Genomic DNA, 56,993 nt, shown 5'->3' with positions numbered 1-56,993 from the left:
AGCGGAATAAGAGTCCCGACCCGACGGAGCGGAAGCTGCCCCGCGTACCCCCGGACCGGCAGCAGCCCCCCGACCCCCCGGACCGGCAGCAGCCCCCCGACCCCCCGGACCGGCAGCAGATCCTGGAACCCCCGGACCGGCAGCAGCAGGTCCTGGAAGCCCCGCACCGACCTCCGGGCCTCCCGGAACCGCCGCCCCGGACGGACCCTCCGGAGCCACCCCATGACCTCGCCCGCCGCAGCCTCAGTCGCCGATCTCGTCCGTCTCCGGGCGCACCGCCCCGAGGCCGTCGCCGAGGCCGCCGCGGTCCGCCGCAGACGTCCCCTCGTCGGTCCCACCGGCCGCCTGATGATCATCGCCGCGGACCATCCGGCCCGCGGTTCCCTGGCCGTCGGCGACGACGAATTCGCCATGGCCGACCGCTTCGGCCTCCTGGAACGGCTCCGCGTCGCCCTCTCGCGCCCCGGCGTCGACGGAGTCCTCGCCGGTGCCGACGTCCTGGAGGACCTCCTGCTCCTCGGGGCCCTGGAGGACAAGGTCGTCATCGGCTCCATGAACCGCGGCGGACTCGCGGGAGCCGCCTACGAACTCGACGACCGCTTCACCGGCCACCGCCCGATCGACCTGTCCCAGCAGGGCTTCGACGCGGGGAAGCTGTTGCTGAGGATCGACTACGACGACCCCGGCTCCCTGGACACCCTCCACACAGCCGCCCGCACCGTCAACGCCATGGCCGCCCACCGGCTGCCCGTCTTCATCGAACCCTTCCTCTGCCACCGCACCGACGGCAAGCTCCGCACCGACCTGCGGGCCGCGGCCGTCACCACCTCCATCGCCGTCGCCTCGGGCCTGGGCGGCACCTCCGCCTACACCTGGCTCAAGGTCCCCGTCACCGAGGACCCCGACGACATGGCCCAGGTCATGCGGACCTCGACCCTCCCCGCCGTCCTGCTCGGGGGCGAGGTCAAAGGGGACCTGGACGGCGCGTACGAGAAGTGGCGCGGGGCCCTGAGCCTGCCGACCGTCCGGGGACTGGTCGTCGGGCGGTCGCTGCTCTACCCGCCCGACGGGGACGTGGCGGGCGCGGTCGACACGGCCGTCGGACTGTTGTGAGTACCTGCGGGCGGGAGAGAGAAGGGTAGGGATGCGGACATGACGAAGCGCGACGAGCAGCAGCGGTACCACCTCCGGTCCGACCGTGCCGCGAGCGGCCCCTACAGCCTCGACATCGACCCGGAGCGAGCCGGATGGGACCGGTCGAGCCTGCGTGTACTGGAGCTCGAGCCCGGTGGTGTTCATACCTTGGTAACCGGAGAGAGCGAATGGATCGTCCTCCCGTTGGCCGGTGCCTGTACGGTGCAGTCAGCGGGTGAGATCTTTGAACTACTGGGCCGGGAAAGCGTGTTCGGCGCAGTGACGGATTTCGCCTATCTGCCACGTGACGCCCGCGCACAGATCGCCTCCGGCGCAGGAGGCCGCTTCGCCCTGGCAGGAGCGAAGTGCGAGCGACGACTCCCCGCTCGCTACGGCCCCGCGCCGGAGGTACCGGTCGAACTCCGCGGTGCGGGGAGCTGCTCCCGGCAGGTGAACAACTTCGCGGCCGCCGACACGTTCCCGTGCGACCGCCTCATCGCCGTCGAGGTCCTCACACCGGGCGGCAACTGGTCCTCGTACCCGCCGCACAAGCACGACGAGCACCTGCCAGGCGTCGAGTCCGAGCTGGAGGAGATCTACTACTTCGAGGTCGAGGGCGACGGTCTCGGTTACCACCGCGTCTCACCTTCCCGCGAGGGCGGTACGGACGTACTCGCCGAAGTCGCCACCGGAGACGCCGTCCTCATCCCCGACGGCTGGCACGGCCCGTCCATCGCCCCTCCCGGCCGCACCCTGTACTACCTCAACGTGATGGCGGGCCCGGGGGAGAAGCGCGAGTGGCTGATCCGCGACCACCCCGGCCACCGCTGGATCCGTGACACCTGGCCGGCCCAGCCCGTCGACCCCCGGCTCCCGCTCCACGGCCCGCGGACCGGACCGTGAGCACGAAACGGCCAGTGACCACACCCCGCACCCCCGGCCCGGAGGGAAGCCCTTGACCACCACCCCGCCCACCGCACCGCCCGCCACCCCCGGACGTCCGACCCCCGGGAACCCGACCTCCGAACACCCGCCCCCCGGACCCTCAACCCCCAGGCACTCCACCCGCAGGCTCACCACCGCCCAGGCGCTGATCGCCTTCCTGGCCCGCCAGTACACCGAACGCGACGGCCGCCGCCAACGCCTGATCGGCGCCACCTGGGGCATCTTCGGCCACGGCAACGTCGCGGGCATCGGCCAGGCGCTCGTCGAGTCAGGCCCCGCGATGCCCTATCTCCAGGGCCGCAGCGAACAGGCCATGGTGCACGCCGCCGTCGGATACGCCCGCCAGTCCGGCCGGCTCTCCGCGCAGGCGGTCACCACCTCCATCGGCCCCGGCGCCACCAACCTCGTCACAGGCGCCGCCCTCGCCACCGTCAACCACCTCCCGGTGCTGCTCCTGCCCGGTGACACCTTCGCGACCCGGCCCGCCGACCCCGTGCTCCAGCAGCTCGAAGTGCCGTACGCCGGGGACGTGTCGGTCAACGACTGCCTGCGCCCCGTCTCCCGGTACTTCGACCGGATCACCCGCCCCGAGGCGCTGATCCCGGCCGCGCTGCAGGCCATGCGGACCCTCGCCGACCCGGAGACGACCGGTGCCGTCACGCTCGCGCTGCCGCAGGACGTGCAGGCCGAGGCGTACGACTGGCCTGCGGAGTTCTTCGCCGCGCGCGTCTGGCACGTACGCAGGCCCGCCCCCGACCCGGACGAACTCGAACGGGCGGTCCGGGCGGTCCGCACCGCACGCCGCCCCCTGATCGTCGCGGGTGGCGGCGTCCACCACAGTGCCGCCGAGGAGACCCTCGCCGCCTTCGCCGCCGCCACCCGCATCCCCGTAGCCTCCACCCAGGCCGGCAAGGGCTCGCTGCGCCACGACCACCCCGCCGACGTGGGCGGCATCGGCCACACCGGCACCGCGACCGCCGACGACCTGGCCCGCGAGGCGGACCTGGTCATCGGGATCGGCACCCGCTACACGGACTTCACGACCGCGTCCGGCACGCTCTTCGCCGACTCTGCGGTCCGCTTCCTCAACCTCAACATCGCCGGCTTCGACGCCCACAAGCTCGCCGCACTCCCACTCGTCGCGGACGCCCGCACCTCCCTCGAAGCGCTCGGCGCCGCCCTCGGCGCACGCGGCTACCACGTCGACCCCGCCTACGAGACCGCGTACACCGATGCCAAGGAGCGCTGGGAGCAGCGCGTCGACGCGGCCTTCGCCGCCCCCGACCCGGACGTCCGCCCCACCCAGGCCCAGGTCCTCGGGCTGCTCGACGCCCTCGTCACCGAGGACGACATCCTGATCAACGCGGCGGGTTCGCTCCCCGGGGACCTGCACAAGCTGTGGCGGACCCGTTCCCCGCGGCAGTACCACGTCGAATACGGCTACTCCTGCATGGGATACGAGATTCCGGCCGCCCTCGGAGTCCAGCTCGCCGCACCCGGCCGGCCCGTCTGGGCCCTCGTCGGCGACGGCACCTACCTGATGAACCCCACCGAGATCGTCACCGCGGTGCAGGAGGGCCTGCCCGTCAAGCTCGTCATCCTGCAGAACCACGGGTACGCGTCCATCGGCGGCCTCTCCGAATCGGTCGGCGCCGAGCGCTTCGGCACGGCCTACCGGCACCGCGCCGCGGACGGGAGCTTCACCGGCCCGCCGCTCCCCGTCGACCTCGCGGCCAACGCGGCCTCGCTCGGCATGCGGGTGCTGCGCGCGGAGTCCGTACGGGAGCTGCGCGGGGCGCTCGCCGAGGCGCGCGGTGCGGACCGTCCCACTTGTGTCTACGTCGAGACCCGAACGCCAGACACTGTGTCGGGGCCCCCTCCGGCACAGGCGTGGTGGGATGTTCCTGTGGCCGAGACCGCGACCCGCCCGTCGGCGGTCGCGGCCCGCGAGGAGTACGACCGGCAGACCGCCGCCCGACGCCACCGTCTCTGAAGGAGTCCCGGAATGAAGACCGTCAACCACTGGATCGGTGGCAAGACCGTCGAGGGCACGTCGGGCAACTACGGCCCGGTCACCGACCCGGCGACCGGTGCCGTGACCACCCGGGTCGCGCTCGCCTCGGCCGAGGAGGTCGACGCCGCGGTCACCGCCGCGAAGGACGCGTACGGGACGTGGGGCACCTCCTCGCTCTCCGCCCGCACCGCCGTCCTCTTCCGCTACCGCGCCCTGCTGGACGCCCACCGCGACGAGATCGCCGCGCTGATCACCGCCGAACACGGCAAGGTGCACTCCGACGCGCTCGGCGAGGTCGCCCGGGGCCTGGAGATCGTCGAGCTGGCCTGCGGCATCACGACCCAGCTCAAGGGCGAGCTGTCCACCCAGGTGTCCAGCCGGGTCGACGTGGCCTCGATCCGCCAGTCGATCGGCGTCGTCGCGGGCATCACCCCGTTCAACTTCCCGGCCATGGTGCCGATGTGGATGTTCCCGCTGGCCATCGCCTGCGGCAACACGTTCGTCCTGAAGCCCAGCGAGAAGGACCCGTCGGCCGCCAACCTGCTGGCCGAGCTGGCCGCCGAGGCGGGTCTGCCCGACGGTGTACTCAACGTCCTGCACGGTGACAAGGTCGCCGTCGACGGTCTGCTGGCCCATCCCGACGTCGCCGCCGTCTCCTTCGTGGGCTCGACCCCGATCGCCCGTCACATCCACGCCACGGCCTCCGCGAACGGCAAGCGCGTCCAGGCCCTGGGCGGTGCGAAGAACCACATGCTGGTCCTCCCGGACGCCGACCTGGACGCCGCGGCCGACGCCGCCGTCTCCGCCGCGTACGGGTCCGCCGGTGAGCGGTGCATGGCGATCTCCGCCGTCGTCGCCGTCAGTTCCGTCGCCGACGACCTGGTCGCCCGCATCAAGGACCGCGCCGAGAGGATCAGGATCGGACCGGGCACCGACCCCACGTCCGAGATGGGCCCGCTGATCACGGCCGCCCACCGCGACAAGGTCGCCTCCTACGTCACCGGCGCCGCCGCCCAGGGCGCCGACGTCGTCCTCGACGGCACCGGCCACACGGTCGAGGGCTTCGAGGAGGGCCACTGGATCGGCCTGTCCCTCCTCGACCACGTCTCCACGGACTCCGACGCCTACCGGGACGAGATCTTCGGCCCGGTCCTGTGCGTGCTGCGCGTGGACACGTACGAAGAGGGCGTCGCGCTCATGAACGCCTCGCCGTTCGGCAACGGCACCGCGATCTTCACCCGCGACGGTGGCGCCGCCCGCCGCTTCCAGCTGGAGATCGAGGCCGGCATGGTCGGCGTCAACGTCCCGATCCCGGTGCCGGTGGGCTACCACTCCTTCGGTGGCTGGAAGGACTCCCTCTTCGGCGACCACCACATCTACGGCAACGACGGCGTGCACTTCTACACCCGCGGCAAGGTCGTCACCACCCGCTGGCCCGACCCGGCCGACGCCCCCACCGGCGTGGATCTCGGCTTCCCCCGCAACCACTGATCCGCGCCCACCGCGTCCACCGATCCGCCGCCCCCGGGCCCCAGGACGGGGCCCTGGGGCGGCGTGCGAAAAGCCGGTGGCAGAGGGCACGGGCCGTGGACCATCCTGGGCGGATGACCGCACCGCACCACGAGATCCGTGCCCTGCACACCGCCACCACGGTCACCGTCTACCAGGCCTATCAGCCGGCCATCGGTCTGCCGGCGGCCCGGGACGGGCGCTTCCCCGCCCTGTGGAAGCGCGACCGCATGACCTGGATCAAGCCCAGCTTCCTGTGGATGATGTATCGCTGCGGCTGGGCGAAGAAGGAGGGCCAGGAGACCGTCCTGGCCGTCGAGATCACCCGCGAAGGCTTCGACCACGCCCTCGCGAACGCCGAACTCTCCCACTACGTCAGGGGCGTTCACCCCGACCGCGCCACCTGGCAGCGCGACCTGCGCCGCGCCCCCGCCCGCATCCAGTGGGACCCCGAACGCGACCTCCACCTCAACCCGCTCCCGTACCGCTCCCTGCAGCTGGGCCTGTCCGGCGGGACGTCGCGCCGGTACGCCGACGAGTGGACGGTCTCCATCCGTGACGTCACACCGCTGGCCGGTGAGATCCACGCGCTGGTGCGGGCCGGGCAGGACGAGGCGGCTGCCGCACTGCTGCCGGAGGAACAGCCGTACTCCGAGCGCCCGGACAGCAGGGCTCCCCGGCCTGCCGTGCCCGCCGTGCCCGCCGTGCCCGCCCGGGCTCAGGACGGGCCGCCGAACCCCCAGGTCCGCATCGCGAACACTCCGTCGTCCCCCGCCCCCGCCGAGCGGTAGGTGGCCAGCGCCGCCTCGTTGTCGCGCTCCACGCCCACCCACATCCCGTAACAGCCACGCCTCCGCGCCTCGGCGGCCAGGGCGTCGGTCAGCGCCCGGCCGATGCCGCGCCGACGGTACGGCTCGTCGACCGCGAGTTCGTACAGGCACATCTCCGTGCCCTTGTCCGGGTGCAGCATCTCGATGCCGGAGACGAATCCCGCCAAGACCTCGTCCACATGGGCGATCAGCATCAGATGACCGCCCGCGGCCAGGAAGCGGGAAGCCCACTCCGGGGTCGGCGGGTTGTCGTAGAGGTGCCCGGCCGCGAGGAGTTCGGCGGTGGTGGTGGCGGTGCGGATGTCCATGTAAGGGCCCTTCGTGACGGTGGTGTACCGCGTACGGAGTACGGGGCGTGCCGGCTGTACCTCTCAGGGAGGCGACCGAGGTCACCCTCGCGGCTTCCCGGGGTAGGTCGCACTCCGTTTAGGGTCGAGTCATGGAGAAACCGACTTCCCGGTGGCGGCACCGGCTGCTGCCCCGTACCCGCGGCCGCTGGGCCGCGGTCGTCGCCGCGCTGGCCGTGCTGGCGGCCGCCGGCACCTGGACCGCCGTCGCGGACGACAGTGCGCCGTCCGTGCGCCGCGAGGACCGGATCATGCGGATGAACGGGGTGTCCGTCGACACCTCGTACTTCACGGCCGGAGGTTCGCAGCGCAGGCCGGCCGTGCTCATCGGGCACGGCTTCGGCGGCAGCAAGAACGATGTGCGTGCCCAGGCCGAGAAGCTCGCCGCCGACGGGTACGCCGTCATGACCTGGTCCGCCCGCGGGTTCGGGAAGTCGAGCGGAGAGATCACCCTCAACGCCCCCGACGGGGAGGTCGAGGACGTCTCCGGGCTCGTCGACTGGCTGGCCGGCCGGCCCGAGGTGGAGCTCGACGCGAAGGGCGATCCACGGGTCGGCGTCACCGGCGCCTCCTACGGTGGCGCGGTGTCGCTGCTCGCCGCCGGATACGACGAACGCGTCGACGCGATCGCCCCGGTCATCAGCTACTGGAACCTGGCCGACGCGCTGTTCCCCGACGGGGTGTTCAAGAAACTCTGGGCCGGCATCTTCGTCTCCTCCGGCGGCGGATGCGCGAAGTTCGAGAAGCAGCTGTGCGAGATGTACGAGCGGGTCGCGGTCAGCGGGAAGCCGGACACGGCCGCGCGTGAGCTGCTGACGGAACGTTCCCCCGTCGCCGTGGCCGACCGCATCGACGTACCCGCGCTCATCGTGCAGGGCCAGAGCGACTCCCTCTTCCCGCTCGGCCAGGCCGACGCCATGGCCAAGGCCATCAGTGGCAACGGCGCGCCCGTGTCCGTCGACTGGATCGCCGGCGGACACGACGGCGGGGACGCCGAGGCCGACCGGGTCGAGGGCCGGATCGGCACCTGGTTCGACCGCTACCTCAAGGACGACAAGGGCGCCGACACGGGACCCGCCTTCCGCGTGACCAGGACCGGAGGAATCGACTCCACCGACGGCGCCGCCCTCAAGCGCGGCGCGACCGGCGACACGTACCCGGGACTGACCGGCGGGAGCGAGAAGGTCCGGCTGATCAACCGCACCCAGACCTTCGACAACCCCGCCGGAGCCAACCCCCCCTCCATCTCGGCCGTCCCCGGCATCGGCGGCGGGCTCTCCCAGCTGTCCTCCCTAGGTGTCGGCCTCTCCCTCGACTTCCCCGGGCAGTACGCGCGCTACGACTCCGAACCGCTGGACACGTCCCTGCGCGTCACCGGATCACCCACCGTCCGCGTCAACGTCCGGGCGAGCCAGGGCGACGCGGTGCTGTTCGGCAAGGTCTACGACGTCTCCCCGGACGGGAAACAGCAGGTCCTGCCCTCCCAGCTCGTCACCCCGTACCGGATCGCACCCGCCCGGCAGGGCAAGCCCGTCGAGCTGACCCTGCCCGCGATCGACCACGAGGTCGACTCAGGCCACCGCCTCCGCCTCGTGCTGTCCACGACCGACCTCGGCTACGCGTCCCCCGCCGAACCCGCGACGTACACCGTCTCCCTCGAGGGGCCGCTGAACGTACCCACCGCACCCGCCGTGAGGACCGCGGCCGCCACCCTCCCGTGGTGGGTCTGGGGACTGCCGGCCGCCGCGGTCGCCATCGCCGCGCTGCTCCTGCTCACCGCACGCCGGCGCACCACGACCCCCGCACCCGACCCGGCACTCGCCGGCGTACCGCTGCAGATCACGGACCTGTCCAAGAAGTACGCCAAGTCCGCCGACCGGTACGCCGTCCGGGACCTCGGCTTCCGGGTCGAGAAGGGGCAGGTCCTCGGACTCCTCGGACCGAACGGTGCCGGCAAGACCACCACCCTGCGCATGCTGATGGGGCTCATCACCCCCGACGCCGGAGAGATCCGTGTCTTCGGGCACGCCATCCGGCCCGGGGCGCCCGCGCTGTCGCGCGTCGGATCCTTCGTCGAGGGCGCCGGCTTCCTGCCGCACCTGTCCGGCCGAGCCAACCTGGAGCTGTACTGGCAGGCCACCGGACGGCCCGCCGGGGACTCCCACATCGACGAGGCCCTGGAGATCGCCGGACTCGGAGACGCCCTGGCCCGTGCCGTACGGACCTACTCGCAGGGCATGCGGCAGCGGCTCGCCATCGCCCAGGCCATGCTCGGCATGCCGGACCTGCTCATCCTCGACGAACCGACCAACGGCCTCGACCCGCCCCAGATCCGCGAGATGCGGGACGTGATGATCCGGTACGCGGCCGGGGGCCGCACCGTGATCGTCTCCAGCCACCTCCTGTCCGAGGTGGAACAGTCCTGCACCCACCTCGTCGTCATGGACCGCGGCCGGCTCGTCCAGGCGGGCCCGGTCGCCGAGATCACCGGCTCGGGCGACATGCTGCTCGTCACCACCGCGGCCGAGGTCTCCGAACCCCTCGCGGACAAGGTGGCGGCCCTGCCCGGCATCGGCTCCGCCGTCCGGGTGGACGACGGCCACGGGCTGCTGGTCCGGCTCGACGGCGCCACCCCGGCCCAACTGGTCGCCGACCTGGTCCGTCTCGACGTACCGGTGACGGGTGTCGGTCCGCACCGCCGCCTGGAGGACGCGTTCCTCACCCTCATCTCCGGAGGATCCGCATGAGCTCCGCCACCGAAGTCCGGGGCCACGCCGAAGCCCCCGGCTACCACGCCCGCCGCACCCTGCCCCTGCGCGTCGAGGCGATGCGGCAGCTGCGCAGACGCCGCACCCTGCTCATGGGCGGGGTGCTGGCCGCCCTGCCCTTCATCCTCATCATCGCCTTCGCCATCGGCGGCACCCCCGGCGGTGAAGGGGGCGGCGGTGGTGGGGGCGGCTCGCGGATCAACCTGATGGACGTCGCCACGGAGTCCGCCGCGAACTTCGCGGCGACCTGCCTGTTCGTCTCCGCCGGCTTCCTGCTGGTGGTCCCGGTCGCCCTGTTCTGCGGGGACACCGTCGCCTCCGAGGCGAGCTGGTCCTCACTGCGCTACCTGCTCGCGGCGCCCGTGCCCCGCGCCCGGCTGCTGTGGAGCAAGCTCGTCGTCGCGCTCGGCTTCAGCCTCGCCGCGATGGTGCTCCTGCCGCTCGTCGCCCTGGCCGCGGGAGCCGCCGCGTACGGCTGGGGGCCGCTGAAACTGCCCACCGGAGGCGCGCTCAGCACCTCGGACACCGTGCCGCGCCTCGCGCTCGTCGTCGGGTTCATCTTCGTCTCCCAACTCGTCACCGCGGGACTGGCGTTCTGGCTGTCGACCAAGACCGACGCACCGCTCGGCGCGGTCGGCGGCGCGGTCGGGCTGACCATCGTCGGCAACGTCCTGGACGCCGTCACGGCCCTCGGCACCTGGCGCGAGTTCCTGCCCGCGCACTGGCAGTTCGCCTGGGCGGACGCCCTCCAGCCCGAGCTCGAATGGGGCGGGATGGTGAAGGGCGCGGCCGTCTCGGTGACGTACGCCCTGATCCTGTTCGCGTTCGCCTTCCGGGGGTTCAGTCGTAAGGACATCGTGTCCTGACCCTGATGTTCCGGCCCGTTCCCGCGCGCTGTTGCCGCATCGAGACAGATCCGCAACACGTTCGTCCGATCCTGGCAGGCGCCCCGTACGTCACATCCACAGATGTCGACAACGTGGGGGGTACGGATGCAACGCCGGACAAGGACTCATCGGGGAGCGCTGATCGCTCTGTTGGCGGGCGGGATGCTGCTGACCGGCTGCGGCGGCGGCACCAGCAGCGAGACCTCCGCGGACAAGGCCACCGGCAGCGGCGGACCGCGTGGCGGGCAGCCCGCGCCTGCCGCGCCGTCCTCCGCACCGGAGCAGCGGGAGGACGGAGCACAGCGCAAGGAGGACGGCGACGCCCGTGAGGTCGCGCCGCCTGACTACCTGTCGACCTTCGCCCTGGACGTGGACACCGCCGGCTACGGCTACGCGCGCCGCCTCCTCGGCGACGGGAAGCTGCCCCCGGCGGACGTCGTGCGGCCGGAGGAATTCGTCAACAGCTTCCGGCAGGGCTACCAGCGGCCGAAGGGCAACGGGTTCTCGGTGACCGTCGACGGCACGAAGGCCGCGTCGGGGGCGGGCGACTGGTCGCTCGTACGGGTCGGTCTGGCCACCGGGACCGCCGACGACACCGGTGAACGCCCGCCCGCCGCCCTGACGTTCGTCGTCGACATCTCCGGGTCGATGGCCGAGCCCGGCCGGCTCGACCTCGCGAAGAAGTCGCTGGGCATCCTCACCGACGAACTGCGCGACGACGACTCCGTCTCCCTCGTCACCTTCAGCGGGGAGGCGGAGACCCGGTTGGAGATGACCCGCCTCGGCGGCAACCGCACCGAGATCCGGGACGCCGTCGACGAGCTGGAACCCGCGGACTCCACCAATGTGGCGGCCGGTGTGGAGCGCGGCTACGACGAGGCGGTCAAGGGCCACCGCAAGGGCGCCACCAACCGGGTCGTCCTGCTCTCCGACGCGCTCGCCAACACCGGTGAGACCGACGCCGACGCGATCCTGGAACGGATCGGCGACGCACGCGAGGAGTACGGCATCACCCTGTTCGGCGTCGGCGTCGGCAGCGACTACGGCGACGCGCTGATGGAGCGCCTCACCAACAAGGGCGACGGCAACACCACGTACATCGGCGACGAGTCCCAGGCCAGGAAGGTTTTCGTCGACCAGCTGCCCGCCCACGTCCAGCTCCGGGCCCGCGACGCGAAGGCCCAGGTGGCCTTCGACCGCAAGACCGTCCAGCAGTTCAGGCTCATCGGCTACGAGAACCGCAAGGTCGCCGACGAGGACTTCCGCGACGACAGCGTCGACGGCGGCGAGGTCGGCCCCGGCCACACCGTCACCGCGCTCTACGCGGTACGCCTCCGCGACGGCGCGTCCGGGCACGTGGCGACGGCCACGGTGCGCTGGCTGGACCCGAAGACCCGCGAGGCCCACGAGGAGACCGGGGCCGTGGAGACCGGGGCGGTCGACGGAACACTCTGGGGCGGCGAGAACACCAGGCTCCAGGTGACCGCGGTGGCCGCCTACTTCGCGGACAGCCTGCGCGGCGGCGACCTGCCGGGCACCCCCGCCCTCGGTGAACTCGCCCGTCAGGCACGGAAGCTGGCCGCCTCCACCGAGGACAGCTCGGTGGAGAAGCTGGCGACGGCGATCGAGCAGGCCGACCGCATCAAGGGCGGCGGCGGGGACGAGCCGCAGGGCGGCGAGGGAGAGGGCGAGGTCGGCTGACCACGGCCGGGGACCGCAAGAGCACGGCCCGGGTCCAGGTCCGGGCCCGGTGGTTCGGCCGGAAGCGCTCCGCGGGCCCGGCCCGCACCCCGCGTACGCCGGCACGGAGGGCACCCCGCGGGGCCGGTGTGACGGAAGCGTTGCACGAGGGTGTGCCTGCGGGGCTGTGCGCGCGGGGTGGCGCCGGGTCATCATGAGCCCATGTCCTATGTGCTCCTCCTGGCCGCCGTGCTCGTCACCGGCCTCTACGCCGGCTTCATGCTGACGTTCATGATCGCGGTCATGCCGGGCCTGGCCGCCCTGTCGGACGACCAGTTCGCCTCCGCGATGCGCCGCTTCAACGAGAAGGTTCCCGGGCCGCCCTTCCTCGTCCTCTTCGCCGGGGTGGTCCTCCTCCCCGCCGCCGTACTCGTCGCGGGGACGTCCGACTGGCCGGTGGTTCTCGGCGCGCTCCTGTGCAGCGTCGTCGGCCACCTGATCACGATCGCGGGGAACATCCCGCTGAACAACGCGCTCGCCGGGTCGGAGGGCGGCGACGACAGCGCGGCCCGCACCGCGTTCGAGTCCCGCTGGAACGGCCTCCACCGGGCCCGGACCGCGTTCTCGCTCCTCGCCTTCACCCTGCTGATCGTCGCCGCCCTGTAACCGGCCGCCCCAGGACGGGAGACCTGCCGGACACGCCGGGGGCCGGCCCCCGGCGTGTCCGTCTACGCGAGGTGGAACACCTCGGTCAGCGGGACCATCGCCTCGTCCGGCGCCTCCGGCTGTTCGAAGAACTCCGCCATCTCCCGCTGCCACCGGTCGTTGACGTCCGTCGCGGCCATCGCCTCGCGGGCCGCGTCGAAGTCCTCCGTCTCCAGATAGCCGACGAGCAGACCGTCCTCACGCAGGAAGAGCGAGTAGTTGTGCCACCCGGCCCCGGACAGGGCCGCCAGCATCTCCGGCCACACCGCCGCGTGCCGCTCGCGGTACTCGTCCTTGCGGTCCTCGCGGACCTTCAGCAGAAAGCAGACACGCTGCATGATGAAGCCGGCCCCCGCACTCAGAAGTTGAACTGGTCGATGTTCTCGGCGTCGAAGACGGTCGGCTCGCCGAGGATGACCTCGCCGTCCTTGCCGATCGTGTACTCACCGAGCTTGCCCGCCTCGAACTTCTCCCCCTCGGCCCCGGTGATCTGCCCCGACGCCAGCGCGGCGGCGGCGTACGAGCCGAGGTAGCCGAGCTCCTCCGGGTTCCACAGCGAGAACTGCTCGACGGTGCCGTCCTTGACGTACTTGCGCATCTGGTTCGGTGTACCGAGCCCGTTGAGGACGACCTTGCCCTTGTACGAGGAGTCGCTCAGGTAGCGGGCCGCGGCGGCGATGCCGACCGTGGTCGGCGAGATGATGCCCTTGAGGTCGGGGTAGGCCTGCATGAGGCCCTGCGTCTGCTGGAAGGACTTCTGGTCCGCGTCGTCGCCGTACGCGACCTTGACCAGCTCCATGTCCTGGTACCTGGGGAGCTCCAGCTCCTTCCTCATGAACTCGATCCAGGTGTTCTGGTTCGTCGCGTTCTGCGTGGCCGACAGGATCGCGACCTTGCCCTTGTAACCGAGCTGCTCGCCGAGGTGCTGGACCAGGCTGCGGCCGATCTCCTCGGAGCTGGCCTGGTTGATGAAGAGCTGACGGCAGTCCTTCGCCGTGTCCGAGTCGTACGCGACGACCTTGATGTCCTTCTTCATGGCCTGCTTGAGCGGGCCGCACACCGCGTTGGGGTCGTTCGCCGCGACCAGGATCGCGTCCTGGCGCTGCTGGATCAGCGTGTTGATGTAGCTGACCTGCGAGGAGGCGTTGGCGTCGGACGGGCCGACCTCCTTGCCCGTGCCGCCGTACTCCTTCGCCGCGGCGATGCCCGCCTCGTCGACGATCTTCTCGTACGGGTTGTTGATCTGCTTGGGCAGGAAGGCGATCTTCAGGCCCTTCTTCAACGGCGCGTCCGGATCGGCCTTCGCGGAACCGGCGACCTTCGCGGAACCGGTGTCCTCACTGTCCTTCGTGGTGCCGGAACAGGCGGTCAGGGCGAGGGCGAGGGAGACGGCGGTGGCGGCGGTCGCGACGGCGCGGCGCCCAGCGGCATTGCGGAGCATCATGGCGGCGTTGTGCCTTTCGGAGAGGTACGGCGGAAGGGGTGTGCGGAGAGGGGTCATGGCGACCGGGGCGCAGGGGTGTTCGCGGCCCGCCGGTGCCGTCGTTCGACGACGGTGGCGATGATCCGTGGGGTGAGGACGGACGCCACGAGCAGCAGGCCGGTCACGATGACCTGGACCTCGTTGGCGATGTCGTTGAGGGTGAGCAGGTTCTTCAGGACACCGATCAGCAGGACACCGGCGACCGCGCCGAAGAGCGTGCCCTTCCCGCCGTCGAAGTCGACGCCGCCGAGCAGGACCGACGCGATGACGAGCATCTCGAAGCCGAGTCCGTTGTCCGCACGGGCACTTCCGTACCGGAGGGTGAAGACGACACCCGCGAAGGCGGAGAACAGGCCGGTCACGACGAAGAGCAGCAGCTTGATCCGCTTGACCCGGATGCCGGCGAAGTACGCGGCCTCCTCCTGGGCGCCGATCGCGAAGAGCGAGCGGCCCAGCCCGGTGGCGTGCAGCACCACCGCGGTGACCGCGGCGAGGACGACGAAGAGCAGGACCGGGTACGTGAGGAACGTGCCCGGCACGGTCGTGGTGTCGACGGCCCAGTCCGCGTACGTCTGCGGGAAGTCCGTCACCGCGTCGCTGCCGAGCGCCACCGAGGCCAGACCACGGTAGAGCGCCAGGGTGCCGATGGTGACGGCCAGGGACGGCAGGCCGACCTCGGTGACCAGCCAGCCGTTGAGGAGACCTCCGGCGACACCCACCAGGAGGACCACCGGCACGATCGTCTCGAAGGCCCAGCCCGCCTCCCACAGCGCACCGGTCAGCGCACTGCCCAGGCCCAGCATGGAGGCGACCGACAGGTCGACCTGCCCGGCGACGACCAGGAGGGTCATCGGGAGGGCGATGATGGCGACTTCGGCGATGTCGTTGAAGGCGAACGCGAGGTTCTCGCTCGAACCGAAGCCCTCCGTGCTGCCGAGGCCGACGACGAGGACCGCCACCAGGAGGAGACCGACCGCGGTGTCCCAGCGCAGCGCCAGGCCGCGTACGAGAGAGGCCCGCGACGCGGGAGCCGTCTTTGTGTCAGGCGCCGTGGTCATGACGGGCGCTCCTCTTCCTCAGTGCGGCGGTCATCCGCAGGTTCACGATCCGGTCGACGCTGATGGCCAGCAGGAGGAGCGCACCGGTGATGGCGCCCTGCCAGAAGGAGTCCACCTTCAGGACGACCAGGACGCTGCCGATGGTGGTGAGCAGCAGGGCGCCGAGTGCGGCACCCCACACGGTGCCGGTGCCGCCGGTGATGGCGACACCGCCGACGACGACGGCGCTGACGACGGTCAGCTCCCAGCCGTGCGCGTTGTCCGCGACGACGGTGCCGAAGCGGGCCAGCCACAGCGCCCCGGCGAAGCCGGCGACAGCCCCGGAGAAGGCGTACGCGGCGAGCACCCGGCGGCGGATGGGGATACCGGCGAGGCGGGCGGCCTCGGGGCTCGAACCGATCGCGTACAGCTCACGCCCCGAGCGGTAGCCGCGCAGGAAGTACGCGGTCCCCGCGAGCAGGACGACGGCGATGAGCGGCAGGTAGGGGACGCCGAACAGGTCGCCGCTGCCGAGACCCAGGACCGCGTCCGGCACGTCGGAGGCGCTGATCTGCTCGCCCTGCGCCCACCAGTAGTCGACGCCCTGGATGATGTAGAGCATCCCCAGGGTCACGACGAGCGCCGGGACCTTGCCGAAGCTGACGAGGGCGCCGGACACCAGTCCGCAGACCACGCCGATGGCGATGCCGAGCAGCATCACGGTCAGCACCCCGTGGTCGGTCCCCGCGACGAACTTGCCGCAGGCGAACGCCGAGAGGCCGACGACCGAACCGACCGACAGGTCGATGTTGCGGGTGATGACCACGGCGGACTGACCGACCGCGAGCAGCACCAGGATCGACGCGTTGAGCAGCAGGTCCTTGACGCCCTGGTCGGACAGGAAGAGCGGGTTGGCCAGGTAGGTGCCGAGGATCAGCAGCACCAGCGCGCCGGCGATGGATATCTCGCGGGCCCGGAAGGCCGTGTCCACGAGCGAGGAGGCACTGCGCGCCGGCGCCTTCGCGGTGTCCGGCGGACTCTCGATGGTGGTGGTCATGCCGCCGCCCTCTCGTTGCGTCCGGTGGCCGCCGCCATGACCGATTCCTCGGTGGCGCTCTCGCGCGGGATCTCGGCGACGAGCCGGCCCTCGTGCATCACGAGCACCCGGTCGGCCATGCCGATGACCTCCGGCAGGTCGGAGGAGATCATCAGGACGGCGAGGCCGTCCGCCGCGAGCGAGGACAGCAGCCGGTGGACCTCGGCCTTGGTGCCGACGTCGATGCCGCGGGTCGGCTCGTCCACGATCAGCACCTCGGGGCCGGTCGCCAGCCACTTGGCGAGCACGACCTTCTGCTGGTTGCCGCCGGACAGCACACCCACGGTGTCGGCCAGCCGGTTGTACTTGAGCTGGAGGCGTACGGCCCAGTCGGCGGCCCGGTCGTGCTCCAGGGCCCGGCTGACGAGCCCGCGCTTGCGGACCTCGGCCAGACCGGTGAGACCGATGTTGCGCTCGATCGACATATCCATGACGAGACCGCGCTGGCGCCGGTCCTCGGGTACGAGGGCGAGCCCGGCGGACATCGCGGCCGTCGGCGAACCGGGCCGCAGCACCGCGCCGGCCACCTTGACCTCGCCCGCGTCGGCACGGTCCACACCGAAGACCGCCTGAGCGACCTCGGTGCGCCCGGCGCCGACGAGCCCGGCGAGCGCCACGATCTCGCCGCGCCGGACATCGAAGGACACGTCGTGGAAGACGCCCTCCCGGGTCAACCGGTGCACGGAGAGGGCGACTTCGCCGACCTCCGCGTCCTGCTTGGGGTAGAGGTCGTCGAGGTCGCGGCCCACCATCCTGCGCACCAGGTCGTCCTCGGTGAGCCCTTCCAGCGGCTCGGAGGAGATCCACCGCCCGTCGCGCAGGGTCGTGACGCGCTGGCACAGCTCGAAGATCTCGTCGAGGCGGTGCGAGATGAACAGCACGGCCGCACCCTCGGCGCGCAGGGTCTGGACGACGGAGAAGAGCCTGGCCGTCTCGCTGCCGGTCAGGGCGGCGGTCGGCTCGTCCATGATCAGGACGCGGGCGTCGAAGGAGAGCGCCTTGGCGATCTCGACGATCTGCTGGTCGGCGATCGACAGCCCGCGGCCGGGCCGGTCGGGGGGCAGGTCGACGCCGAGCCGGCGCATCAGTGCGGCGGTGGTCGCGTGCACGGCCTTGCGGTCGATCCGCCCCAGTGAGCGCCGGGGCTGGCGGCCCATGAAGATGTTCTCGGCGATCGACAGGTCGGGGAAGAGCGTCGGTTCCTGGTAGATGACCGCGATACCGGCGTCACGGGCGTCGGCCGGGCCGTGGAAGACGACAGGGTCGCCGTCGAGCAGGACCTCGCCGCTGTCCGGACGGTGCACCCCGGCGAGGGCCTTGATCAGCGTGGACTTGCCCGCGCCGTTCTCTCCGGCGAGTGCGTGGGCCTCACCGGGAAACAACTGCAAGGACACGTCATGCAGGGCCCGTACGGCACCGAAGGACTTGCTCACGCCCTTCAGGGCCAGGACCGGGGCCGGGTCCGGGGCGGACTGGTTCATGGGAGCTCCTCAGCGGTGGACCGTGTCGCTCCACTCGCCGTGAAAGGTTTCAATCAGGTTGCACGGAAGCTAAACGGGGATTGCGGGCTCAGTCAATGGGTTGATGGCGAGAAGTTCACGCAAGGAGGGCGATGTGCGACCTGAATGGGGGGAGTGGGTGGGCGCCCTTGACAGTGTTCGGGGCGCACCACTATCTTCCCCGCGCTTGAATCGATTCACATGACGGTCGCGCATCGCTCCTCTCGCAAGTGCGCACCCGGAGTGCCCGGTTCGCCCCGCACGGACGGAGGCAACCGGATGGCATCGTTGTCGGGCGCATCGTTCCGGTGCCCGGGAAGCCGTGTCCGCAGCGCGGCCGTACGCGGCCGGTTCCGCGCGGGCCCGTACGCGTCGGACGGTGCTGTGGGTTCCGGCCGGGTGGGTGGGGCCGAGGAGGGCGGTGAGGCGCGCCCGGCCCGGGACGGGCGCGGGGGCCCGGTGCCGGCCGGCCCGCCGTGGAAGCGCGGCGTGGCCTCGGCGTGGACCGAGGTGAGCAGCCGGCACCGTCCGTCCGGGGCCGTCCCGGTGACCGCCGCCGGCGATCGCGCACCACCGGGTCCGGCTCCGCGCGCCGCGGGGCCGACGGCCGGTTCGTCCACCTCCACGGCCCCGCACAGCCAGGCCGCGACCCGGTCGGGCCCGAGGGCGGTGGCCACGTGCCCGTAGCCGCGGTCGGCCGGGGAAGGCGTCGGGGCGTGCTCCAGGCGGTGGCGAAGCCGGTCACGGTGCCCGCGTCGTCGAGGGTCGGTGCGGCGGTGAACCCCGGCCGCGCCATGTCGGCGGCGAGCCGGTCGGTGTACAGGGCGGCCGTCGCGGGGTCCTCGTTCCACGGGGGCGCGGAGAACCACATCCGTGTACACGCGCCGGATCCCGTCGGCGTACGACCGGACGCCGAAGCCGTCCACGGCCCTGACCCGCAGGCACGCCCCTCCTCGCCGCCGGTGTGTGCCCGGGGGCCGGACGGAGCGAGGGTGGTTTCCCGGGGCCTTCGAGGCTTCGAGGTAAACCCTACGGGCCGCCCGGCAGCAGATGCCGGGTGAACCACTCCCGGGCCAGCTCCGCGACCCGTTCCAGGGCGCCGGGCTCCTCGAACAGGTGCGTGGCGCCCGGGATGACGTCGAGCCGGTTCTCGCAGTGGAGCGCCGCCTGCGCCTGCCGGTTGAGGTCGATCACCGTCGTGTCGTCGCCACCCACGATGAGGAGTGTCGGCGCCCGTACCCCGGACAGGTCCGCCCCGGCCAGATCGGGGCGCCCGCCACGGGAGACCACGGCGCCGACGCCCGAATCGGGGGCGGCGGCCGCCCGCAGAGCCGCCGCGGCACCCGTGCTCGCGCCGAAGGAGCCGACCGGGAGGGCCGCACGGCCCCGCAGCCAGTGGGTGGCGCCCGCCAGCCGTCCGGCGAGCAGCCCGATGTCGAAGACATTGGCCCGGTGGACCTCCTCGCCGGGCGTGAGCAGGTCGAGGAGCAGGGTGCCGAGGCCCGCCCCGTTCAGGGCCGTCGCCACGGAACGGTTGCGGGGGCTGTGGCGGCTGCTGCCGGAACCGTGGGCGAACACCACGACCGCCCCGGCGTTCCCGGGCAGCACGAGGTCCCCGGCGAGCCCGGCGTCGCCCGTGTCCACCTCCACCTCCTCGGCCACGGGTGCTCCGCCCCCGGGCGCCCGCGCCAGGAGGGAGACGACCTCCTCGTCTGAGGTCTGCGAGAAGTCGCTGTACCACTCGCCCACGGCCGAGAAGAGACCCGGCGTGGAGAGGCACACGACCTCGTCCACGTCCGCGCGCAGCCGTTCGACGACATCCGGCGACGCCACCGGCACCGCGAGGACGACATGGGCGGCGCCCTGTGCCCGCACGACACGGCACGCGGCCCTGGCGGTCGCCCCGGTGGCGATCCCGTCGTCGACCACGACCACCGCCCGGCCGGTGAGGGGCAGACGTGGCCGGCCCTCCCGGTACGTCCGGGCCCGCCGCAGGAGCTCCGCCTCCTCGGCGCGCTCGACGGACACGAGGTCCTTCTCCCGGACCCCGGCATGGCGCACGATCTCGTCGCTGATGACCCGCACGCCGCCCTCGCCGATCGCGCCGAATCCCAGCTCCGGGTGGTACGGGACGCCCAGCTTGCGGACCACGATCACATCGAGCGGCGCGCCCAGTGCCCGCGCCACCTCGAAGGCGACCGGGACACCGCCACGGGGAAGGCCCAGGACGACGGGGTCGCGCGGCCGCAGATGCCCGAGCGCCCCGGCGAGCCGTCGCCCGGCGTCCGTACGGTCGGTGAACTGCACAGTGGTTCGCCTCCAAGGAGGGGAGACCGGAACGAACACACACCCCCACCTTCGAAACAATCCCATTTGCGCCGGTTCGGCAAGTCGGGGACGGTCGGGGGCATGGAACGAATCGGAGCGGTCCTGATCGACATCGACGGTGTGCTCACGGTGTCCTGGAAGCCGCTGCCCGGCGCGGTGGAGGCCCTGCGCCGGCTGCGTGCCTCCGGTGTCCCACTGGCGCTCGTCACGAACAACACGTCACGGACCCGCGCCGTGATCGCCGACCGGCTCGCCGGCGCGGGCTTCCCCGTCGAGGCGGACGACATCCTGACCGCGCCCGCCGCCACCGCCGCGTACCTGCGCGAGCACCACCCGGAGGCCCGCTGTCTGCTGATCAACACCGGCGACGTACGGGACGACCTGTCGGGCGTGACACTCGTCGAGGAGGAGGACGGCGAGGGTGCCGTACCGGACGTCGTCGTCCTCGGCGGAGCCGGCCCCGCGTTCACGTACGCGGCGCTCGACCGGGCCTTCCGCCACGTCCGGCAGGGTGCCCGGCTCGTGGCGATGCACCGCAACCTGTACTGGCGTACCACCGACGGGCTCGCCCTCGACACGGGCGCGTTCCTCTGCGGCCTGGAACTGGCGGCCGGGACGGAGGCGGAGATCACCGGCAAGCCCGCCCCCGCGTTCTTCGCCGCGGCCCTCTCCCACCTCGACGCCGTCCCGGCCGGAACGCTGATGGTGGGCGATGACATCGAGTCGGACGTGCTGGCGGCCCAGCGCGGCGGAATCAAAGGCGTACTGGTCAGGACGGGCAAGTACCTGCCCGAGACGCACGCGGCGGCCGACGGCACCCCGGACCACGTCCTCGACTCCTTCGCGGACGTACCGGCGCTGGTGGAGCGGCTCGGACACTGACACGGGCTGTCCCGGGTCCTCGAAGGCGGAGTTCCGCCCAGGCGAACTCGTGAGCGAGGAAGCCGTAGTCGAACTGGGCGTTGTGGGCGACCGGCACCCGGTCCTTCAGCAACGCCGCGATTCTTTCGGCGACTTGACCGAAGCTCGGCGCACCCCACGGCCGTGAGGCGGTGAGCCCGTGCACATGGACCGGCCCGGGATCGCAGCCCGGGTCGAGCAACGCCGAGAACTCACCGGTCTGCACGCCGTCCGGACCGAGGGTCACCACGGTGACGGAGAGCACCCGGTCCCCGCGTGCCACCAGCCCGGAGGTTTCCGTGTCCACCACAGCCAACTCGTGGGCTCAGTCACGCAGGCCGGCCATGTCGAGAGCGGGGCACGCGAGAGGCACAGCGGTAGGAGTGGCCGGATCCGTGCAGGCCCTTCAGCCCGGAAAGCCGTTCAGCCGTATATGTTCCTGGCGCATCCGGCGGCCGTCCGGCCCGCACCGCGAGTGCCGGACGGCCGGTCGGCAGCGCCCGGCCGGCCATGCGCCTCGTCCTTACACTCCACCGCCCAGGGGCACGCCGTACCGGCGGACGCCGTCACGCCGGGCGACGCGGACCGTGCCGGACGCGCGGTCGGGGACGAGCCGGCGCAGACCCTGGCCCGACCGCACGCCCTGTGAACCGCGCGGGGCTCAGCGTGGCGACAGGCTGAGCTCTGCCCACACCACCTTCCCGGGCCCTGCCCGTCCGTCTGTGCCCCAGCTGTCGGCGAGCGCGTCGACGAGAGTGAGTCCCCGCCCGTCCTGGGCGTCATCGGCCGTTGCGCGCCGCACGGGTGGTACGGACGACGCGTCGTGCACCTCGATACGGAGGCCGCCCGGGGCCGGGACGTAACGGGTCTCGATCTCCCTCCCCGGTGAAACCCTTGCGTGACGCCCCGCGTTGGTGAGCAGCTCCGACAGCACGAGTGTTGCCGAGTCCTCCAGGGCACCCAGACCCCAACGGGCCAGCGCCTTACGCAACTCCAGTCGCGCCAGGGCGACGCAGCGCGGGTGCCGGCTCCAGCGCAGGACCACCGGCTCGATGTGGGAGCCCATCAGGCCGACGCCTCGGCGTCCCACAGAGCCAGCCGCTGCCGGGCGCGCTCCCAGCGCTCGAACTCGCCCCGGGGGTAGGGCAGAAACAAGGCGCTGTGCCGGCTGGTCAGGCCGGAGTGGCATGCGTGGACGAATACGACCGAGGGGCGGAACACGACGGTGGCCGGGCCGCCGTCCGGGCCGGATTCGCCGTCCGGAGGAAACAGGACGTCACACAGCGGTCGGATGAGACGCGCGATAAACTTCGGCATTGCCGGGGACTCCTCTTCAAGTGCTTCGGCCGCGCCCCCGGACGTCTGCAAACGTCGCGGGGGTTTCTGTTCTTTCGGCGGTCCCACCTTGCCCGCTCGGGCAGACTGGTGGCATGTCCCAGCTGTCACCAAAAGACCTGAGTGGACAGCGATTTATGCGAAAGCGGGTTCGGCCCAGGTGGAGTTGAACGGGGAATCGGGCAAGGTCACACCGCGTGTGAGGCTGGGACGACGGCTGCGCCGGCTGCGTGAGCGGAGGGGACTTTCACTGCGACAGTTGTCCGAACAGGTGGGCGGCTATTCGCATAGTTACCTGGGGCGCGTCGAACTGGGGGACCAGCTCCCGTCGGAGGCGCTGGTGACATCGCTGGACCAGTTCTTCGATTCGGACGGGGTGCTGGCCGATCTGCTGGAGATGGCGCACGACGGCTCGGTTCCCGACTACGGCCGGGCGGTCGTGAGGAAAGAGCTCGAAGCGGACCGAATCCAGGTCTTTACGAGCAGCCTCATCCCAGGGTTGTTGCAGACAGAGGACTATGCGCACGAATTGTTTCGCACGTCCCTTCCTGGGGAGCCCGAAAGTAAGCTGCACGACCGGGTGGTCGTCCGCATGAAACGACAGCGGATCCTCGACCGGCCCGAACCGCCATTCTATTGGGCGATCATGGACGAAGCGTCTCTCAAGCGGCCGGTGGGCAGCCCCCAGCAGATGGCCGATCAGCTGCGATGCCTGCTGCGGGCTGCCGAGCGGCCGAAACTCACAGTCCAGGTACTGCCGTTCACCGAGGGTGCGCACCCGATGATGGGAGGGTGCCTGACCTTGCTCACGCTGCGGGACGGCGGGACGATGGCGTTCATCGAGAGCTTCAGTTCCGGCGAGACGGCGGAGTTGCCGAAGCGGACACTCGATCTGACCCAGCGGTTCGACGTGGCTCGCTCCTTGGCCCTCCCTGTGGAGAAGTCCCTCGACCTGATTCGCGATTACCTGAAAGAGTATGAAGATGAACGCGATTCCTGATGCATCCGCTCTGCACGCGTGGCGACGGTCGAGTCACAGCAACAACGGCGAAGGCGCATGCGTCGAGGTCTCGGACGGCTACCCCGGCGGCGTCCCCGTCCGCGACAGCAAGGCCGCGCACGGTCCGGCGCTGGTGTTCCCCGCTGCCGGCTGGTCGTTGTTCGTAGCTGCGGTCAAGCGCGGGGATCTGAGCGGCTGAGCCGCTGCCGGCTTCAGGTGCTGCGTACGTCCCGTAGGCGGCCGGCGCGTTCCACCTCGTGATCATGTATCCGGTTCTGCGTCGGAGCCGTTCGGAACGAAGGCGGCGGGGGCCGTCTCGGCCCACAGCTCCTCATGGTGGTCAAGCAGGCAACGAGAAGCCGGAACGGCTTCGGTCTCGACCGCTGATCCACAAGGGGAATTCATTCCCGGCAATCGATCCTCACCAACTGGCACACCTCTCCGACGGACGCCGTCCCCTTCGACCGAGTAACCCGGCAAGGGCAGCGGTGCGGCAGGTCGAACCGAGCCGACCGCGGCTACCGGGCAGGGGTGGATCGGGCAGGCGCTTGGCCCAGGCCGTGTTCCGGAAGGCGGCTCCGCCGTGCGGTCCCAGGGCCGGCCGACCCGGGCGGCAACCGCGGACGGCGGGGGAGGACCGGCGGGCGGCCGTCGGCCCACGATCGCGAGGAGCGGACGCCCGGCGGCAGCCCCGCCGTGACCTGCGAACGGTCCGGTGCTTACGCGGTCGCTACGGCGTCCTCGCTACGGTGCGGTGGCCCGCGAAAAAAGACCCTCCCGAAGGAGGGTCCGGCGTAGTACGGGATGTGTGCCCCCGGCAGGACTCGAACCTGCGGCCAAGCGCTTAGAAGGCGCCTGCTCTATCCACTGAGCTACGGGGGCCGGTGTCGGCCTCGGTGGCCCGGAGGGCGCTGGATCAAGCCATCCGTGACCTTGCCGGGACAAGGATAGGGCTCCGATCGCCTTGACCCGGTTGCTTCACCTGCGTGGCACGATGTGGAGGTTCAGTGAAGCGAACCGATAATCGCAGGTAGGTGCGATTCATGCACCGCTTTTGGCGCCTCGCGTCCCGGGTGTTGTGCACTCGTTATGCCTGCGCCCCACTCGTCCCCTCTGTCCCCTGGGACGGATCCGCCGCGCAGAGGGGCCTATACGCTTCAAAAAGGCGCCAAAATTGGGCATTCTTCACATGTGGTAACCATGGATGTACGGCCCCAGCTCATCGACGCACTTTCCGCCCTGCGCGACCGTGTCGCCGCCGTGCGTCTTCCACTCCCTCTGCCGGGGGCCGCGCGCGCCCGGCAGACGAGGACCGAACTGCTCGCCCAGCTCGACGACTACCTCGTCCCGCGGCTCAAGGATCCCGAGGCACCACTGCTCGCGGTGATCGGCGGATCCACCGGCGCGGGGAAGTCGACACTCGTCAACTCGCTGGTGGGGTGCCGGGTCAGTGAGGCCGGAGTCCTGCGCCCGACCACGCGGACCCCGGTGCTCGTCTGCCACCCCGACGACCACCACTGGTTCGCCGGGGTGCGCGTACTGCCCGAGCTGACCAGGGTGTGGCTGCCGCCCGGGCAGGCGCAGGATCCGGAGGGGCTCGACCACCTGGGGGCGGACGGCAACCAGGACGGCACCGTGCTGCGCGTCGAGACCGCGGCGACCCTGCCCCGCGGGCTCGCGCTGCTGGACGCCCCGGACATCGACTCGCTCGTCGTACGCAACAGGGTCCTGGCCGCCGAGCTCATCTGCGCCGCCGACATCTGGGTCATGGTGACCACCGCGTCCCGGTACGCCGACGCGGTCCCCTGGCACCTGCTGCGTACCGCCAAGGAGTACGACGCCTCCCTGGTCACCGTCCTGGACCGGGTGCCGCACCAGGTCATCGCCGAAGTCTCGCGGCAGTACGCGGCCCTCCTCACCCGGGCCGGGCTCGGCGAGGTCCCCCGCTTCACCATCCCCGAACTGCCCGAGTCCGCGGGCGGCGGCAGCGGCCTGCTGCCCACCACCGCCGTCGCACCGCTGCGCGCCTGGCTCACCCACCGCGCACAGGACCCGGCGGCCCGTCAGCAGGCCGTGGGGCGCACGGCGTCCGGGGTCATCGACTCGCTCGGCGTACGAATGCCCGAGCTGGCCGGGGCCGTGGCCGCGCAGTACGCGGCGGCGGTCCGGCTGACGGGGGTGGTCGAGGAGGCGTACGGCAACGAGTCGTCCCGCGTCCGGCGGCGGCTCCAGAACGGTGCGGTGCTCGCCGGGGCCGCACGCACCCGGTGGCGCGGATACCCGCTCTACAGCACCGCCGGCGAACTGCTCGACGCACTCGTGGAGAGCCTGGGCGCCCTGCTCCAGTGCGCGGTGGCCGCCGCCGACGAACAGATCCGCACCACCTGGCAGCGCGAGCCCGCCGCAGGGGACTTCCGGTACGAGGACGCCGGCCGGGAAGCCGGCGGCTGGGGACCGGCCGAGGACATCCAGGGCCGGATCGAGATGGCCGTAAGGCGCTGGCGGCGGGTCCTGGAGGAACTGGCCGAGGAGGAGGCGCGGCTGCTGGAACGCAACGCCGCACCCGACGCCGAGACGGTGGCCGCGCTGCTGGCCGCCGTCCTGCTCGGCGGGCGCCGCGCCCGGGGAGCCGGGGAACAGCTCGCCGAACGGATCGGCGCCCAGGGCGCGCTGCGGCTGCGCGACAAGGGCGGGGCACTCCTCGCCGGCTGCCTGGACCAGGTCCTGCACGGCGAACGCGACCGCCGGCTCACCCCGCTGGACGCGCTCGAAGTCGCCCCCGAACCGCAGGCCGAACTGATCGCCGCCCTGTCCGTACTGCAGAAGGAGAGGCGGAAGCGATGACCGCTGTCACCGACCACGACCGCGACCGGGCCGAAGGCACCGAAGGGCCCCAGGGGCGCAGCTGGGACGACGGGCTCATCGCACGGCGGGCCGCCGACGCCGTACAGGGGGAGGCGCGGCCCAAACGCCCCTGTGACGACGACGTACGCCCCCAGGTGGAGGCGTACGGGCTGCCCGGCAGCCCCCTGCGGCCCCGCCTCGACGCGCTGCGCGAGCTCGTCGGGCTGTCCAGGGCCAGGCTCGACGGTGACACCCTCGCCGAGGCCGGACGGGTGCTCGACGAGGCCTCGGCCCGGCAGCGGCTCTCCTCCCGGCACACGGTCGTCGCCATCGCCGGTGCCACCGGAAGCGGGAAGTCCACCCTCTTCAACGCGCTCGCGGGCGTCCAGATCTCCGACACCGGACTGCGCAGGCCGACGACGTCCGCGCCGATCGCCTGCAGCTGGACGGACGGGGCCGCCGGACTGCTGGACCGGCTGGCCATTCCCGGCAGGCTGCGACGCAGGCCGGTACAGGGGGGCACGGAGACCGACGAGGCGCTGCAGGGGCTCGTGCTCGTGGATCTGCCCGACCACGACTCGGCGGCGACCGGCCACCGGGACCAGGTGGACCGGGTGCTGGCGCTCGTCGACGCGGTGATCTGGGTCGTCGACCCGGAGAAGTACGCCGACGCGGCCCTGCACGAACGCTATCTGCGGCCGCTCGCCGGGCACGCCGAGATCACCTTCGTCGTCCTCAACCAGATCGACCGGCTGCCCGGTGAGGCCGCCGACCTCGTCCTCGACGACCTGCGCCGGCTGCTGGACGAGGACGGCATGGCGGTGGGGGAGCACGGGGAACCCGGCGCCACCGTCATGCCCCTGTCCGCGCTCACCGGCCACGGGGTGGGCGATCTGCGCGAACTGCTCGGCCGGTTCGTCCAGGGCCGTACGGCGGCGGCCCGCCGCCTCTCCGCCGACGTGGACGCGGCGGCAGCACGGCTGCGGCCCGTGTACGTCGCCGAAGGGCGCCCCGGGCTCGGCGAGCGGGCCCGTGAGCAGTTCGCCGACCGGCTGGCCGAGGCGGTGGGGGCGTCGGCCGCAGGGGAGGCGGCGGAGCGCGAGTGGCGCAGGAACGCCGGGCGGGCCTGCGGGACGCCGTGGCTGAGGCTGTGGCGCTGGTACGAGTCCACCCGGCAGCTCGGCGGCGGCCTGGACCTCATGGCACAGGCCCTCGCACCGCCGGAGGAGGAACTCACCGCCAGGCAGCGGGTGGAGCAGGCCGTACGGCAGCTGGCGGACGACGCCGTCGACGGGCTGCCCGCACCCTGGGCACAGGCCGTGCGCGAGGCGGCGGTCAACGGGGCCAAGAGGCTGCCCGAGGCGCTGGACGAGCTGTCACGCAACGCGCAGGCGCAGGCGGCGGTGGGTGGCCGGGGGCGCGCGGCTGCGACCGCGGGCTCCGGCACGGCGACCGCCGGCTCCGGCGCCGCGGCCCCGGACACGAAGGGTGCCTCGGCGGGTGGTCCCGGCCGCCCCGCGGAAAGGGCCGTCGCTCCCGTCGCCGGGGCGCTCGGCGGTCGTGGCACCAGGCCGCCGCGGCCCGCGTGGTGGCCCGCCGCGGTGCTGGCACAGGTCTCGATGACGCTGCTTCAGGTCTTCGGCGGGCTGTGGCTGCTCGGCCAGATCGTCGGTGTGATCGAACCCGGACTGGTCACCCCGGCCCTTCTCATGCTGGCCGGAGTCGTCGGCGGACCGCTCGTGGAGTGGTCGTGCGCGGCCGCGGCGCGCGGCCCCGCCCGCCGGTACGGGCAGGAGGCGGAGCGGCGGCTGCGCGAGACGGCGGCCGGGTGCGGCCGGGCCAGGGTCCTCGACCCGGTCGCCGCGGAGCTGGCGCGCTACCGCGAGGTGCGGGAGCGGTACGTGACGGTGACGGAGTTTTCCACAACCGGCCGGTAGTCCACAGGCTCCAGCGGCATTCCCGGATTCCGTCCAGCATGGATGTCGGTGGTCCGCACGGGACCACGAGGGCACGGTGGCGGACGGCGTGGCGGGCAAGGCGGCCATGCCCTGCGCTGCCCGCCCGGGGGTCCGGAGCCGGGTCGGACGGAAGGCCTGGCGACGGGCCTGACAACGGCCCTGGTGACGGGCCCGGCGAAACGCCGGACAGCAGTCCGGACAACAGGCCGGCGGCAGGACGGAAACGGGGAGCGGGAAATGAACGACACATGGGTGACGCTGGTGGGAAATGCCGCGACTCCGGTGGACTTCCGGGAGACGGCGACGGGACCCATGGCGCGATTCCGTATGGCGGTGACACCCCGGCGGTGGGACCGCGAGAAGCAGATCTGGGCGGACGGCCGCACCAGCTTCTACACGGTCCGGGCCTGGCGGACCCTGGCGGCGAACCTCTCCGGATCGGTAGCCGTCGGAGAACCCCTGCTGGTGCACGGGCGTTTGAAGGTGCGCGAGGAGGAGCGGGACGGGGTGTGGAAGACCTCCGTGGACATCGAGGCGGTGGCGGTGGGACACGATCTGACCAGGGGGACGGCCGCGTTCCGGCGGGTGGTCAGAGGCGAACCGGCACTGACCGCTCCGGCACATCGTCAGAAACCGGCCACGGACATGGTTCCCGTGTCCTGAACACCCGGGCGCGCCGAAGCCATCGGTAACGATTGCGATTCGGAATGCTTATCTGACGGCATGACGGGGGACTGTCCTTCACTCGCTCTTTACGATTCCCCAGTACTCATGCGGCACTTGAGTTTGCTGGCGAGACACCTCCCACACGTGAACCAGGCGTGAAGGTCTCGCCCGGAGGGGAATTCTGTGTTTTCTGTGTCTTCAGCAACCGCTTCGTCGCCCAAGGCGACGACGGAGCAGTCCATACAGAGCCTGAGCGGGGGACGCCGACACGACCAGGAACGGGGCCGTTCCGGGCGGGGCCGCGGCCTCGCCCGGGTGGCCGCCGCGATCCTGGCCTCCGGCCTCGTCGCGGCCGGGACGCTCGTCGGCGCCACGGCGGCGGCGGCGGAGGAGACCGGTCAGCACCAGGGCGGCGCGACCGCCGTCCTGGACGGGCTGAAGACCTACGACCGCGCCGTGCTCCGCATCGAGGGCAAGGACGGCAAGGAGTCCAAAACCCAGGAGCTCCCCGCCGGACTGTTCGAGATGACCGTCGACGGCGGCGGCACGCTCAAGACGTACTGCATCGACATCCACAACCCCACCCAGGACCGGGCGAAGTACCTGGAGACCCCCTGGGACCAGAGCTCGCTCGGCGCCAACGACGACGCCGGCAAGATCCGCTGGATCCTGGACCACTCCTACCCGAAGGTCGACGACCTCGCGGCGCTCGCCCAGGAGGCCGGCACCGGCCCGCTCACCGAGAAGACCGCCGCGGCGGGCACCCAGGTCGCCATCTGGCGCTTCTCGGACGACGCCGACGTGACGGCTTCCGACGCGCAGGCGGAGAAGCTCGCCGACTGGCTGGAGGGCAAGGCCGAGAACGTGGCGGAGCCCAAGGCATCCGTGGCCCTGGACCCGGCCGCGGTGTCCGGCAAGGCCGGTGAGCGGCTCGGCCCGATCACCGTCCGCACCGACGCCGGCCAGGTCTCCGTGGCACCGCCGGCCGACGCCGCCGCCAGCGGGGTCACGGTCACCGACAAGGACGGCAAGCCCGTCACCGAGGCCGCCGACGGCACCGGCCTCTACTTCGACATCCCCGAGGACGCCGCCGACGGCTCCGCCTCGCTGACCGTCCAGGCCACCACCTCGGTGCCCGTCGGCCGGGTCTTCGCAGGGGTCACCAAGAGCCAGACGATGATCCTGGCCGGCTCCAGCGAGTCCACGGTCACCGCGGCGGCGACCGCCACCTGGGCCGAGAAGGGCGCCGTCCCCGCGCTCACCGCCGAGAAGAACTGCGCCAAGGGCGGCGTGGACATCACCGCGGGCAACAAGGGCGACGAGCCCTTCACCTTCGAGCTCGCCGGCACCAAGCACAGCATCCCCGCGGGTGAGACCCGGACCGTGACGATCCCCGTCGCCGAGGACCAGGCGTACGACTTCACGATCACCGGCCCCGGCGGCTTCAGCAAGAACTTCAAGGGCGTCCTGGACTGCGAGACCGCCGGCACCCCGGTCCCGGATGACGAGACCGAGACCCAGAGTGGTTCCGAGCCCGTCCCCGCCCAGACCGGCACCAGCTCCACCGGCGCCGAGGGTGACCTCGCCGCGACCGGCGGCTCCAGCGCCACCCCCGTCATCGCGGGTGTCGCCATCGCCCTCGTCGTCCTCGGCGGCGGCGCGGTCTTCCTGCTCCGCCGGAAGAAGCCGCAGACCAGCGGTCAGTGACGACCGGTGCGAGTGACTGACGTGACCACGGGCGCTTCGTGAGAACGCGCCGGTGAAGGGCCCGGTACGGACCTCCGTACCGGGCCCCGTCGCGTTCCGGACGGCCGGGAGGCACGTACCGGGGACCGGTACTGGTTTCCGTCCGGGCACGGACGTCAGGCAAGATGGGTGTATCTGCCCACACCTCTATTGCTGCCGGACGGTTTCTCTTGGCTGAGTTCATCTACACCATGCGCAAGACGCGCAAGGCGCACGGCGACAAGGTGATTCTCGACGACGTCACCCTGAACTTCCTGCCCGGCGCGAAGATCGGTGTCGTGGGGCCCAACGGTGCCGGTAAGTCCACGGTGCTGAAGATCATGGCGGGCCTGGAGCAGCCGTCCAACGGCGAGGCGTACATCACGCCCGGTTTCAGCGTCGGCATCCTCATGCAGGAGCCGAAGCTCGACGAGTCGAAGACCGTCCTGGAGAACGTCCAGGACGGCGCCGCCGAGATCATGGGCAAGCTCAAGCGCTTCAACGAGGTCGCCGAGCTCATGGCGACCGACTACTCCGACGCGCTCATGGACGAGATGGGCAAGCTCCAGGAGGACCTGGACCACGCCAACGCGTGGGACCTGGACGCGCAGCTGGAGCAGGCCATGGACGCCCTGGGCTGCCCGCCTGGCGACTGGCCCGTCACCAACCTCTCCGGTGGCGAGAAGCGCCGCGTCGCGCTCTGCAAGCTGCTCATCGAGGCCCCGGACCTGCTCCTCCTCGACGAGCCCACCAACCACCTCGACGCCGAGTCGGTGAACTGGCTGGAGCAGCACCTCTCGAAGTACGCGGGCTGCGTCATCGCCGTGACCCACGACCGGTACTTCCTGAACAACGTCGCCGAGTGGATCCTCGAGCTCGACCGCGGCCGCGCCATCGCCTACGAGGGCAACTACTCCACGTACCTGGAGAAGAAGCAGGCACGCCTGAAGGTCGAGGGCCGCAAGGACGAGAAGCGCCAGAAGCGGCTCAAGGAAGAGCTGGAGTGGGTCCGCTCCAACGCCAAGGGCCGCCAGACCAAGTCCAAGGCACGTCTCGCCCGTTACGAGGAGATGGCGGCCGAGGCGGACAAGATGCGGAAGCTGGACTTCGAGGAGATCCAGATCCCGCCGGGCCCGCGGCTCGGTTCCATCGTCGTCGAGGTCGAGAACCTCTCGAAGGCCTTCGGTGACAAGGTCCTCATCGACGACCTGTCGTTCACGCTGCCGCGCAACGGCATCGTCGGCATCATCGGTCCGAACGGCGCGGGCAAGACCACGCTGTTCAAGATGATCCAGGGCCTGGAGACGCCGGACTCCGGCGCCATCAAGGTCGGCGACACGGTCAAGATCTCCTACGTCGACCAGTCCCGCGCCAACATCGACCCGAAGAAGACCCTCTGGGCCGTCGTGTCGGACGAGCTGGACTACATCAACGTCGGCCAGGTCGAGATGCCCTCGCGGGCGTACGTCTCCGCGTTCGGCTTCAAGGGCCCGGACCAGCAGAAGCCGGCCGGTGTCCTGTCCGGTGGTGAGCGCAACCGCCTCAACCTGGCGCTGACGCTCAAGGAGGGCGGCAACCTGCTGCTCCTCGACGAGCCCACCAACGACCTCGACGTCGAGACCCTGTCCTCGCTCGAGAACGCGCTGCTGGAGTTCCCCGGTGCGGCCGTGGTCATCTCCCACGACCGCTGGTTCCTGGACCGCGTCGCCACGCACATCCTGGCGTACGAGGGCGACTCCAAGTGGTACTGGTTCGAGGGCAACTTCGAGTCGTACGAGAAGAACAAGGTCGAGCGCCTCGGCGCGGACGCGGCCCGCCCGCACCGTGCCACGTACAAGAAGCTCACGCGAGGCTGATCGTGGCCCGTCATATCTACAGCTGCCCGCTGCGCTGGTCGGACATGGATGCCTTCGGCCACGTGAACAACGTGGTCTTCCTCCGCTACCTGGAGGAGGCGCGCATCGACTTCATGTTCCGGCTGGCGCCGGGGGACGGCTCGCCGTCCTTCGCCGGCGGGTCCGTCGTGGCCCGGCACGAGATCGACTACGTGCGCCCGCTGGTCCACCGGCACGCGCCGGTGACCGTCGAGTCCTGGGTCACGAAGATAGGCGCCGCGTCGCTGACGATCGCCTACGAGATCAAGGACCCCGAGCAGGTCTACGTACGGGCGTCGACGATCGTCGTGCCCTACGACCTGGCCGAGGAGCGGCCCCGGCGGATCACCGCCGAGGAGAAGCGCTTCCTCCAGGAGTACATGGACCAGGAGCCGGCTGCCGCATGACGGTGCCCGTGCGGTCGCCGCAGTTCGCCGACGAGAGGGAGGCGGCGGATCTCGCCGCCTTCCTCGGCCGGCTGCTCCACTACGACCGGGCCGCCGCCGTCCGCCTCCAGGCGGGCGGCGGCGCACTGGCGGTGTTCGGCCGGCCGCCGTCGTTCGACGTCCTCGCGATCCGTACGGCACGGCTGTCCGGCACGCACGACTTCGACACCACCGTCTCGGCCGGTGAACTCCTCGAATCGCTGGACCCGGACGGAACGGCCGGATCCGGCGTCCTGCCGGCGCCCGTCACCGGTCCGCCGTGGACCGGGGTGCTGCCGCCGCGCGGCGGCTGGCGGGAACGGCCCGGGCTCCCGGGGCCGGAGAGCCTGCACACCGCGCTCACCGCCGCCGTGACGGAATTCAGGACCCGCGACACGGCCCTGCCCGAGGACCGCCGCACCCGGGCGGAACGCGACCTGATCGGCCGCGACATCTGGTCCCGCACGGTCGGCGACACCGAACTCCCGCTGCGCGCCGTGCACGCGGCCCAGTCCCTGGGCTTCCTGCGCCCGTCGCCCGGCTTCCCCGTCGCGCTGCTCACGGCCGGTTCGTGGCTGCGGCTGCGCACACCCTTCGGCTCGATCGCCCTGCGGGGCGCGGGCGGCGGCGGCCTCGGCACGCTCGCGGTGACGGTCGGAACGGCCTGAGGGTGCCCGAGCCGTCGTGACGGGCCGCACACCTGAGTCCCCGCGCCGTGACGGGCGTGCCGACCGGGACCCCGCGCCGTGACGGTTCGCGACGGCCTGAGGTCCCCGTGCCGCGTCTACGCCTTCGGTGGCTCGTCCGGCCACACCCCGATGTGGTCCTGCTCCAGCTCCAGCATCACCCGGTGCTCCATGCCCAGCGCCGCGGTGTAGTCGGCGGGCAGCTGCAGCCGGCCCGCCCGGTCGAGCATCGCGTACTCCCGCGCCACCTGGGACTCCTGCCCCGTCGTCGCGTCGACCTCCGTACGCCGCAGCACCTCGGAGGACGTACGGCCGTCGCGGATCGCCACCGTGCGGCGTACCTCGCTCGCCACCGCCTGGTCGTGGGTGACGATCACGATCGTCGTGCCGAGTTCCTCGTTGGCCCGTCGGAACGCGGCGAACACCTGCTCGCCGGTGGCCGAGTCCAGCTCACCGGTCGGCTCGTCGGCCAGCAGCACCGAGGGGTTGTTGGCCAGGGCCACCGCGATCGCCACCCGCTGCTGCTGGCCGCCGGACATCTGTACCGGGCGGCGGTCACGGCAGTCCGCGACATCCAGCATCTGCAGCAAGGCGTCGGCGCGCGCGGCCCGTTCACGGTCACGGCCGCCGCCGCGCAGCTGCATCGGCAGCGTGACGTTCTGTACGGCGGTCAGGTACGACAGCAGGTTCCGGGCGGTCTGCTGCCACACGAAGCCCACCACGTCGCGGCGGTAGCGCAGCCGTTCCTTCGGCCCCATCGCCAGCAGATCGCAGCCCGCCACCTTCGCCGAGCCCGCCGTGGGCACGTCGAGGCCGGCCAGGATGTTCATCAAAGTGGACTTCCCGCTGCCCGAGGCGCCGACCAGCGCCATCAACTCGCCCTCCGTGACGAGCAGATCGAGCCCCTGCAGGGCCTGCACCTCCACCCCGTCCGCGGAGAAGACGCGCACCAGCCGGTCGCAGGCGATCAGCGCGTCATGTCCGTACGAGGGACGGTCGCGGCGCGTGACGGCCCGCTGTTCGAGCTCCGCCAGAGTGGTCTCTGTCGACGACGTCATCGGGTGTCTCCTGCCCTGAGTTCCTTGATCGATCCACGACGGCTCGCCCACCACGCCTGGACGCCCGCCACAGCCGCGGCGAGGACGACCACCCCCAGTGCCGGAAGGGCCAGCGACCAGGGGTCGGCCCGCATCGAAGCGCCGACCGGTGATCCGGATTCCCCGCCCGCCAGCGCGAGCGCCGCGAGGTCGACGCCGGGCGCCAGCAGGGCGATGGTCGCCCAGCCGACGAGCAGCCCGCCGAACGCGGCCAGCAGTGCCTGCGGCATGGCCTCGAACGCCAGCAGCCGCCTGCCCTGCCGGGTGGTGAGCCCCATGGTGCGCAGCCGTGCCAGCAGTGTCCTGCGCTCCGGCGCGGTCTGCAGCAGGGACAGCAGCACGGCGAGCAGCGCGTATCCGGCACCGGCCGCGACAGCCGCCCCGTAGATCCGCTCGGCGCCCGACTGCATCGGGGTGTCGACGAACGCCTCGCGTTCCTCCGCACGCAGCCGCACGGTGAACTGCCCCGCGTCCTTCGCGGCGGCCCGCAGCTGTCCGGCGTCCGGTGCGGGACCCGTGACCATCAGGGTCGTGGGCCGCCGTGTGCCGAGCCCCGCGGAGTCGACGACGAGGAAGCCGGAATCCGTCACAGCGGGGGTGCGCGAGAGGACGGCGGCGACCCGCACCGTGATGTCCCCTCCCTCCGACGCGATGGTGCGCGGCTCGTCGCCGAGCAGCTTCGCCACCTCGGGGGAGGCGATCGCGGGCAGCACCTCGTCCTGCCCGCCGCCGGCCCTCAGCAGGCCGGCGGACAACGCGGGCAGGCCCGTCCCACGGGCCAGTCGCGCGTACGACGCCGGCTCCACGCCCAGCAGGGTCGCCCGCTCGGTGTCCGACCTGGCGTCCAGGGCGGCGGCCAGCGGAACGCTGTACTCGATGCGTACGGCCGCCACGTCCTCGACACCGTCCATCGCCCGCACCTCACGGGTCATGCGGTCCGGGACCGTCGTCAGCCCCACGTTCTCACCGCTGATCCGGGCGTCCGCGCCGACCGCCCGCAGCGCCGCGTCGTCACGCGCGTCGGCGACCCCGGCCAGCACCGAACCGCCGAAGGCCGCCGTGGTCAGCGCGATCAGCAGGGCGAGCAGCGGCAGCGTGCCGCTCGTCGAGGCACGCCCGGCCCGTGCCAGCGACAGGAAGCCGACCGCCCCACGCAGCCGCGCGACGGGCCGGGCCGCCAGCCGCAGCGGCAGCGGATAGAGCCGCACGAGGACGAGGGCCGCGATCAGCCCCACCAGGACGGGGGCGGAGCTGACCAGCAGGTCGGTGTCCGAGCCCGTCGTCGTACCCCTCCGGCGCAGCGCGGCCACCGCGCCGACCGCCAGGACGAGCAGGGTCAGCTCGGCGACCGTACGCCGCCGGGAGGGCTTCGCGTGCACGACGTCCTCGCGGGCGCCGTGCAGCAGCGGCCTGCGGTGGTGCAGCGTCGTGCGGAGCGGCAGCGCCACACAGACCAGGGCCGCGACCGAGGCCGCACCGGCCACCGCGGGCCACCACCGGGCCTCCCCGATGACGAGGACGGCCAGCAGCAGGCCGAGCGCCGCCGCGGGCAGCACGGCCACCGCGGTCTCGGCCAGCAGCCGCCCGCCGATGCCCCGCAGCGAGCCGCCACGGGAGCGCAGCAGGGCCAGCTCGTGGTGGCGGCGGGCGCCGATCAGGGCACCCGTCATCAGCAGGACCACCGCGGCCACCGCACCGATCCCCACGGCGGCGACCGTCACGACGGGGCCGATCGCCGCGCCCATCGCCGCATAGGCGTCGAGAATGGCGTCCAGGTCCGTGGTGAGCGTCGTGTTGGGCCCCACCAGGGCGCGCAGCTTCAGCAGCCCCGGGCCGTTCTCCAGCGAGGCGACGGCGTCCCGCAGCCCGGGTGCGTCGGCCGCGGTGAGTCCGGCGGGATCCGGGGCGATACGCCAGTACAGCTCCGGTTCGCCCGTCGTGGCCAGCAGCGCGGGCCCGGTGTCGGGGGCCAGGAACAGCGTCGCCGCCCAGTAGGAGACCGGCGTCGGGGAACCCGGGTCCGGGACCAGGGACGGGGCGCGGTACAGGGGGTCGACGGACCAGTAGCCGCTCTCCGGGTGCAGCGGGGTCACGAGGCCCGTGACGCGTACGGTCAGCGGCTTCCCGCCCTGGGTGGGCACCGCGATCGTGGAGCCCACCTCCATCTTCAGCTCCGCCGCCGTCTCCTCGGTGACGGCCGCCTCCACCTCACGGGTGGCGGCGGTCACCTCGCCGCGTGCGACGGGCCAGCGTCCCCCGGCCAGCGAGCTGTGCTCGCGGAGCGCCGACGGGACGGCGTAATGCAGCCGTGGAGGCAGCGCGTCGGGCCGGGGCAGCCAGGACTCCCGCGCGACGATCGGCTCCGACGTGTGCGCCCCGTAGGAGGAGCGCGGCACATCGGCCCGCACGGGTGCGGGAAGGCCCTTCAACAGCGCCCGGTCGACCGCGGCCAGCTCCTTCTCACGCATGTACTGCTCGCGTACCGGTCGCGGGGCCGCGAGGGACGGCGGGGGCGTCGCCACCTCGAGCACGCTCAGCCCCGGCGACGCGCTGCCGATGTCGTGGCGCAGCGCCCTCGTCTCGTACGCGTCCACCGCACGCGGGAACGCGGCGGCGAGGAAGGCCGTCAGGAACACCAGGACCGCGAGGGCGGCGGTGATCCCGGGGGCGGTACGCAGCCGGGTACGGACCCAAGGGGCGCAGGCGGCCGAGATCTTGGCGGCGGTCATGTCAGTTGTCCCCCTGGTGGCGCAGCGAAACGGCGGGATCGGCCCGCCTCAGCGTGATCGCGGCCACGATCAGCGACGGCAGCGCCGCGACGGAGGCCAGCAGCACGGCGACCTGCCCGGCGGGCAGCAGCACCAGGACGTCCGGCACCGGTCGGGCGGCCTGCCCCGTCAGCACCACGAGCGGCACGACGGCCCTGGTCAGTACGGCCCCCAGCGCCAGCCCGATCAGCACCGCGAGGGCGATCAGGATCCCCTGCTCCGCGGCGACCATCCTGGCCAGCCTGCGGCGGGACGTACCCAGAGCCCGCAACACGGCGAATTCCGCGGCCCGTTCGCGCTGCGAGCCCACGAGGCCGACCGCGTAACCGACCGCGGCCAGCGCCGCGGCGACCGCCGCGACCGCCAGCAGCGCGGACTGCGGACCCGACCCCAGTGGATCGTCCGCCAGGGCCTGGGCCGTCTCGTCACGCACCAGCACCTGGGCCGGGTCCGTACCCGGCAGCTCGCGCAGCCCGGCCGCCACCACCGGCCCGTCGCCGGGGGCCGTGCTCAGCCACCACTCGGTGGGCGCGAGCGCGGCACCGGACCGCTGGGCGAGCACCTCGGAGACGGCCCTGAGGTCCAGGAGCAGGCTCCCGCCGGGCTTCACCGTCGACTCCGCCCCGCTCCCGGCGGCCGAGGAACCGGCGCCCGAGGGCCCGACGGCACCCGGGGACCCGGCCGTGCCGGTGGTGGGCAGTTGCCGCACCGACTTCACCAGGGTCACCCGGACCGTCCGGCCGGACAGCGTGAGGTCGACCTTCTGGCCGAGCTTCGCTCCCGAGTACGTCAGATACGCGTCGGTCGCCACCGCCTTCGGCGCGGGCGCCGCCGCACGGACGGCGGTGACCCTGAGCGTGCCCACCGGGCCGCCGCCGAAGAACGGCTCCGGCGTCAGGACGGCCCCCGTGCCGTAACGGAAGGAAGGCGCCGCGCCCGAAGCGCGCACCGGCTCCGGAGTCTCGCCCGGCCGCTCCTCCCCCGCCTCGGTCACGGTCGTCGCCGCCCGCCAGCGCACCCCGGCCCCCGCACCGACCGGCCGCTCGCCGCCCTCGGCCGTCTGCGCCCTGAGCCCGGTCACCGAGACCAGCCGCCGCTGGGAGCGGTCCGCGGGCACATCGCCGTCCACCTCGAAGCCGGTCACGGCCAGCCCGCCCGACGGGGACACGGGCACGGAGACGGTGTGCGTGCGCCCGTCGACGGGAACGGTCCCGGCACCGACCCGGTAGCCGATGCCGTAACGGTCCTCCAGCAGCACGCTGACCAGCGGAGCCGCACCGGCCGGCTTCTTCTCCTCGGGCGCCGCGGTGTCGGTGATCCGCAGATCGAACACCGCCCGGGTGCTGTTCTCCGGCAACGTGACCCCGGTACGCGCGGCCTTCGGCGGGGCGATCGCTTCGAACAGCTCCCGCGGCGCCGAGCCCGCGAGGTCCTCGCGCATCAGCATCCGCTCACCGGCATGCGCGGTGTCCAGCGCCAGCACCTCGGCCGTCCGCCCGCCGGACAGGTCGACCGTCGTACGGAAGGCCGGAGCCGCCTCGCGCACACCGGGCAGATCCGAGTACGGCGCCGCCTTCGCCGGGTCGTTGCCGAGCCCGGCCACCACCCGTACCGAGGCTCCGGACCTGAAGTCGGCCTGGTCGCTCTGCGAACGGTCCCAGGAAGCGGCCTGACCGATGGCCAGCATGCCCGTCGCCACGGCCAGCACGATCAGCAGCACCGGACCCGCACCGCGCAGCGGACGGCGGCTGAACTGCCAGCCGGCCAGGGCCGCGGACAGCCCCCGGCCGCCCGCCGCGCGGCGCTCCGCGAGCCGGGCCGCCGGAGGCAGCAGGCGCAGCGTCAGGACCGTGCCCGCGAGGAGGGCCAGCGCCGGTGCGGCGACCAGCAGCGGATCGATGCCGAGCTCGCCCTCCCGGTCACCGCTGAGCGCGCCGCCGCCCGAGGCCCCGGTCTGCCGCTCCAGCTGCCAGTACGCCACCCCGGCGATCAGCAGCAGCCCCAGGTCGGCACCCGCGCGCACCGGGGTGGGCAGCGCCGCGGCGCGGGAGCCCCGCCGTCCGCCCGCACTCGCGGCCAGGGCGGGCGCCACCACCGCGAGCGCACACGCCAGGGCGACGGCGACGGCCACCAGCCACACCGAGCCGTTCACCCCACCGCCGAGCTCCAGCCCGATCCGGGTGAGCCCGCTCAGGTCCGCGAGCAGCCGGGTCAACGGTCCGGCGAGCAACGGGGCGACGAGAGCGGCGGGCACCGCGAGGAGCAGCGCCTCGGTCGCGGCCAGCGAGGCGAGCCGGCCCCGCGAACCGCCCCGGGCCCGCAGGAGTTCCGTCTCACCCGTCCGCTCGCTGCTCAGCAGCCGGGCCACGAGCAGCAGGGCGTAACCCGCGAGCAGGACCAGCTGAACCGCGACGATCATGATCGTCGAGCGGGACACCAGCAGCGCCCGGTCGATCTGCTCGACGACGGTGGGCAGCGAGGTCCGCACCGTCACCTCGCCGTCGAACACCGCGGCCGCCGCCAACGCCTTCGGCCCGTCCGTCGACGCGCGGCGCAGAGCCCCGGTCCGGTCCGTGGTCACCGTACGGAAGTCGGCGCCGGCCACCCAGGACACCCCACCGGCACTCAGCCGGCCGGAAGCCAGCACCGCGGGGTCGGCGAGCAGCGGACCGTACGTGGTGAAGACGACCTCGCGGACCCCGCGCCCGCCGAGCGCGTCCAACTGCCAGTAGGGATCGGCCTGGTCGGACGCCTCGTACAGGCCGGTGATCTCGATCGTGAGCGGTGCTCCGCCCAGCCGGTCGGCGAGGGTGTGCCGCGTGCCCGTCCTCACCTTCAGGGCCTCGGCGGCGGCACGGGGGAGCGCGACCTGCACCGGCCCGGCCGGATCACCCGCCCCGGCGACGGGCATGCGCCCCTCGGTCAGACGGACGCGGCTGCGGTCCAGCGAGGCGAGGTGCGTGAGGTCGGGTTCGCCCCGGCGGTCGGCCGGAGCCTGGAGTCCACGGGGCAGCGCGTACGGTCCGGAGGTCTCCAGCTTCCGTACGGTCACCGGCAGTCCGTCGAAGGTGTCACCGGCGGCCCGGCGGACCGCGGCGTCGGCCTCCTCGCGCCGGTCGCGCTCCACCTCCGCGGACACGAAGAGGGCTGCGGAGCCGGCGGAACGGTGGGTCAGCGTGCGCCGCAGGGCGGCGTCCCCGACGGAACCGGAGAAGGCGGTGAGCGCAGCCAGTACGCAGGTGGTCAGCAGCACGGCCAGGAGGGCGGCCGCGAGAAGCAGCCGGTGCGCACGCACCCGCAGAAGGACGAACCCCGTCACCTGATCCCCCGAAACCCTCAGCAGCCGCACGCCCCCCGACGTTCCCAGGATGCTTTCAGAGTGCGTTGGCTGCTGGAAACCGCTCGCGGTCGCTATTGATGGGATCGTGACCGTTATCCGGCGACGGAGCACCGGATTCCGCACGTACGCGGAGGGGAGCGGGTCAGCCCTCGGTGTTGATCATGGAGGCGGCGGCGTACGTGAGGTAGTCCCACAGCTGCCGCTCGTGCGCGGCGGACAGACCGAGCTCGTCCAGGGCCACCCGCATGTGGGAGAGCCAGGCGTCGTGCGCCGCACGGTCCACCTGGAACGGGGCGTGCCGCATCCGCAGCCGGGGATGGCCCCGGTGATCGCTGTAGGTGCGCGGACCGCCCCAGTACTGCATGAGGAACAGCGCGAAGCGCTCCTCGGCCGGACCCAGATCGGCCTCCGGGTACATCGGCCTCAGCAGCGGGTCGTCGGCGACACCCTGGTAGAAGCGGTGGACCAGGCGCCGGAAGGTCTCCTCGCCGCCGACCTGCTCGTAGAAGGTCTGCTCCTGAAGCGTGTCGCGCGGAATCTCTGTCACCCGTCCATCGTCGCAGACGCACCGGCCGGGTACCGAGGGCCCAGGACCCCGGTACCCGGCGCGGGCGTGCGGGAGGATCAGTCGCGGCGGACGGTGATCGTCGTCCAGGCCCCGACATGCACCTGGTCGCCGTCCTGCAGCGGGACGGGGACATAGGGCTGGATCGGGTCCTCGGCACCGTTGAGCGTGGTGCCGTTGGTGGAGTTCTGGTCGACGACCGCCCAGGTGCCGTCCGGCTGCCGCACCAGCACGGCGTGCTGGTGCGAGACGCCCGGATCCTCCGGCGGTACGGCGAGGTCGATGTCGGGGGACTCGCCGGTGCTGTGCCGGCGGCGGCCGATGGTGATCTGGTTGCCCGTGAGCGGCAGGTGCTGCTCGGGGGAGTACGCGGGCAGGTTCAGCCCGGTCGCCTCGGGGCCGCTGCGCTGCATCATCGCCAGGAAGTACGCGCGGTCCGGGGCGATGACGGCCGACCAGCTGCCGGACGACCGGTCCTGGCCCTGGCCGGGACCCTGGCCGGGGAACTGCTGCTGCGGGGGCTGGGGGGCCTGCGGCGGCTGTGACGCCTGGGGCGTCTGCGGTCCCTGCTGGAAGGACTGCGGAGGCTGCTGCTGATGGGAGGGCGGCGGCAGCATCCAGTCGTCGTCCCCACCGGTCCCCGGAGCCTGCGGCTGCGGCGGCGCGGGCGGCGCGGACTGCTGCTGGAACGACGGCGGGGGCGGCGGTCCCTGCCGTCCCGGACCCTCCGGCTCGAACGGCGAGGGCTGACCGGGATGCCCCTGCTGCCCCGGACCCTGCGGCTCGAACGGCGAAGGCGGGCCCTGCTGCCCGGGACCCTGGGGATCGAAGGGCGAAGGCTGCCCGGGCGGACCTTGCCGGCCCGGACCCTGCGGCTCGAACGGCGAGGGCGGTCCGGGCGGCGGGCCCTGCTGTCCCTGGTGCTCGAAGGGGGACGGCGACTGCTGCTGGAAGGCCGGCGGGGGCGGCGGCCCCTGCTGGAACGGCGGCGGACCCGGCCGGCCCGCCGGCTCCGGCGAGAGCGGCTCCGCGGGCCGGTTCATCTGCGACGGCCGTGAGCCCTGGTAGTCGAAGGCGTCCCGCTGCTGCGGTGGCGACGGCGGTCCCTGCTGCGCCTGGAACCCGGGCGGTAGATTCAGGCCGGGCGCCGGGCCACCGACATTGCCCTGCGGTGCCAGCGGGGTGTACGAGGTCGCCGTGTTCGTGAGGAAGTTCCAGCGGCACTCCTCGCAGAAGGGCGTCATCGCCTCACGCGGGGTGCGGCACTGCGGGCAGAGCTCGGCCTGGGCGGTCGGCTCACCGGAGCCGGAGCCCTGCGGGTAGCCGTAACCGGGCGCGGGCGGCGGAGGAGGCGGCGGCGGGACCGCGCCCGCGGGCGCACCCGCCCCGGCCATGCGATGTCCGCAGACCTCGCACCAGTCCTCGGAACCCGACTGGTGTCCGTTCGGGCAGGTCGGCATGTCGGCGCTTCCCCCTCTCCTCGTCCGGCCCGCAGGCCGTCATGCTCGTAGGCGCGCCGCGCGGCGGACCGGATGGTCCCCCGTGCGGCTGTGTCGCTGTCGTGTACGCAGCTGTCGTTCTTGCCGCTATTTCTTGACGCGAACGGTCTTGGTCGAGCGCGTTTCGAGTGTCATCTCGTCCGCTTCCGCCACCCTCGCTTTCAGTCGCACAGTACCGGTCGCCGCGTCGACGACGTCGACCACCTTCGAAAGGAGTTTCGCGGTATCCGCGTTTCCGGAGGCCGAGGCGAGCTGCACCGCACGGCCCAGTTTCGCGGTCGCGCCGTCGAAGTCTCCTGATTTACGCGCATCCAGGCCTTGTTGGATGACTTGCGCCAATTCGGCCTGGCCCGTGTAGTGGGCGACCTGGGGGTTGATCGACGTGGACGCCACCATGTCGTCCGTCCACACCGCCCGTACGAGTCCCTGGGAAAGGGTCTGCGGGGTGGCGTCGGCCGACGTGGGGGGCAGGATCAGCGAGACACGCGCCGCCAGCATCTCCTGGCCGATCCCGGCCTGCGGAACCCGTACGCACACGTGGTAGTCCCGGGACTCGTCGCCCCAGGAGCCGGTCGGGTAGTCGCCGGCGCGGGGGCCCGCCTCGGTGCGGCGGCCGGTCAGGTCGGTGACCGTGGGCGCCACCTGCTTCACGAACACGATCTCCACACCGACCGGAGTCCAGAGCCGCAGGCCCACATCCGCGACCTCCTTGCCCATCGCGTGCTCCATCATCCGCGTGAAGTCCGCGGCGAGCCCCGCCGGATCGGCCACGATGTCGGCCGTGCCGAGCAGGGCGGAGGCGACGGCTGTGACCTCTTTCACCTCCCAGTCGGTGCCGACACCACGGGCGTCACAGGTGAACCGGCCCGCACAGGACTCCAGCGCGGCCCGCAGATCCTCCGGGGACTCGTGCTCGTTGCGCCCGTCGGTGAGGAGGATTCCGTGCCGGATCTCCACGTCGGCCGCGCCGAGCAGCCGGTCCGCGAGCCGCAGCCAGGTACCGACCGCCGTACCACCGCCCGCGCTCAGCCGGCGCAGCGCGTCCTTCGCCTGGGCCTTCGTCTGCGCGTCGGCGGTCGCGAGGCGTCCGTCGCCCGGATACACGTCCTTGGCCACGTGCGTGCCCGCCACCACCGCGAACCGCGTGCCGTCGCGCAGGGTGTCGATCGCCGCCGCCGTGGCGTCGCGTGCGTTGCGCATCTTCGTGGGCGGGTAGTCCATCGAGCCCGAGCAGTCGACCATGAGCACCACCGCCGCGTCGGGTGCGGTCCCCGACGCCCGCGCGGGCGTCGGGAAGGCTCCGGCCAACGGCACACCGCCGGTGGTCCCCCCACCCGTCGAGGTGACGGTGACGATCGCGTTGACCTCACGGCCGCCCTCGGGCAGGTAGGCGTTCTGGTACACCTCGACGGCGAACCGCGGCACGCCGGACTTGGAGAAGTTGGCCATCTGATCGGCTCCTCGTTGCTCCACGTGTGTCAGGTGAAGACAGGTAAGCGGACAGGTCCGAGCGGGAAGTCGGGCGGGGAGAGGCGAAGGAGGGGCGAGGGGGACGAACAGGCGGAACGGACGCGGCTCAGGTGGTGCCGCAGGCCGATCCTGCCCCTCGGGACGGCACGGCGAACGGCAGCAGCGCCACTGTTACGTTGTCGTGGCCACCGCCGTCGAGCGCGTGACCGACCAGCACCTGGGCGCCGTGCAGCGGACGTTCGTACGCGTCGGGCGGCACCGCGGCGGCCAGCTCCACCGCCCCCTCCGCGTAGTTCCACAGCCCGTCCGTGCACACCACGACCAGCCCCGCCCGGTCCGGTTTGAAGGACGCGGTATGCGGTTCGAGTTCGTACGCGTCGGCGCCGAGCCAGCCCGTGATGGCGTGGGCGCGCTCGTCCGCGTACGCCTCCGCCTCGTTCATCAGGCCCGTCGCCACCATCTGCGCGGCCCAGGAGTCGTCCTCCGTGAGCCGGGCGGGCGCACCGGTGCGGTCCTCGGGCACCCAGTAGACGCGGCTGTCGCCCACCCAGCCGATGACCAACAGCTCGCCCGCCATGATCGCGCCGACCAGGGTGCAGGCCGGGGCGTTCTGATGGCGGTGCGGATCGTGCTCCATCGCGTGGCCCGGCTCCTGCGCCAACGAGTTGACGGCCTCGGAGGCGGCGAGGATCGCCTCGTGCATCGCCTGCTGCGGATGCGTGCCACGCGGCAGGGAATCGAGCAGCGCCTCGTTGGCCGCGGTCGCCGCGGCTGCCGAGGCCTCGTCGGGACGGCTCGCCGACGAGACGCCGTCGCACACGATCGCGACGACGGCCGGTGAGCCGTCCGGCAGGGCCGTCGAGGACACCGCGAAGGCGTCCTCGTTGCGGTGGTGGCGCAAACCCCGGTCGCTGACCGCGGCCACGGAACCGAGTTCCTGCTCCATGTGGTCGCGCTCCCTGGGCTGCGCGTGGCCGCAGTTCTCGCAGTAACCGTCGGTGTCCACACGGCCGGAGCGGCAGGCCACACAGGTCTTGCCGCCCGAAGCCGTGGCGGCCGCGGTGTGCTCCGCGGTACGCGGATCGGGCGCGGCCAGCTCGAAGTCGCCCGAGGCGGATTCCGGGCCGTCCGGCTCGTCGGAACGGACCGCCGCAGGAGCCGCCGAGGGGGCAGCCGCCTGAGCGGCCACGGGGGCAGCCGACGGCAGGGGCCTACCGCCCGAATCCGTGCCGGGCAGATCGGTCGGGCGGTGCGTGGGGGCGGGGAGGTCGGAGCTGTCGACCTCGGAGGCGGGCGGCCACTCCACCGCACCGGCGGCCGGCGCCTGCCCCGCCGGACTCTGCGCCGGGACCGTGATGGCGACCGTGGGCCGGTCCCCGGGGGGCGCGGGAACGACCGAGAGGTCGTACCCGCACGCGCCGCAGAACAGGTCGCCCGACTCCAGGGGTTCCTCGCAGCCGGGGCATCCCGGCAAAGAGGCCTGCTCATGCATCTGTGACATCTTCACACCCAGGTCCGGGGGCGGAAACGGTTGGCCCGCTCCACCAGTTCGATCCTCTCGTCGCCCCGCTGCGCCAGCCGGGCGAGCATCCGGTACGAGCGTTCGAGACCGAACCTGAGGCCCCGCTCGTCCAGCTCACTGCCGAGCAGCGCCCTCGGCCCCGCGGCTGCGGGGGAGGCCGGACCCGGTGACCGGTCCGTGGGACTACCGGAGAGTACCCAGTCAAGTGCCGTACCCAGCACTTCGGTCGACAACCGCTCACGGCGCACCGCGTCCAGACCGTAGTCCCGCAGCGCCGTCACCTGGTCCGCCGAGGCGGCCAGATCGTCGATCAGCGGCTCGTGCGGGGCACGCTCACGCAACCGTGCCCGCACCGCGGCCACCCGCGCCGCCGTGTAGTGGATCGACGACTCCGGTACGGACTCCAGCGTCCGCACGGCCCCGGACCGGTCCCCGGCGGCTATCCGCACCCGCGCCAGGCCGAACGCGGCACTGACGAAGCTCGGATCGGTCGCCCACACCAGCCGGTAGTACTCGGCGGCGTTGTCCAGCTGGCCCAGCACCTCCGCGCAGATGCCCAGCGCCAGCTTCGGCGCCGGCTCCCCGGGGAACGCGTCGTACACCGCGTCGAAGGACAGCGCGGCGTTCTCGTTGTCCCCGGTCACCAGGGAGGTGATCCCGCGGTACCAGACGACCCGCCAGTCCTCCGGATGCCGCGTCTCCACCGTCGTCAGCGCCCCTACGGCGGCGTCGAGTTCGCCCATCTCCAGCCGGGCGCGCAGCTCGCGCAGCCAGGTCTCCGGCGAAGGGGCGGCCACGGTCCGGAGCGCGGAGAGCAGCTCGGCGGGTGCCGACGTCATCACCCCGGCGAGGAACCCGGCGTTCGGGTCGTCGGCGTCGACCCGGGGGACCGGCAGGGCCAGCGAGGTCGCCCGCGCGTCGAAGTCCGCCAGCCGGGGGGCGTGGCCGGTGTGCGCGGCGGGCAGCGGCGCCGGGGCGGGAGCCGGCGGACGCGGGGCCGGAACAGCCGCCCGGGCCGGCGCGTACCCCGGAACGCCACCGGGGCCGCCCGCCGTACCGCCGCCGGTGCCTCCCCGGACATGGGTGTCCGGGGCGTACAGCGTGCCCGCGCCCGGCGCGCCGTGAGCGGGGACGGGAGAGGAGGCGGGGGCGTGCGACGCGGGGGCCGACGGTGGCGGGGCTGCCGGCCCCTGTGCCACGGGCACCGCACCGTTCTTCCGGCGTCCGAAGCGCCCCGCCGGAGCCCCGCGGGCGCCCAGCCGGGACACCTCACCGGTCAGCTCCCCGAACAACACCGTGTCCGTCACCCGCAGTTCCGTGCCGAACAGGGTCGAGAGCGCCGGACGCGGGCGCCCCGTCTGCAGCGCCACCACCTCCCGCAGCACACCCGTCAGCTGCTCGGCCATCTCCGCGGCCGACGCGAACCGCCGTTCCGGATCCGGGTCCGTGGCCCGCACCAGCAGCCGGTAGTACGACTCGTACCTGCGGAAGACGTCGATGTTGTCCGGATCGGGCAGCGAGTCCACGAAGACGTTCGTGTACCCCTGGAAGTCGAAGGTGAGGACCGCGAGCGTCCGCGCGACCGTGTACAGGTCGGAGGCGACGGACGGACCGACCTCGGCCACCTCGGGCGCCTGGTAGCCGACCGTGCCGTAGATGGCCGACTCGGTGTCGTCCATCCTGCGCACCGCGCCCATGTCGATCAGCTTGAGCTGGTCCTCCGTCTGGATCGCGTTGTCGACCTTGAAGTCGCAGTACAGCAGATTCCGGCTGTGCAGGTGGCCGAGTGCCTCCAGTGCCTCGATCCCGTACGCGCACGCCTGCTCCACCGGCAGCGGATCCCGCTTCCCGGCCGGGGTACGGCGCTCGTTGGCGATCTCCTTGAGCGCCTTGCCGCCGACGTACTCCATCACGATGTAGCCGTCGAGCGACCCGGTGCGCTGGTCCAGGTGCTCCACGAAGTTGTAGATACGGACGATGTTGGAGTGCTCGATCTCCGCGAGGAAGCGCCGCTCGGAGATGGCGGCCGCCATGGCGTCCTGGTCCCCGGTGTCCAGCAGGCCCTTCAGGACCACCCAGCGGTCGGAGACCGCCCGGTCCACCGCGAGGTAGACCCAGCCCAGGCCGCCGTGCGCCAGGCAGCCCGCCACCTCGTACTGGCCGTGCACGATGTCACCGCCGCGCAGCTTGGGCACGAAGGAGTAGGGGTGGCCGCACTTGGTGCAGAACCCCTCGGTGCGGCCCGGCCGTTCGCCGCGCGCCCGGCCCACGGGGGCACCGCAGTCGGAACGCGAGCAGAAGCGCTTCCGCTCGGGGACCTCGGGGTTCTCCATCACCGCCGTCCGCGGATCCGGCCGCGGCACGTCGGGGACGAGCACCAGGCCCGCGCCCAGCCGGCCCCGCGCGGAGGAGGAGCCCGTCGAACTGCCCGCGGAGACCACCGACACCGAACGGGAGGTGGACGAACCCGACAGCGAACGGGAGAGCCGCCCCGAGACCGAACGCCTGGACGTCGACGAACGGGACGACGCCCTCGACGACGCCCGCGAACCCGTCCGCTGCGACGTGCTGGCGCTGCCCCGGCCGCCCCCCGCCCCACCGCCCGCGGCGATACCGGTGGGCGGCGAGCTCAGCATGCCCGTCGAGGACACGACCGGCGCGAGACCGCACGTGTCGCAGTACAGCTCACCGCCGCCCATGTCCTCGTAACGGCCCTCGCACACGGGGCGCTGGCACTGCGTACTCATGATGTCTCCCCCTGTTCGCCGTGCCCGCCCCGGTCGCGCGGAGTCAGCAGATCCGCGGCGGCCTGCTGGTAGCGCAGCACCGCCTGTCCGGCGACGCGCAGATCGCACGGCGCGCTCCACAGCACCCGGCGGGCCGCGTCGTACCGCTCGATCAGCAGCGGATCCTCCGCCAGACCGTGCCGGGACACCTTCGCCCGGTACGCGTCGAGCCTGCCGCGCAGCTCCGCACGGATCGCGAGCGGCGCCGTGACCGACGTCAGCGACTCCCGGGCGCGCAGCAGCTCCTCCTCGGCCTCCCGCTCCAGCGACTCCAGCAGTGGCGAGAGCCGGCTCCACTGGGCGTGCCTGCGGTACTCCGCCGCGACCGCCAGCCGCTCCTGCAACGCGGTCGGCGGTCCGCTGACCGCGGGCACCTCCGACGCGGCGATCTTCGCCAGCACCTCACCGCGCGCCGACCGGGCCTCGGTGAGCGTACGGTTCGCGCGCGACAGCAGGTCACGCACCTGGAGCAGGCGCTGCTCGGCGTCCTGCCGGACCGCGAGCACCGCCTCGATCTCCCGGCGCACGTCCTCCAGGGCACGGGCCGCCCGGTCGTAGCGCGTGGTGTCGGAACGCCCCCCGCCGGGCGCGGCACTGCCCGGGCCCGGCATCCAGAACGCCAGCGGATCGGAGATCACCTGCACCCGCAGCGTGGCCAGTTCCTCGGTGATCGACTCCAGGTCGTCACCGGCCGGATGCTCCCCGGGCCGCACCCCGACGGAGTACGCCAGCGAACGGGTGCGGTGCAGCTCGGCCGCCAGCAGGTCTATCCGGGCGGGCAGCGCCGACCACACGGAGTCCGACGCGACGACCATGTCCAGCGCGCGGGCGTACAGCTCGTTCATCCGGGAGACGAGCTCCTCCAGCGTGAACCGCTCGGACAGCCGGGCCGGGCCGGTGAGCGAGGCTCCCGGCCCCGCCGTGCCCTGGTTCGCCACGGTCACGCCGTCGCCCCGCAGCAGATCGGTCAGGGCCACCATGTCGCCCCGGCCGGGGTAGCGGCGCCTGGCCCGGATCTCCCGGGCCGAGGCCAACGCCCCGGCGTAGGCGTCGAAATACCTCCAGAGCAGCGTGATCGTCTGCTCGGTGTCGGCCCAGCGTTCCTTCGTGACACCGGTCAGATCGGCGCCCTCCAGCAGCCGGCGGCCGGCATGGTCCTGCAGGGCGAGCAGCGAGGTCTCGATGGCCTCGTGCTCCGCGCCGAGCCGGGCCAGCGTACGGTCCGCCTCGTCCCGGCCCATGACCGGGCCGGGGGGCCTCCCCGCGAAGCCGGGGAAGGATCCCGCCACGCTCATCGATCACCTTTCCGCTCGTTCCGCCGGACCGGGGGTCCGGGCAGGTGGTTCAGTTGCTCCGGTACTTCGGGGCCGGGGGCCCCTTGATCCCGGGCAGGCCCTCCGACAGCCACGCCTCGTACGACTTCATCCAGAGGCTCCCGGCACCGCCACGGCGGTAGTCGACCAGCACCTGGTTGACCCGGGCCACCAGATCGTCGGCGCCGAGCTTCGCCGCGACCCCGTAGTACTCCGTGGTGAACGGCTTGTCGCCCTTGAGCTCCACCGCCGGATCCTGCGCGGCCTGGCCCGCGGCCAGCGCGTTGTCCGTGACCACCGCGTCGACCTCGCCGAGCTGCAGCCGCACCAGGCAGTCCAGCTGGTTGGGGACCGTCAGCTGGTCCCGGTCCCGCTCGGTGCCGTCGTGCTCGTCCTCGAATATCGCGCCGTACGACTGCTTCTCCAGCGCCTCGAACGCCGTGGAGCCCTCCGCCGTGCAGACCCGCTTGCCGGCCAGGGAACTGTCGTACCCCGTGATCCTCGATTCCTTCGGCGCCAGGACCTGCTGCCCGGCCTGGAAGTAGGCCGTGGAGAACGAGACCTGCTCCAGACGCTTGCAGTTGATCGTCATCGTCCGCACGACGACGTCGACCTTGTCGTGCTCCAGCGCGGCGATGCGCTGGTTCGTGGGAATGGCCCGGAAGATCACCGCGTCCGGATCGCCCAGGATGTCCTCCGCGATGGCCCGCACCAGGTCGATGTCGAAGCCCTCCAGGGTGTCGCTCTCCGGATCGCGGTAGCCCCACCGGAAGCTGTTCTGGTCGACACCGGCGATCAGCTTCCCGCGCGCCCGGATCCTGTCGATCGCCGGGCCGTTGTCCGTGGACGGCAGCAGGCTCGCCTCCGGATCCGTGCACGCGTCGGCCTTGGCGGGCACCGTGGAGGTCACCCCCTGGCCGGCCCCCTGCCCGCCGAAGGTGCCGTCACCGTGCGCCAACGGCAGCAGGGTGAGCGAGGCCGTGACGGCACAGGCCACCGCCATGCCCGTCACACCGCCCCACCCGCGCAGCCTGCGGCGCGCGGCCCAGACCTTCGCCCTGGTCATCGCTCCCCCTCTCACCGGTACTCCGAGAGCCTGCGGTTGACCCCGACGATCGTGGCGACCGCACCCAGTACGGCGAGGACGGCCGCCCCGACCGGCAGCCCGCCCAGCGCCCCGCGCCCGTTCTCCGCCGCCGCGGTGAACTCGCCCTGTTCATGGGCGAGAGCCTGCCGCAGCGCGCCGTCCACCCGCTCGAAGGACTCACCCGTGGAGCCCTCCGGGCCGATGATCTGCTCCAGCGCGCCCTCGTAGTCGCCCTGGTCGTCCGTCGTCCGGGCCTTCGCGTGACGGTCCTGCCACTCGGACACACTGCTGACCGCCTTCGCCACCGGCTCGCTCCCCGGGGTGCCCTCGGCGAGCTTTCCGGCGCTCTCGAGCTCCGCGCCGAGGGACTTCATGCCCGTGCTGTAGTCCGTCTCGTACTTGTCGCGCGTGCCGTCCGCCGTCAGTACCGCGCCACGGGCGACCAGGGTGAGGTTCTCGTTGGCGCGTGCCTTCAGCGAGTTGATCCGTGCCTTGTTGAGGACGTCGAGGGACTCCTGCCCCTGCGTCATCGCCGCGCGCAGCTCGGCCCTGGCCACCGTGTGCCCCACGGCCAGCCACAGCAGCACCACCGTGGCCGCGGCGGTCGCCGCGAGCAGCCCGTGGTTGAAGACGCGGTTCGTCCGGCGGTAGTTGCGCCGCTGCGTCCACACCAGCGCGGCCAGCGCCGCGAGGCCGGCGGCCAGCGACAGGAACGGCCACTGCCGCGCGTCGGCCGAGTCGGTGCCGAGCCTGCTGGTCTCCGCCGCGTACAACCGCTCCGCGGCGGGGAGGAGTTCGTCCGTCATCTTCTGGTTCGCGTACCGGAGGTAGGCACCGCCGAGGGGCAGACCCTGCCGGTTGTTGGCGCGGGCCCGCTCGACCAGGCCCGTGTACTCGGGGAGCAACTGGTTCAGCGTGGTGATCTCGTCCCACGAGGAGGACGAGGCGTCGGTGTTCGCCGCCGCCTTCACCAGGAGCCTGGAAGCCTCCCCGATGTCCTTCTCGTACTGCTCGTGCACCTCCTCGGGCTCCTGCGCGCCCGCCAGGAAGCCGCTCGCCGCCATCGTGTCCGCGTCGGCCAGGGAACGGTAGATGTCCGCCGCGTCCGCGCTCAGCGGCTGGCTGTGGGACAGCACGTCGTCCGCGGCCGAGGCCCGCCCGGAGATCTCCAGGGCCGTGACCGCGCCGAACGCCACGACCAGCAGCGCCAGTACGGCCCCGATGATCTGCAGCCTGCCCGGCTCGGTCGTCGCCGCCGTACGCAGCCGATCGGCGACCATCGACCGGACGTCGCGACGCTGCGCGGGTACGGTCACGGGCACGGCCTGCCCACCCGGCGCGCGCTCCCGCGGCGGGGCCCCGTTCGGCTGGTATGTCACCCGACCTCCCCCTCGGTCACTGACGGCGGCTCGGACCCCCGGCCGATCGGGGGACTCGTGCCCGGCCAGAAGTATGGCCGCAGAGACCGGCATTCACCAGGAATGCCTCGATCCCGCATCGATCCCCGTATTCGATCAGGGCTTGCCCGGGCGATCAAGACGATCACCCGGGCAAGCCCTGAGACATCCCCCGAAGCGGATCGATCTCCCCACCATGAACACGTACGGGACATCTGATCGGTTCCCGTGCGGAAGGGGCGTTCCGCGGCGCCGGAGCCGCCGGACACCCCGCCTCCGCCCCCAGTGTGTCAGGTGTACTGAGCACGCAGCCTGTTGTGCACCTCGGGCGCCGCCCCCGTACGGTCCAGGCCCAGCAGCGCGGCCCCCAGCACGGGGGGCTGCGCGACGACCCGGACCGCCGCCTTCGGAGCGCGCTCCGCCAGGAGACGCGCGATCCGGTCGTCCAGCCGCGGGTGCCGCGCGGCCAGCACGCTGCCGCCCAGCACCACGGGCACCTGCTCGTCCAGCAGCCCGAGCCGGCCGAGCGCGACCGACGCGAGGGCGACCACCTCGTCCGCCAGCCGGTCGACGAGAGCCGTCGCCACCGGGTCCCCGGCCGCGCTCGTCGCGAACAGCACCGGAGTCAGCCCGTGCCGGGCCCCGTGCGTGATCCGGCCCCGGTGCAGCGCCTCGATGAGTTCGTACATCGAGCCGAGACCGAAGTGGCCCGGCAGCGTACGCATCAGCTCCGTCGGCTCACCGCGGCCGTCCTCGGCCCGCGCCGCGAACCACAGGGCCTCCTCGGCGAGACCCGAACCCCCGCCCCAGTCACCGGAGATCCGGCCGATCGCGGGGAAGCGGGCGGTACGGCCGTCCGGGACCATGCCCACACAGTTGATCCCGGCTCCGCAGACGACGGCCACGCCGCGCGGCTCGTCCACCCCGGCCCGCAGGATCGCGAAGGTGTCGTTGCGCACCTCCACCGAGCCGCCCCACCCCCGGCGGAGCAGGGCCTCGGTCAACTCGGCCTCCTCCACCGGCAGGTCGGCGTTCGCCAGACACGCCGACACATGGCCGACGTCCCCCATGCGCACGCCGGACGACGCCAGTGCCCGGCCGAGCGCGTCGGCCAGCACGTCGACGGCCGCCTCCACCCCGACCACCGGCGGCTGGAAGCCACCCCCGCGCGCCGTGGCCAGCACCGAGCCGTCCTCGCCGATCAGCGCCACGTCGGTCTTGCTGTTGCCCGCGTCGACGGCGAGGACCGAAGCGTTCACGCCCACGGCAGGTGCTCCCGGTTGTGCGCGATCAGCCGGTCGGTGAGCGCCTCGGCGTACTCGTACTGGCCGATCAGCGGATGCGACAGCAGCGCCCTGAACACCCGGTCCCGGCCGCCCCGGAGCGCGGCCTCCAGCGCCAGGTCCTCGTACGCCGTCACGTTGGCGATCAGGCCCGCGTAGAGCGGGTCGAGCGCCGGGACCGTGAGCGGGGCGGCACCCGTGCCGTCCACCCGGGCCTGCACCTCGATCACCGCGTCGTCCGGGAGGAACGGCAGCGTGCCGTTGTTGTACGTGTTGACCACCTGCACCGACGGCCCGCCCCCGCCCAGCAGCGCGGCCGCCAGGTCCACGGCCGCCTCCGAGTAGAAGGCGCCGCCGCGCTTGCCGAGCAGCGCCGGCTTCTCGTCCAGCGCCGGATCGCCGTACATGGCCAGGAGTTCCTTCTCCATCGCGGCGACCTCGGCGGCCCGCGACGGCTTCGTTCCGAGCTCCCGGACGACCTCGTCGTGCGCGTAGAAGTACCGCAGGTAGTACGACGGGACGACGCCGAGCCGGTCGACGATCTGCCGGGGCATGCGCAGGTCGCCGGCGATCGCGTCGCCGTGCTCCGCGAGGAGCCCGGGCAGGACGTTCTCGCCGTCCGGACCGCCGAGCCGGACCCCGAGCTCCCACGACAGGTGGTTGAGCCCGACATGGTCGAGGTGCACCTCGGAGGGGGTGACGTCGAGCAGCGCGGCGAACTTCCGCTGGAAGCCGATCGCCACGTTGCACAGGCCGACGGCCTTGTGCCCGGCCCGCAGGAGCGCCCTGGTCACGATGCCGACGGGGTTGGTGAAGTCGATGATCCAGGCGTCCGGATTGGTCCGGCGGACCCGTTCGGCTATGTCCAGGACGACCGGCACCGTGCGCAGGGCCTTGGCGAGGCCGCCGGCCCCGGTGGTCTCCTGGCCGACGCAGCCGCACTCCAGCGGCCAGGTCTCGTCCTGGTCGCGGGCGGCCTGCCCGCCGACGCGCAGTTGGAGCAGGACCGCGTCGGCGCCCTCCACCCCCGCGTCCAGGTCGGCGGTCGTGGTGACGCGCCCCGGGTGGCCCTGCTTGGCGAAGATCCGCCTGGCCAGGCCGCCGACGAGCTCCAGCCGGTCGGCCGCCGGGTCGACGAGCACCAGCTCCTCGACCGGCAGGGTGTCCCGCAACCGCGCGAATCCGTCGATCAGTTCAGGTGTGTAGGTGGACCCGCCACCCACTACTGCGAGCTTCATGATCAGCCCTTTGCTCCGGTCGGTGTGACGCCCTCGACGAACGCCTTCCGGGCGAAGAAGAAGACGGCGATCACAGGGGCCATGACCAGAACGGTCGCGGCCATGGTCAGGTTCCAGTCGGTGTGGTGCGCGCCCTTGAAGGATTCCAGGCCGTAACCGGGTGTCCAGGCGGCCGGGTTCTCCGAGGTGTGGATCTGCGGTCCGAAGTAGTCGTTCCAGGCGGCGAAGAACTGGAACAGGGCGATCGCCGCGATACCGGGCGTCGCCATCGGCAGGACGATCCTGGTCAGGGTGCGGAACTCACCGCGGCCGTCGGCCTTCGCCGCGTCCGGGTACTCGTCGGGGTGGGTCTTCTCGAAGCGGTCGACGTCGTCCTGGACGGCCTTCACCTCGGACGGCGCGCTCCAGTCGTGCCAGAAGCTGATCGTGGTCCTGGCGTTCGGGTCGTCGTTCGCGCCGGACCCGGCCCGGCCCGTACAGACGGGGGCGAGGACCGGGATCGCGGCGACAGCGGCGGTGGTGGTCGGTCGGCTTCTGCGCATGGAAGAGCTCCCAGGGGCGGGGTCAGCGGGAGGTGTCGAACACCTCGTCGCGGGTGTCGGCGAGGGCCCGTTCCAGGGCACCCCGCAGGACCGGATGCCGGCCGATCTCGCCGAGCACGAGACGGGGCCGGGACGCCGCGAGCTCGGCGAGCTCCGACCGGATCAGGGACCGCAGCAGCTCACCGCCCGAGGCGACGAGCCCGCCGGAGAGCACGATCAGGCCGGGGTCGAGCACGGCGGTGACGGACGCGAGACCGGTGGCGAGCCGCTGGGCGTACTGGCGTAGCAGCTCGGTGAGCGCGGGGTCCTGCTCGTACGCGGCGGCGGCCCTGGCCAGCAGCCCGGCCGCTACCTCCACTGACGGCTGGTGCGGGGTCTCGATGCCGAGCGAGGTGGCGAGCCGGGGGACCGCCTGGGCGCCGGCCAGCTCCTGGAAGCCGCCGGCGTTGGCCTTGACGACCTGGCGTACGAGGGGGGTGCCCGGCACCGGCAGGAACCCGACCTCGCCCGCACCGCCGGTGAAGCCGCGGTGCAGCCGGCCGTTGATGACCAGGGCGGCGCCGAGGCCCTCCTCGTTCCACAGCAGGACGAAGTCCTCGTGCCCCCGGGCAGCGCCGAGCCGCTGTTCGGCCACCGCGACCAGGTTCACGTCGTTCTCGTACTCCACCGGCATCGGCAGGGCCGCGGCCAGCTCGCCCAGCAGGGTGGGGGAGTGCCAGCCGGGCAGGTGCGAGGCGTAGCGCAGCCGTCCGGTGCCGGGGTCGAAGGCTCCGGGAGTGCCGATGACGACGCGGTGCACGTCCGCGCGGGCGAGCCCGGCCTCCTTGACCGCGCCGTCCAGGGCGTCCGTCACCTGCCGCACCACGCTGTCGGCGCGCCGTCCGGGGGTGCGCAGCTCGTACTCGCCGACCGTCCGGCCGGTCACGTCGGCGACCGCCGCGACGATCCGCCGCGCGGTAACGTCGAGGCCGGCCACATGGGCCGCGCCCGCGTTCACCGTGTACAGCTGCGCGTTGGGTCCGGGGCGCCCTTCGCTCGTACCGGTGGCCACGACGAGCCCCGCGGCCTCCAGCCGGGCCAGGAGCTGGGAGGCGGTGGGCTTGGACAGGCCCGTCAGCTTCCCGATCCTCGTGCGGGAGAGGGGGCCGTGCTCCAGGAGGAGGTCCAGCGCAGCCCGGTCGTTCATGGCGCGCAGGACGCGTGGTGTACCCGGCGTGCCCGGAGTGGTTCCCGCCATGACCGATGCGCCCGCCCTCTGTTAGGAAAGTTTCCTGTTCGGTGGGGAGAACGTATGGCGCACATCACCGGAACGTCAATGGGCTCCACCCCCGTGGCTGCCGAAGCGTTATCCGGCGCCCCGCCCGGTCACCGGCGAAGGGGCGCCCCGCTCAATCGCGGGACGCCCCTTCGC

The 56,993-nt window shown here is 72.5% G+C and carries 43 protein-coding genes, 1 tRNA gene and 1 pseudogene; 19 read left to right on the top strand and 26 right to left on the bottom strand.

Annotated features, from left to right (window positions below; translation table 11 throughout):
• The first annotated feature begins 222 nt into the window (after positions 1-222).
• The 5 genes from ACFWVP_RS31385 to ACFWVP_RS31365 all read left to right on the top strand — a co-directional run bounded on the left by ACFWVP_RS31385 (position 223) and on the right by ACFWVP_RS31365 (position 6,393).
• Positions 223-1,113 carry a deoxyribose-phosphate aldolase gene (locus ACFWVP_RS31385; protein ID WP_384501366.1) on the top strand — a complete coding sequence of 297 codons (891 nt, stop codon included), beginning with the start codon at positions 223-225 and terminating at the stop codon, positions 1,111-1,113.
• A gap of 39 nt (positions 1,114-1,152) precedes the next feature.
• Positions 1,153-2,037, top strand: a complete 885-nt coding sequence (gene iolB / locus ACFWVP_RS31380) for a 5-deoxy-glucuronate isomerase (RefSeq protein ID WP_384501365.1) — start codon at positions 1,153-1,155, stop codon at positions 2,035-2,037.
• Positions 2,038-2,224: 187 nt separating this feature from the next.
• Entirely contained in the window at positions 2,225-4,072 is a 1,848-nt protein-coding gene (gene iolD, locus ACFWVP_RS31375; protein WP_384501369.1) for a 3D-(3,5/4)-trihydroxycyclohexane-1,2-dione acylhydrolase (decyclizing), read from the top strand.
• Positions 4,073-4,084: 12 nt separating this feature from the next.
• The gene (locus ACFWVP_RS31370) at positions 4,085-5,584 is read left to right on the top strand and encodes a CoA-acylating methylmalonate-semialdehyde dehydrogenase (protein WP_384501364.1); all 1,500 of its coding nucleotides are present in this window, start codon (positions 4,085-4,087) and stop codon (positions 5,582-5,584) included.
• A gap of 113 nt (positions 5,585-5,697) precedes the next feature.
• The gene (locus ACFWVP_RS31365) at positions 5,698-6,393 is read left to right on the top strand and encodes a DUF4291 domain-containing protein (protein ID WP_384501363.1); all 696 of its coding nucleotides are present in this window, start codon (positions 5,698-5,700) and stop codon (positions 6,391-6,393) included.
• On the opposite strand, the gene ACFWVP_RS31360 is transcribed toward ACFWVP_RS31365, so the two are convergent.
• A complete protein-coding gene (locus ACFWVP_RS31360) occupies positions 6,321-6,740 on the bottom strand; it encodes a GNAT family N-acetyltransferase (protein WP_384501362.1) in 420 nt (139 codons plus the stop codon). The two genes, ACFWVP_RS31365 and ACFWVP_RS31360, sit on opposite strands and share 73 nt — an antisense overlap.
• A 131-nt stretch (positions 6,741-6,871) precedes the next feature.
• Here ACFWVP_RS31360 and ACFWVP_RS31355 point away from each other — a divergent pair, with 131 nt between their 5' ends.
• The 4 genes from ACFWVP_RS31355 (at position 6,872) to ACFWVP_RS31340 (ending at position 12,780) form a co-directional block, all read left to right on the top strand.
• The gene (locus ACFWVP_RS31355) at positions 6,872-9,526 is read left to right on the top strand and encodes an alpha/beta fold hydrolase (protein WP_384501361.1); all 2,655 of its coding nucleotides are present in this window, start codon (positions 6,872-6,874) and stop codon (positions 9,524-9,526) included.
• Entirely contained in the window at positions 9,523-10,413 is an 891-nt protein-coding gene (locus ACFWVP_RS31350) for an ABC transporter permease (protein ID WP_384501360.1), read from the top strand. Before ACFWVP_RS31355 ends, ACFWVP_RS31350 begins: the two co-directional genes overlap by 4 nt.
• Before the next feature lie 126 nt (positions 10,414-10,539).
• Entirely contained in the window at positions 10,540-12,135 is a 1,596-nt protein-coding gene (locus tag ACFWVP_RS31345; protein WP_384501359.1) for a von Willebrand factor type A domain-containing protein, read from the top strand.
• Positions 12,136-12,336: 201 nt separating this feature from the next.
• Positions 12,337-12,780, top strand: a complete 444-nt coding sequence (locus ACFWVP_RS31340) for a DUF1772 domain-containing protein (RefSeq protein WP_384501358.1) — start codon at positions 12,337-12,339, stop codon at positions 12,778-12,780.
• 62 nt (positions 12,781-12,842) lie between these two features.
• Here the strand turns inward: ACFWVP_RS31340 and ACFWVP_RS31335 are convergent, their stop codons facing one another.
• The 6 genes from ACFWVP_RS31335 to ACFWVP_RS31310 form a co-directional block, all read right to left on the bottom strand.
• Entirely contained in the window at positions 12,843-13,157 is a 315-nt protein-coding gene (locus ACFWVP_RS31335; RefSeq protein WP_384501357.1) for an L-rhamnose mutarotase, read from the bottom strand.
• Between the two features lie 20 nt (positions 13,158-13,177).
• The gene (rhaS, locus tag ACFWVP_RS31330; protein ID WP_384501356.1) at positions 13,178-14,263 is read right to left on the bottom strand and encodes a rhamnose ABC transporter substrate-binding protein; all 1,086 of its coding nucleotides are present in this window, start codon (positions 14,261-14,263) and stop codon (positions 13,178-13,180) included.
• A gap of 53 nt (positions 14,264-14,316) precedes the next feature.
• Positions 14,317-15,360 carry an ABC transporter permease gene (locus tag ACFWVP_RS31325; RefSeq protein ID WP_384501355.1) on the bottom strand — a complete coding sequence of 348 codons (1,044 nt, stop codon included), beginning with the start codon at positions 15,358-15,360 and terminating at the stop codon, positions 14,317-14,319.
• Complete coding sequence (locus tag ACFWVP_RS31320; protein ID WP_384501354.1) at positions 15,344-16,396, bottom strand: ABC transporter permease; 1,053 nt, start codon at positions 16,394-16,396, stop codon at positions 15,344-15,346. The genes ACFWVP_RS31325 and ACFWVP_RS31320 overlap by 17 nt, the downstream gene beginning before the upstream one ends.
• A complete protein-coding gene (locus tag ACFWVP_RS31315) occupies positions 16,393-17,916 on the bottom strand; it encodes a sugar ABC transporter ATP-binding protein (protein ID WP_384501353.1) in 1,524 nt (507 codons plus the stop codon). Before ACFWVP_RS31315 ends, ACFWVP_RS31320 begins: the two co-directional genes overlap by 4 nt.
• Positions 17,917-18,963: 1,047 nt before the next feature.
• Complete coding sequence (locus ACFWVP_RS31310) at positions 18,964-20,241, bottom strand: phosphoribosyltransferase family protein (RefSeq protein ID WP_384501352.1); 1,278 nt, start codon at positions 20,239-20,241, stop codon at positions 18,964-18,966.
• 102 nt (positions 20,242-20,343) lie between these two features.
• Between ACFWVP_RS31310 and ACFWVP_RS31305 the strand changes: the two genes are divergently transcribed.
• Complete coding sequence (locus ACFWVP_RS31305) at positions 20,344-21,144, top strand: HAD-IIA family hydrolase (protein ID WP_384501351.1); 801 nt, start codon at positions 20,344-20,346, stop codon at positions 21,142-21,144.
• Here the strand turns inward: ACFWVP_RS31305 and ACFWVP_RS31300 are convergent.
• The 3 genes from ACFWVP_RS31300 to ACFWVP_RS31290 form a co-directional block, all read right to left on the bottom strand.
• Positions 21,032-21,412 (bottom strand): exonuclease domain-containing protein, encoded by a 381-nt coding sequence (locus ACFWVP_RS31300; protein ID WP_384501368.1) that lies wholly within the window; start codon positions 21,410-21,412, stop codon positions 21,032-21,034. The two genes, ACFWVP_RS31305 and ACFWVP_RS31300, sit on opposite strands and share 113 nt — an antisense overlap.
• 411 nt (positions 21,413-21,823) lie before the next feature.
• Positions 21,824-22,228 carry an ATP-binding protein gene (locus tag ACFWVP_RS31295; protein WP_384501350.1) on the bottom strand — a complete coding sequence of 135 codons (405 nt, stop codon included), beginning with the start codon at positions 22,226-22,228 and terminating at the stop codon, positions 21,824-21,826.
• A complete protein-coding gene (locus tag ACFWVP_RS31290) occupies positions 22,228-22,479 on the bottom strand; it encodes a hypothetical protein (protein WP_384501349.1) in 252 nt (83 codons plus the stop codon). The genes ACFWVP_RS31295 and ACFWVP_RS31290 overlap by 1 nt, the downstream gene beginning before the upstream one ends.
• A gap of 178 nt (positions 22,480-22,657) precedes the next feature.
• On the opposite strand from ACFWVP_RS31290, the gene ACFWVP_RS31285 reads away from it, so the two are divergent.
• Together ACFWVP_RS31285 and ACFWVP_RS31280 are read left to right on the top strand one after the other, a co-directional pair.
• The gene (locus ACFWVP_RS31285; RefSeq protein WP_384501348.1) at positions 22,658-23,497 is read left to right on the top strand and encodes a DUF5753 domain-containing protein; all 840 of its coding nucleotides are present in this window, start codon (positions 22,658-22,660) and stop codon (positions 23,495-23,497) included.
• Positions 23,475-23,696, top strand: coding sequence for a DUF397 domain-containing protein (locus tag ACFWVP_RS31280; protein ID WP_384501347.1), 222 nt, complete (start codon positions 23,475-23,477; stop codon positions 23,694-23,696). Before ACFWVP_RS31285 ends, ACFWVP_RS31280 begins: the two co-directional genes overlap by 23 nt.
• Positions 23,697-24,306: 610 nt before the next feature.
• Here the strand turns inward: ACFWVP_RS31280 and ACFWVP_RS31275 are convergent.
• A tRNA-Arg gene (locus ACFWVP_RS31275) sits at positions 24,307-24,379 on the bottom strand.
• Positions 24,380-24,697: 318 nt separating this feature from the next.
• Here ACFWVP_RS31275 and ACFWVP_RS31270 point away from each other — a divergent pair.
• The 7 genes from ACFWVP_RS31270 to ACFWVP_RS31240 all read left to right on the top strand — a co-directional run bounded on the left by ACFWVP_RS31270 (position 24,698) and on the right by ACFWVP_RS31240 (position 33,657).
• Positions 24,698-26,341: a dynamin family protein gene (locus tag ACFWVP_RS31270; RefSeq protein WP_384501346.1), complete on the top strand. Its 1,644-nt coding sequence runs from the start codon at positions 24,698-24,700 to the stop codon at positions 26,339-26,341.
• A complete protein-coding gene (locus ACFWVP_RS31265) occupies positions 26,338-28,278 on the top strand; it encodes a GTPase (RefSeq protein WP_384501345.1) in 1,941 nt (646 codons plus the stop codon). The genes ACFWVP_RS31270 and ACFWVP_RS31265 overlap by 4 nt, the downstream gene beginning before the upstream one ends.
• 258 nt (positions 28,279-28,536) lie before the next feature.
• The gene (locus ACFWVP_RS31260) at positions 28,537-28,962 is read left to right on the top strand and encodes a single-stranded DNA-binding protein (protein WP_384501344.1); all 426 of its coding nucleotides are present in this window, start codon (positions 28,537-28,539) and stop codon (positions 28,960-28,962) included.
• A 243-nt stretch (positions 28,963-29,205) separates the two neighbouring features.
• Positions 29,206-30,672, top strand: coding sequence for a Cys-Gln thioester bond-forming surface protein (locus ACFWVP_RS31255; RefSeq protein ID WP_384501367.1), 1,467 nt, complete (start codon positions 29,206-29,208; stop codon positions 30,670-30,672).
• A gap of 209 nt (positions 30,673-30,881) precedes the next feature.
• Entirely contained in the window at positions 30,882-32,546 is a 1,665-nt protein-coding gene (gene ettA, locus ACFWVP_RS31250) for an energy-dependent translational throttle protein EttA (RefSeq protein ID WP_384501343.1), read from the top strand.
• A gap of 2 nt (positions 32,547-32,548) precedes the next feature.
• Positions 32,549-32,971 carry an acyl-CoA thioesterase gene (locus tag ACFWVP_RS31245; RefSeq protein WP_384501342.1) on the top strand — a complete coding sequence of 141 codons (423 nt, stop codon included), beginning with the start codon at positions 32,549-32,551 and terminating at the stop codon, positions 32,969-32,971.
• Entirely contained in the window at positions 32,968-33,657 is a 690-nt protein-coding gene (locus tag ACFWVP_RS31240; RefSeq protein WP_384501341.1) for a hypothetical protein, read from the top strand. Before ACFWVP_RS31245 ends, ACFWVP_RS31240 begins: the two co-directional genes overlap by 4 nt.
• 116 nt (positions 33,658-33,773) lie before the next feature.
• Here the strand turns inward: ACFWVP_RS31240 and ACFWVP_RS31235 are convergent, their stop codons facing one another.
• The 15 genes and pseudogenes from ACFWVP_RS31235 to ACFWVP_RS31165 form a co-directional block, all read right to left on the bottom strand.
• Positions 33,774-34,733, bottom strand: a complete 960-nt coding sequence (locus ACFWVP_RS31235) for an ABC transporter ATP-binding protein (RefSeq protein ID WP_384501340.1) — start codon at positions 34,731-34,733, stop codon at positions 33,774-33,776.
• Complete coding sequence (locus ACFWVP_RS31230) at positions 34,730-37,501, bottom strand: FtsX-like permease family protein (RefSeq protein ID WP_384501339.1); 2,772 nt, start codon at positions 37,499-37,501, stop codon at positions 34,730-34,732. Before ACFWVP_RS31230 ends, ACFWVP_RS31235 begins: the two co-directional genes overlap by 4 nt.
• A gap of 1 nt (position 37,502) precedes the next feature.
• Positions 37,503-40,859, bottom strand: a complete 3,357-nt coding sequence (locus ACFWVP_RS31225; RefSeq protein ID WP_384501338.1) for an FtsX-like permease family protein — start codon at positions 40,857-40,859, stop codon at positions 37,503-37,505.
• A 163-nt stretch (positions 40,860-41,022) separates the two neighbouring features.
• Positions 41,023-41,427, bottom strand: coding sequence for a globin (locus ACFWVP_RS31220; RefSeq protein ID WP_384501337.1), 405 nt, complete (start codon positions 41,425-41,427; stop codon positions 41,023-41,025).
• Positions 41,428-41,504: 77 nt separating this feature from the next.
• Positions 41,505-42,905 carry an FHA domain-containing protein gene (locus ACFWVP_RS31215; protein WP_384501336.1) on the bottom strand — a complete coding sequence of 467 codons (1,401 nt, stop codon included), beginning with the start codon at positions 42,903-42,905 and terminating at the stop codon, positions 41,505-41,507.
• 126 nt (positions 42,906-43,031) lie between these two features.
• Entirely contained in the window at positions 43,032-44,393 is a 1,362-nt protein-coding gene (locus tag ACFWVP_RS31210; protein WP_384501335.1) for a VWA domain-containing protein, read from the bottom strand.
• A gap of 127 nt (positions 44,394-44,520) precedes the next feature.
• Entirely contained in the window at positions 44,521-45,915 is a 1,395-nt protein-coding gene (locus tag ACFWVP_RS31205; protein ID WP_384501334.1) for a PP2C family protein-serine/threonine phosphatase, read from the bottom strand.
• Between the two features lie 2 nt (positions 45,916-45,917).
• On the bottom strand, positions 45,918-48,683 hold the full coding sequence (locus ACFWVP_RS31200) for a tetratricopeptide repeat protein (protein ID WP_384501333.1): 2,766 nt from the start codon (positions 48,681-48,683) through the stop codon (positions 45,918-45,920).
• A complete protein-coding gene (locus ACFWVP_RS31195) occupies positions 48,680-50,017 on the bottom strand; it encodes a hypothetical protein (RefSeq protein WP_384501332.1) in 1,338 nt (445 codons plus the stop codon). The genes ACFWVP_RS31200 and ACFWVP_RS31195 overlap by 4 nt, the downstream gene beginning before the upstream one ends.
• A 49-nt stretch (positions 50,018-50,066) precedes the next feature.
• A complete protein-coding gene (locus ACFWVP_RS31190; RefSeq protein ID WP_384501331.1) occupies positions 50,067-51,101 on the bottom strand; it encodes a glutamate ABC transporter substrate-binding protein in 1,035 nt (344 codons plus the stop codon).
• An 11-nt stretch (positions 51,102-51,112) separates the two neighbouring features.
• Positions 51,113-52,501 (bottom strand): hypothetical protein, encoded by a 1,389-nt coding sequence (locus tag ACFWVP_RS31185; RefSeq protein ID WP_384501330.1) that lies wholly within the window; start codon positions 52,499-52,501, stop codon positions 51,113-51,115.
• A 308-nt stretch (positions 52,502-52,809) separates the two neighbouring features.
• Positions 52,810-53,784, bottom strand: a complete 975-nt coding sequence (locus ACFWVP_RS31180) for an N-acetylglucosamine kinase (protein WP_384501329.1) — start codon at positions 53,782-53,784, stop codon at positions 52,810-52,812.
• A complete protein-coding gene (locus tag ACFWVP_RS31175) occupies positions 53,775-55,040 on the bottom strand; it encodes a 6-phospho-beta-glucosidase (protein WP_384501328.1) in 1,266 nt (421 codons plus the stop codon). The genes ACFWVP_RS31180 and ACFWVP_RS31175 overlap by 10 nt, the downstream gene beginning before the upstream one ends.
• A gap of 2 nt (positions 55,041-55,042) precedes the next feature.
• Positions 55,043-55,402 (bottom strand): annotated as a pseudogene (locus tag ACFWVP_RS31170) (carbohydrate ABC transporter permease); the annotation flags it as partial.
• Between the two features lie 202 nt (positions 55,403-55,604).
• Positions 55,605-56,819, bottom strand: a complete 1,215-nt coding sequence (locus ACFWVP_RS31165) for an ROK family protein (RefSeq protein ID WP_384501327.1) — start codon at positions 56,817-56,819, stop codon at positions 55,605-55,607.
• Between the last annotated feature and the right edge of the window lie 174 nt (positions 56,820-56,993).

It is taken from the genome of Streptomyces sp. NPDC058637, from assembly GCF_042717325.1.
GTDB lineage: Bacteria > Actinomycetota > Actinomycetes > Streptomycetales > Streptomycetaceae > Streptomyces.
The sequence above is the reverse complement of the archived record's forward strand: the minus strand, read 5'-3'. Positions and strand labels throughout refer to the sequence as shown.

Bases quoted from the DNA above. Each gene is read 5' to 3' on its own strand.
- ACFWVP_RS31385 (WP_384501366.1), top strand. From the start codon at position 223: ATGACCTCGCCCGCCGCAGCCTCAGTCGCCGATCTCGTCCGTCTCCGG.
- iolB (WP_384501365.1), top strand. From the start codon at position 1,153: ATGACGAAGCGCGACGAGCAGCAGCGGTACCACCTCCGGTCCGACCGT.
- ACFWVP_RS31370 (WP_384501364.1), top strand. From the start codon at position 4,085: ATGAAGACCGTCAACCACTGGATCGGTGGCAAGACCGTCGAGGGCACG.
- ACFWVP_RS31365 (WP_384501363.1), top strand. From the start codon at position 5,698: ATGACCGCACCGCACCACGAGATCCGTGCCCTGCACACCGCCACCACG.
- ACFWVP_RS31360 (WP_384501362.1), bottom strand. From the start codon at position 6,740: ATGGACATCCGCACCGCCACCACCACCGCCGAACTCCTCGCGGCCGGG.
- ACFWVP_RS31355 (WP_384501361.1), top strand. From the start codon at position 6,872: ATGGAGAAACCGACTTCCCGGTGGCGGCACCGGCTGCTGCCCCGTACC.
- ACFWVP_RS31350 (WP_384501360.1), top strand. From the start codon at position 9,523: ATGAGCTCCGCCACCGAAGTCCGGGGCCACGCCGAAGCCCCCGGCTAC.
- ACFWVP_RS31345 (WP_384501359.1), top strand. From the start codon at position 10,540: ATGCAACGCCGGACAAGGACTCATCGGGGAGCGCTGATCGCTCTGTTG.
- ACFWVP_RS31340 (WP_384501358.1), top strand. From the start codon at position 12,337: ATGTCCTATGTGCTCCTCCTGGCCGCCGTGCTCGTCACCGGCCTCTAC.
- ACFWVP_RS31335 (WP_384501357.1), bottom strand. From the start codon at position 13,157: ATGCAGCGTGTCTGCTTTCTGCTGAAGGTCCGCGAGGACCGCAAGGAC.
- rhaS (WP_384501356.1), bottom strand. From the start codon at position 14,263: ATGATGCTCCGCAATGCCGCTGGGCGCCGCGCCGTCGCGACCGCCGCC.
- ACFWVP_RS31325 (WP_384501355.1), bottom strand. From the start codon at position 15,360: ATGACCACGGCGCCTGACACAAAGACGGCTCCCGCGTCGCGGGCCTCT.
- ACFWVP_RS31320 (WP_384501354.1), bottom strand. From the start codon at position 16,396: ATGACCACCACCATCGAGAGTCCGCCGGACACCGCGAAGGCGCCGGCG.
- ACFWVP_RS31315 (WP_384501353.1), bottom strand. From the start codon at position 17,916: ATGAACCAGTCCGCCCCGGACCCGGCCCCGGTCCTGGCCCTGAAGGGC.
- ACFWVP_RS31305 (WP_384501351.1), top strand. From the start codon at position 20,344: ATGGAACGAATCGGAGCGGTCCTGATCGACATCGACGGTGTGCTCACG.
- ACFWVP_RS31295 (WP_384501350.1), bottom strand. From the start codon at position 22,228: ATGGGCTCCCACATCGAGCCGGTGGTCCTGCGCTGGAGCCGGCACCCG.
- ACFWVP_RS31290 (WP_384501349.1), bottom strand. From the start codon at position 22,479: ATGCCGAAGTTTATCGCGCGTCTCATCCGACCGCTGTGTGACGTCCTG.
- ACFWVP_RS31280 (WP_384501347.1), top strand. From the start codon at position 23,475: ATGAAGATGAACGCGATTCCTGATGCATCCGCTCTGCACGCGTGGCGA.
- ACFWVP_RS31270 (WP_384501346.1), top strand. From the start codon at position 24,698: ATGGATGTACGGCCCCAGCTCATCGACGCACTTTCCGCCCTGCGCGAC.
- ACFWVP_RS31265 (WP_384501345.1), top strand. From the start codon at position 26,338: ATGACCGCTGTCACCGACCACGACCGCGACCGGGCCGAAGGCACCGAA.
- ACFWVP_RS31260 (WP_384501344.1), top strand. From the start codon at position 28,537: ATGAACGACACATGGGTGACGCTGGTGGGAAATGCCGCGACTCCGGTG.
- ACFWVP_RS31240 (WP_384501341.1), top strand. From the start codon at position 32,968: ATGACGGTGCCCGTGCGGTCGCCGCAGTTCGCCGACGAGAGGGAGGCG.
- ACFWVP_RS31235 (WP_384501340.1), bottom strand. From the start codon at position 34,733: ATGACGTCGTCGACAGAGACCACTCTGGCGGAGCTCGAACAGCGGGCC.
- ACFWVP_RS31230 (WP_384501339.1), bottom strand. From the start codon at position 37,501: ATGACCGCCGCCAAGATCTCGGCCGCCTGCGCCCCTTGGGTCCGTACC.
- ACFWVP_RS31215 (WP_384501336.1), bottom strand. From the start codon at position 42,905: ATGCCGACCTGCCCGAACGGACACCAGTCGGGTTCCGAGGACTGGTGC.
- ACFWVP_RS31210 (WP_384501335.1), bottom strand. From the start codon at position 44,393: ATGGCCAACTTCTCCAAGTCCGGCGTGCCGCGGTTCGCCGTCGAGGTG.
- ACFWVP_RS31205 (WP_384501334.1), bottom strand. From the start codon at position 45,915: ATGTCACAGATGCATGAGCAGGCCTCTTTGCCGGGATGCCCCGGCTGC.
- ACFWVP_RS31200 (WP_384501333.1), bottom strand. From the start codon at position 48,683: ATGAGTACGCAGTGCCAGCGCCCCGTGTGCGAGGGCCGTTACGAGGAC.
- ACFWVP_RS31195 (WP_384501332.1), bottom strand. From the start codon at position 50,017: ATGAGCGTGGCGGGATCCTTCCCCGGCTTCGCGGGGAGGCCCCCCGGC.
- ACFWVP_RS31190 (WP_384501331.1), bottom strand. From the start codon at position 51,101: ATGACCAGGGCGAAGGTCTGGGCCGCGCGCCGCAGGCTGCGCGGGTGG.
- ACFWVP_RS31175 (WP_384501328.1), bottom strand. From the start codon at position 55,040: ATGAAGCTCGCAGTAGTGGGTGGCGGGTCCACCTACACACCTGAACTG.
- ACFWVP_RS31165 (WP_384501327.1), bottom strand. From the start codon at position 56,819: ATGGCGGGAACCACTCCGGGCACGCCGGGTACACCACGCGTCCTGCGC.